50 protein-coding genes, 1 CRISPR repeat array and 1 riboswitch (1 of these 52 cut by a window edge) are annotated in these 56948 nt (G+C 70.5%); of the genes, 20 read left to right on the forward strand and 30 right to left on the reverse strand.

What is annotated here, in order from left to right; all coding sequences use genetic code 11:
* Positions 1-281 precede the first annotated feature (281 nt).
* Positions 282-2387 (forward strand): GTPase, encoded by a 2106-nt coding sequence (locus AB0K60_RS18850; protein WP_364056040.1) that lies wholly within the window; start codon positions 282-284, stop codon positions 2385-2387.
* A 668-nt stretch (positions 2388-3055) separates the two neighbouring features.
* Positions 3056-3577 (forward strand): N-acetyltransferase, encoded by a 522-nt coding sequence (locus tag AB0K60_RS18855; RefSeq protein ID WP_364056043.1) that lies wholly within the window; start codon positions 3056-3058, stop codon positions 3575-3577.
* 50 nt (positions 3578-3627) lie between these two features.
* Here the strand turns inward: AB0K60_RS18855 and AB0K60_RS18860 are convergent, their stop codons facing one another.
* A complete protein-coding gene (locus tag AB0K60_RS18860) occupies positions 3628-4395 on the reverse strand; it encodes an isocitrate lyase/phosphoenolpyruvate mutase family protein (protein WP_364056046.1) in 768 nt (255 codons plus the stop codon).
* Positions 4396-4712: 317 nt separating this feature from the next.
* Between AB0K60_RS18860 and AB0K60_RS18865 the strand changes: the two genes are divergently transcribed.
* Positions 4713-4952 (forward strand): DUF5302 domain-containing protein, encoded by a 240-nt coding sequence (locus AB0K60_RS18865; protein WP_364056049.1) that lies wholly within the window; start codon positions 4713-4715, stop codon positions 4950-4952.
* A 147-nt stretch (positions 4953-5099) separates the two neighbouring features.
* Here the strand turns inward: AB0K60_RS18865 and AB0K60_RS18870 are convergent, their stop codons facing one another.
* The 5 genes from AB0K60_RS18870 to AB0K60_RS18890 form a co-directional block, all read right to left on the reverse strand.
* Positions 5100-5360, reverse strand: a complete 261-nt coding sequence (locus AB0K60_RS18870; protein ID WP_364056052.1) for a hypothetical protein — start codon at positions 5358-5360, stop codon at positions 5100-5102.
* A gap of 121 nt (positions 5361-5481) precedes the next feature.
* Positions 5482-6318, reverse strand: coding sequence for a lytic polysaccharide monooxygenase (locus tag AB0K60_RS18875; RefSeq protein WP_364056055.1), 837 nt, complete (start codon positions 6316-6318; stop codon positions 5482-5484).
* Between the two features lie 142 nt (positions 6319-6460).
* Positions 6461-7987, reverse strand: coding sequence for a long-chain fatty acid--CoA ligase (locus tag AB0K60_RS18880; RefSeq protein WP_364056058.1), 1527 nt, complete (start codon positions 7985-7987; stop codon positions 6461-6463).
* 129 nt (positions 7988-8116) lie between these two features.
* The gene (locus AB0K60_RS18885; protein ID WP_364056061.1) at positions 8117-8968 is read right to left on the reverse strand and encodes a PaaX family transcriptional regulator C-terminal domain-containing protein; all 852 of its coding nucleotides are present in this window, start codon (positions 8966-8968) and stop codon (positions 8117-8119) included.
* A 188-nt stretch (positions 8969-9156) separates the two neighbouring features.
* Positions 9157-9642 carry a TIGR03668 family PPOX class F420-dependent oxidoreductase gene (locus AB0K60_RS18890; RefSeq protein ID WP_364056064.1) on the reverse strand — a complete coding sequence of 162 codons (486 nt, stop codon included), beginning with the start codon at positions 9640-9642 and terminating at the stop codon, positions 9157-9159.
* A 139-nt stretch (positions 9643-9781) separates the two neighbouring features.
* On the opposite strand from AB0K60_RS18890, the gene AB0K60_RS18895 reads away from it, so the two are divergent.
* From AB0K60_RS18895 to AB0K60_RS18905, 3 genes are all read left to right on the forward strand, one after another.
* Positions 9782-10750, forward strand: a complete 969-nt coding sequence (locus AB0K60_RS18895) for an ABC transporter ATP-binding protein (RefSeq protein ID WP_364056067.1) — start codon at positions 9782-9784, stop codon at positions 10748-10750.
* Between the two features lie 109 nt (positions 10751-10859).
* Entirely contained in the window at positions 10860-11651 is a 792-nt protein-coding gene (locus AB0K60_RS18900; protein WP_364056070.1) for an ABC transporter permease, read from the forward strand.
* A 217-nt stretch (positions 11652-11868) separates the two neighbouring features.
* Positions 11869-12315, forward strand: coding sequence for an NUDIX domain-containing protein (locus tag AB0K60_RS18905; protein WP_364056073.1), 447 nt, complete (start codon positions 11869-11871; stop codon positions 12313-12315).
* 51 nt (positions 12316-12366) lie between these two features.
* On the opposite strand, the gene AB0K60_RS18910 is transcribed toward AB0K60_RS18905, so the two are convergent.
* Positions 12367-13233 (reverse strand): hypothetical protein, encoded by an 867-nt coding sequence (locus tag AB0K60_RS18910; RefSeq protein ID WP_364056076.1) that lies wholly within the window; start codon positions 13231-13233, stop codon positions 12367-12369.
* A gap of 74 nt (positions 13234-13307) precedes the next feature.
* Entirely contained in the window at positions 13308-14315 is a 1008-nt protein-coding gene (locus tag AB0K60_RS18915) for a Glu/Leu/Phe/Val dehydrogenase dimerization domain-containing protein (RefSeq protein ID WP_364056079.1), read from the reverse strand.
* Between the two features lie 108 nt (positions 14316-14423).
* Between AB0K60_RS18915 and AB0K60_RS18920 the strand changes: the two genes are divergently transcribed.
* Positions 14424-14909: an Lrp/AsnC family transcriptional regulator gene (locus AB0K60_RS18920; protein WP_364056082.1), complete on the forward strand. Its 486-nt coding sequence runs from the start codon at positions 14424-14426 to the stop codon at positions 14907-14909.
* Positions 14910-15092: 183 nt separating this feature from the next.
* On the opposite strand, the gene AB0K60_RS18925 is transcribed toward AB0K60_RS18920, so the two are convergent.
* Positions 15093-16208 carry an ROK family transcriptional regulator gene (locus AB0K60_RS18925; protein ID WP_364056085.1) on the reverse strand — a complete coding sequence of 372 codons (1116 nt, stop codon included), beginning with the start codon at positions 16206-16208 and terminating at the stop codon, positions 15093-15095.
* 158 nt (positions 16209-16366) lie between these two features.
* On the opposite strand from AB0K60_RS18925, the gene AB0K60_RS18930 reads away from it, so the two are divergent.
* The 3 genes from AB0K60_RS18930 (at position 16367) to AB0K60_RS18940 (ending at position 18209) form a co-directional block, all read left to right on the forward strand.
* A complete protein-coding gene (locus AB0K60_RS18930; protein WP_364056088.1) occupies positions 16367-16903 on the forward strand; it encodes a VanZ family protein in 537 nt (178 codons plus the stop codon).
* Positions 16904-17059: 156 nt separating this feature from the next.
* Complete coding sequence (locus tag AB0K60_RS18935) at positions 17060-17812, forward strand: GntR family transcriptional regulator (RefSeq protein WP_364056091.1); 753 nt, start codon at positions 17060-17062, stop codon at positions 17810-17812.
* A gap of 175 nt (positions 17813-17987) precedes the next feature.
* The gene (locus tag AB0K60_RS18940) at positions 17988-18209 is read left to right on the forward strand and encodes a hypothetical protein (protein ID WP_364056094.1); all 222 of its coding nucleotides are present in this window, start codon (positions 17988-17990) and stop codon (positions 18207-18209) included.
* Between the two features lie 577 nt (positions 18210-18786).
* Here AB0K60_RS18940 and AB0K60_RS18945 read toward each other — a convergent pair.
* On the reverse strand, positions 18787-20082 hold the full coding sequence (locus AB0K60_RS18945) for a hypothetical protein (protein ID WP_364056097.1): 1296 nt from the start codon (positions 20080-20082) through the stop codon (positions 18787-18789).
* Positions 20083-20270: 188 nt separating this feature from the next.
* On the opposite strand from AB0K60_RS18945, the gene AB0K60_RS18950 reads away from it, so the two are divergent.
* The 3 genes from AB0K60_RS18950 to AB0K60_RS18960 all read left to right on the forward strand — a co-directional run bounded on the left by AB0K60_RS18950 (position 20271) and on the right by AB0K60_RS18960 (position 23024).
* Positions 20271-20813, forward strand: coding sequence for a gamma carbonic anhydrase family protein (locus tag AB0K60_RS18950; RefSeq protein ID WP_364056100.1), 543 nt, complete (start codon positions 20271-20273; stop codon positions 20811-20813).
* Positions 20814-21247: 434 nt separating this feature from the next.
* On the forward strand, positions 21248-22621 hold the full coding sequence (locus tag AB0K60_RS18955; protein WP_364056103.1) for a hypothetical protein: 1374 nt from the start codon (positions 21248-21250) through the stop codon (positions 22619-22621).
* Positions 22622-22787: 166 nt separating this feature from the next.
* The gene (locus AB0K60_RS18960) at positions 22788-23024 is read left to right on the forward strand and encodes a hypothetical protein (protein ID WP_364056105.1); all 237 of its coding nucleotides are present in this window, start codon (positions 22788-22790) and stop codon (positions 23022-23024) included.
* A gap of 238 nt (positions 23025-23262) precedes the next feature.
* Here the strand turns inward: AB0K60_RS18960 and AB0K60_RS18965 are convergent, their stop codons facing one another.
* The 6 genes from AB0K60_RS18965 to AB0K60_RS18990 form a co-directional block, all read right to left on the reverse strand.
* Positions 23263-23544: a metal-sensitive transcriptional regulator gene (locus AB0K60_RS18965; RefSeq protein WP_364056108.1), complete on the reverse strand. Its 282-nt coding sequence runs from the start codon at positions 23542-23544 to the stop codon at positions 23263-23265.
* Between the two features lie 13 nt (positions 23545-23557).
* Positions 23558-24628 (reverse strand): glycosyltransferase, encoded by a 1071-nt coding sequence (locus AB0K60_RS18970; RefSeq protein ID WP_364056111.1) that lies wholly within the window; start codon positions 24626-24628, stop codon positions 23558-23560.
* A complete protein-coding gene (locus AB0K60_RS18975; protein WP_364056114.1) occupies positions 24625-25425 on the reverse strand; it encodes a hypothetical protein in 801 nt (266 codons plus the stop codon). The genes AB0K60_RS18970 and AB0K60_RS18975 overlap by 4 nt, the downstream gene beginning before the upstream one ends.
* Positions 25426-25610: 185 nt before the next feature.
* Positions 25611-27737, reverse strand: a complete 2127-nt coding sequence (locus AB0K60_RS18980; protein ID WP_364056117.1) for a (Fe-S)-binding protein — start codon at positions 27735-27737, stop codon at positions 25611-25613.
* Between the two features lie 261 nt (positions 27738-27998).
* Complete coding sequence (locus tag AB0K60_RS18985; RefSeq protein ID WP_364056120.1) at positions 27999-28682, reverse strand: TetR family transcriptional regulator; 684 nt, start codon at positions 28680-28682, stop codon at positions 27999-28001.
* Positions 28679-29497, reverse strand: coding sequence for a sugar phosphate isomerase/epimerase (locus AB0K60_RS18990; protein WP_364056123.1), 819 nt, complete (start codon positions 29495-29497; stop codon positions 28679-28681). Before AB0K60_RS18990 ends, AB0K60_RS18985 begins: the two co-directional genes overlap by 4 nt.
* A 59-nt stretch (positions 29498-29556) precedes the next feature.
* On the opposite strand from AB0K60_RS18990, the gene AB0K60_RS18995 reads away from it, so the two are divergent.
* The 3 genes from AB0K60_RS18995 (at position 29557) to disA (ending at position 33997) form a co-directional block, all read left to right on the forward strand.
* Complete coding sequence (locus AB0K60_RS18995) at positions 29557-30261, forward strand: methyltransferase domain-containing protein (RefSeq protein ID WP_364056126.1); 705 nt, start codon at positions 29557-29559, stop codon at positions 30259-30261.
* A gap of 679 nt (positions 30262-30940) precedes the next feature.
* Complete coding sequence (gene radA / locus AB0K60_RS19000) at positions 30941-32365, forward strand: DNA repair protein RadA (RefSeq protein ID WP_364056129.1); 1425 nt, start codon at positions 30941-30943, stop codon at positions 32363-32365.
* Positions 32366-32905: 540 nt separating this feature from the next.
* Entirely contained in the window at positions 32906-33997 is a 1092-nt protein-coding gene (disA, locus tag AB0K60_RS19005) for a DNA integrity scanning diadenylate cyclase DisA (protein ID WP_364056132.1), read from the forward strand.
* Positions 33998-34039: 42 nt separating this feature from the next.
* Here the strand turns inward: disA and AB0K60_RS19010 are convergent, their stop codons facing one another.
* Positions 34040-34789, reverse strand: a complete 750-nt coding sequence (locus AB0K60_RS19010; RefSeq protein WP_364056135.1) for a hypothetical protein — start codon at positions 34787-34789, stop codon at positions 34040-34042.
* A gap of 66 nt (positions 34790-34855) precedes the next feature.
* On the opposite strand from AB0K60_RS19010, the gene AB0K60_RS19015 reads away from it, so the two are divergent.
* Complete coding sequence (locus AB0K60_RS19015) at positions 34856-35722, forward strand: A/G-specific adenine glycosylase (RefSeq protein WP_364056138.1); 867 nt, start codon at positions 34856-34858, stop codon at positions 35720-35722.
* A gap of 21 nt (positions 35723-35743) precedes the next feature.
* On the opposite strand, the gene AB0K60_RS19020 is transcribed toward AB0K60_RS19015, so the two are convergent.
* The 5 genes from AB0K60_RS19020 to AB0K60_RS19040 all read right to left on the reverse strand — a co-directional run bounded on the left by AB0K60_RS19020 (position 35744) and on the right by AB0K60_RS19040 (position 43133).
* Complete coding sequence (locus tag AB0K60_RS19020) at positions 35744-36700, reverse strand: TIM barrel protein (RefSeq protein ID WP_364056141.1); 957 nt, start codon at positions 36698-36700, stop codon at positions 35744-35746.
* Between the two features lie 680 nt (positions 36701-37380).
* Positions 37381-39888, reverse strand: coding sequence for an ATP-dependent Clp protease ATP-binding subunit (locus AB0K60_RS19025; protein WP_364056144.1), 2508 nt, complete (start codon positions 39886-39888; stop codon positions 37381-37383).
* A gap of 269 nt (positions 39889-40157) precedes the next feature.
* Positions 40158-40487, reverse strand: a complete 330-nt coding sequence (locus AB0K60_RS19030) for an Lsr2 family protein (RefSeq protein WP_364056147.1) — start codon at positions 40485-40487, stop codon at positions 40158-40160.
* A gap of 593 nt (positions 40488-41080) precedes the next feature.
* Entirely contained in the window at positions 41081-42415 is a 1335-nt protein-coding gene (locus tag AB0K60_RS19035) for an RDD family protein (RefSeq protein WP_364056150.1), read from the reverse strand.
* A 145-nt stretch (positions 42416-42560) separates the two neighbouring features.
* A complete protein-coding gene (locus AB0K60_RS19040) occupies positions 42561-43133 on the reverse strand; it encodes an amino-acid N-acetyltransferase (protein WP_364056153.1) in 573 nt (190 codons plus the stop codon).
* 308 nt (positions 43134-43441) lie between these two features.
* A riboswitch (cyclic di-AMP (ydaO/yuaA leader) is annotated at positions 43442-43597 on the forward strand.
* A gap of 3 nt (positions 43598-43600) precedes the next feature.
* Between AB0K60_RS19040 and AB0K60_RS19045 the strand changes: the two genes are divergently transcribed.
* Positions 43601-44575 carry an NlpC/P60 family protein gene (locus tag AB0K60_RS19045; protein WP_364056156.1) on the forward strand — a complete coding sequence of 325 codons (975 nt, stop codon included), beginning with the start codon at positions 43601-43603 and terminating at the stop codon, positions 44573-44575.
* Between the two features lie 229 nt (positions 44576-44804).
* Here AB0K60_RS19045 and AB0K60_RS19050 read toward each other — a convergent pair whose 3' ends face one another.
* The 6 genes from AB0K60_RS19050 to AB0K60_RS19075 all read right to left on the reverse strand — a co-directional run bounded on the left by AB0K60_RS19050 (position 44805) and on the right by AB0K60_RS19075 (position 52802).
* Positions 44805-45053 (reverse strand): LuxR C-terminal-related transcriptional regulator, encoded by a 249-nt coding sequence (locus AB0K60_RS19050; RefSeq protein ID WP_364056159.1) that lies wholly within the window; start codon positions 45051-45053, stop codon positions 44805-44807.
* Between the two features lie 219 nt (positions 45054-45272).
* Entirely contained in the window at positions 45273-46787 is a 1515-nt protein-coding gene (lysX, locus tag AB0K60_RS19055) for a bifunctional lysylphosphatidylglycerol synthetase/lysine--tRNA ligase LysX (protein WP_364056162.1), read from the reverse strand.
* Between the two features lie 222 nt (positions 46788-47009).
* Entirely contained in the window at positions 47010-47792 is a 783-nt protein-coding gene (locus AB0K60_RS19060) for a type III pantothenate kinase (RefSeq protein WP_364056165.1), read from the reverse strand.
* The gene (locus AB0K60_RS19065; protein ID WP_364056168.1) at positions 47792-50314 is read right to left on the reverse strand and encodes an L-aspartate oxidase; all 2523 of its coding nucleotides are present in this window, start codon (positions 50312-50314) and stop codon (positions 47792-47794) included. Before AB0K60_RS19065 ends, AB0K60_RS19060 begins: the two co-directional genes overlap by 1 nt.
* A 194-nt stretch (positions 50315-50508) precedes the next feature.
* Positions 50509-50932: a CRISPR direct-repeat array (repeat unit 30 nt; unit sequence GTTGCGACCCCTCGTAGGGGCGATGAGGAC).
* Positions 50933-51060: 128 nt separating this feature from the next.
* Positions 51061-51921 carry a pantoate--beta-alanine ligase gene (gene panC, locus AB0K60_RS19070; protein WP_364056171.1) on the reverse strand — a complete coding sequence of 287 codons (861 nt, stop codon included), beginning with the start codon at positions 51919-51921 and terminating at the stop codon, positions 51061-51063.
* Positions 51912-52802 (reverse strand): DUF2520 domain-containing protein, encoded by an 891-nt coding sequence (locus AB0K60_RS19075; protein WP_364056174.1) that lies wholly within the window; start codon positions 52800-52802, stop codon positions 51912-51914. Before AB0K60_RS19075 ends, panC begins: the two co-directional genes overlap by 10 nt.
* Before the next feature lie 287 nt (positions 52803-53089).
* Between AB0K60_RS19075 and AB0K60_RS19080 the strand changes: the two genes are divergently transcribed.
* A complete protein-coding gene (locus AB0K60_RS19080; RefSeq protein WP_364056177.1) occupies positions 53090-54061 on the forward strand; it encodes an SAM-dependent methyltransferase in 972 nt (323 codons plus the stop codon).
* A gap of 220 nt (positions 54062-54281) precedes the next feature.
* On the opposite strand, the gene AB0K60_RS19085 is transcribed toward AB0K60_RS19080, so the two are convergent.
* On the reverse strand, positions 54282-55496 hold the full coding sequence (locus tag AB0K60_RS19085) for a cytochrome P450 (protein ID WP_364056180.1): 1215 nt from the start codon (positions 55494-55496) through the stop codon (positions 54282-54284).
* Between the two features lie 28 nt (positions 55497-55524).
* Between AB0K60_RS19085 and AB0K60_RS19090 the strand changes: the two genes are divergently transcribed.
* Positions 55525-56670, forward strand: a complete 1146-nt coding sequence (locus AB0K60_RS19090; protein WP_364056183.1) for an NADH-quinone oxidoreductase subunit D — start codon at positions 55525-55527, stop codon at positions 56668-56670.
* A 63-nt stretch (positions 56671-56733) separates the two neighbouring features.
* Here AB0K60_RS19090 and AB0K60_RS19095 read toward each other — a convergent pair whose 3' ends face one another.
* On the reverse strand, positions 56734-56948 hold the final stretch of the coding sequence (locus AB0K60_RS19095; protein WP_364056186.1) for a DUF3180 domain-containing protein. 247 nt of this gene lie beyond the right edge of the window; the window shows 215 of its 462 coding nt (coding positions 248-462); the start codon falls outside the window, past its right edge; the stop codon is at positions 56734-56736.

Here is a 56948-nt window from a genome sequence, read left to right on the forward strand (position 1 = left end):
CCCTGTTGCGGCAACACGCCGCACCCTCACCGGACCAACGGCTCACCGCCCTCGACCAAACGACCCAACCCAGCGACCCACGGCCAAAACCACCAGCGACGACGCAAACCGGTACATCAAAACCGGAGGACCGGAGCCACGACCCTGTTGCGGCAACACGCCGCACCCTCACCGGACCAACGGCTCACCGCCCTCGACCAAACGACCCAACCCAGCGACCCACGGCCAAAACCACCAGAAGCGACACGAACCGGTACATCACAAAACCGGAGGATCGGGCCATGACCCTGTTGCGGCAACGCGCCGCACTGTCATTGGACGAACGGCTCGCCGCCCTCGACGAGGCGGCCGAACTCGCGTACGGGCGACTGGATCCGGGGGTGGTGGCGGCGGCGCGTGAGGTGGTGACGCGGGCCGGTGCGCGGCGGGGGCTGTCACTCGACCACACCGTGGTGGCGTTGGCGGGGGCCACCGGGAGTGGGAAGTCGTCGCTGTTCAATGCGCTGGCCGGGGACGAGGTGGCCGCGGTCGGGGTGACCCGTCCCACCACGGACAAGGCGCAGGCCGCGTTGTGGGACCCGGAGGGGGCCGCGCCGCTGCTCGACTGGCTACGGGTGCCCCGCCGCCATGTGGTGGCGGCCTCGTCGCCTGACGGCACGGCGGTTTCGGGGGCGGAGCAGGGGCCGTCGGGGCTGATCCTGCTCGATCTGCCGGATCACGACTCGATCGAGGCGTCCCACCGGCTTGAGGTGAACCGGCTTGTCGGCTTGGTGGACCTGCTGGTGTGGGTGCTCGACCCGCAGAAGTACGCCGACGCCGCCGTACACGAACGCTACCTGCGCCCGCTCGCCCGCCACCAGGACGTCACGGTCGTGGTGCTCAACCAGATCGACCGGCTGCCCGCCTCGGCCATCGACCCCTGCGTTTCCGACCTCCGGCGGCGGCTCGCCGAGGACGGGCTCGACGGCGTGCGTCTCGTCGCCGCCTCCGCCCGGACCGGCGCCGGGCTCCCCGACCTGCGCTGGATGCTCGCCGCATCGGTGTCCCGGCGGCGCGCCTGGGCCGACCGTCTCGCCGCCGACGCGGCCATGACCGCCGGAGCTCTGGCCTGCGAGTCAGGGCCGCCAGAGGCCGGCGCGACCCTGACCAGGGGCGCACCCGATCGCGAGCCGGGACCGCGCTCACAGGACGCGACTCCGCCCGCCCAGTGGTGGCAACTCGCCGCCGCCGAGGACCGGCGCGGGCCACGCCGCAAGGATCGGCGCGGCCTCCGGCCGAACCGTGCGCCCGCCGTCGATGCGCTGGCCGCACCGCTCACCTCCGCCCTGTCGGAGGCCGCCGGGGTCCCCCTGGTCGTCGAGGCCGTCGCCAAGGCCCACCGGTACCGCTCCGTCGTCGCCACCGGCTGGCCCATCACCCGCTGGCTTCGCCGCCTCCGCCCCGACCCTCTGCGCCGCCTCCGGCTGACCACCGGCCCGGGAGACCCTCGGCTCGCCTCGTCCGCCCCCTACATCGGCCTCGGTACGCCACCGCACGATGTCCACGCGCCGGGCGATTCCGGACAAACACGTGCCACCCGGTCCGGAAACGCCGTCGACTCCGGGGGTGAGGACCGTCCTCGCGGCGGCCTCGCGCCGACCGGCGGCGGAGCCGGTGACGTGTCCGGGGCCGAAGGCGTGCCGCAGAGCAGACGAGAGATGTGGGTCGGCGCACGTTCCGCACCCGGCCGTGATGTCGAGCGAAGTTCGACGGCAGGACGGCCCGGTACGTCCAAGCACCCCGCCGGGCTGAGGCCCGGGTCGGGGCATGTGGTCGACCGGACCTCGCTGCCGGGGGCGTCGGCCGTCCAGCGGTCGAGGGTGGAGACGGCCATCCGCGACGTGGCGCAGGAGGCGTCGCAGGGCCTGCCTGTGCCGTGGGCTGCGGCCGTACGGCGGGCTGCGGTGTCGCGGATGGCCGAGATTCCGGACGCGCTGGACCGAGCCGTGGCGACGACGTGGGGTGACGCACGGGCTCCACGCTGGTGGCGGGTGGTGGGAGCCTGGCAGTGGCTACTGCTGGCGGTTGCGGCGGCGGGCCTGCTGTGGCTGCTCGCGCTGGTCGGGCTCGACTATCTGCGGCTGCCCGAGCCACCGGTGCCGACCCTGGGAGAGCTGCCTTGGCCCACGGTCCTGTTCCTGGGCGGTGTTCTGGCGGGGCTCCTGACGGCCTCGCTGACCCGGCTGGCGGCCTGGGCGGGAGGCCGCCGCCGCGCCCGCCGTACGGCACGCCGGTTGCAGACGAGCATGGACCGGGTCGGCCGCGACCTGATCCTCGCGCCGGTCGCAGCCGAACTCGACCGTCACCGCCGCTTCACCCAATGCGTCGACATCTCCAGGGCAGGCTGATCCAGGCCAATTTTCCGTGGCCACACCTGACAACGACCAGCCCGCCACGTTACGCTGCCACCAGCCAGCGGAAGGCCATTGTGGATCATCACTTTGCAGCAAACCCCCGGGGTTTTCAGCACTACCGGAGGTTCACTGCAAAACCGGCCCCAGAACCCACAACCAAATCGCCGCCCACCTGCGGCTTTACCCTCGGGTCCTCATCGCCCCTACGAGGGGTCGCAACAGGACGACGGAGAGGAGGATGCCTTCGGCTTCGGCTGTCCTCATTGCCCCTACGAAGGGTCGCAACACGCCGAGGTGCAGCAGTACGGGCCCGACATCATCGGTCCTCATCGCCCCTACGAGGGGTCGCAGCAGCTTCCCACCGTCCCGTCCCAACGTGATCTCCAATGTGCAGGCGACGTCTGCGGCCTCGCAGCTCAATCGCAGAGTCGCCAAGATCTCGCTGTCGCCTGCCATCTCGGCTACCACCTGACCGCCTCCGCATCCCCGCCGTCCGGCCGAGCACCGTCGGCACCACTCGATGGCGCGAACGCAAGGCGTCGGACCGGCGACGGATCAAGATCGGCAGAGCGTTCGGCGAAGAGTGGTGAATCAGTGTTGTGTCGGTCTCGACCTGCGTTTATTCGATTGACCAGGAGTGTGTGGCGGGGCAGCGTGGGCGGATGCTGATTCGACGGGAGACGTCTGCCGATGTCGACGCCATTCGGGCTGTGCACGCTGCCGCGTTCGCCTCGTTTGCTCCGCCGGGCGGTACGCCGGTGGAGGTCGGGCTCGTTGACGCGTTGCGCGCCGACGAGGGGTGGCTGCCGCGGCTTTCCCTTGTGGCCGAGGACGCGGGCGGTCGGGTCGTTGGGCATGTGGTGTGCACGCGGGGGCGGGTGGGCGACTTTCCCGCGTTGGGGCTCGGTCCGCTTGGTGTGCTGCCCGACCTGCAGCGGCGGGGTGTGGGGCACGCTCTCATGCATGCCGTGCTCGGGGCTGCGGATGCCCTTGACGAGGCGGTGGTGGTGCTGCTGGGGCACCCGGACTACTATCCGCGGTTTGGCTTTCGGCCCGCTGCCGAGTACGGCATTACCCCGCGGGTTCCGGACTGGGCGCCGCATTTTCAGGCTCGGACGCTGAGCTCGTACGACCCCGCGATGCGCGGCCCGTTCAGTTACGCCAAGCCGTTCGACGATCTGTGAGGCGCTCGGCCGGATGAACGGGGTCGGGCCGGACGGCTCGTACAGCCCGCTTAAGCCAAAGGATTCTGTCCGGCCGTGAGGCGCTCGGCCATTTGCCGGACCAGGCCGAGCGTGTGGTCGTACAACTGGCCGCCGAACGTGACTCGGGCGATGCCCAGTTCGGCCAGTTCGGCGAGTGACGGGCCGTTCGGCAGGAACATCGCGTTCACTGGGCCGGGGATGCGTTCGGTCAGTTCGCCGAGTACGGCGGTGGGGGCGAGGATCGGGTAGACGCAGTCGGCTCCAGCCGCCAGGTAGGCCTCGGCTCGGGTGATTGCGTCCTGGAGGAGTTCCTCGACCGGTCCCTTGCCGCGCAGGAAGCTGTCCACGCGGGCGTTGATCACCAGGTGGGGGTCGGCAGCCCGTACGGCGGCCAGCCACTCGGCCTGTTCCTCGATGGCGACCAGGGTGCCTTGTGGGTGGGCGGTGTCCTCAAGGTTGCAGCCTGCCGCGCCGGTTTCCGCCAGGCGCTCGGCGAGCTCGGCGGGGGTCAGGCCGTACCCGGCCTCGGCGTCCACCGTCACCGGTACGCCGACCGAGCGGATGATGCGCGCCGCAGCGGCGAACATCTCCGTGGCGGGGGCGAGCTGGCGGTCGGCGTAGCCGAGGGAGTCGGCGATGCCGCTGCTTGGTGTGGCCAGCGCGGGGAAGCCCGCCTGTTCGAAGATCTTCGCCGTCTGGGCGTCCCACACGTTCGGGAGCACGAGTACATCGGCTCGGTGGTGCAGGTCGCGCAGCAGTCCGGCGCGAGCGCGGCGGGCGTCGTCCGACTGGGTCATGGACCGAAAGTAGCGGGCGAGTGGCCATAGCCCCATGACCACTCGCTCGCGTTTCGCGGAGTCCACTTCTCCGTCATCGCCTGTCGCCCCTCGGCCTCACCGACCCGGACTTATCGGGATCGTCGCAGGTCATGGCCTGTCACGCGGTGCCGCTCGTATCGCCTCGCCGGCTGACCGGCGCTCGTCCGCGCACGATGGCGTACGCCCCTCCGGCGCGGGCGGACGCCTTGACGCGGCGAGTGGCCTGCGGGTGAGCATTCGTGTCGCGACGTGAGAGAATTCGGAGCACGGTGTCGTCCGAAAAGAGGAGGGTGGCGATGGCTGACGCCACAGCAGAACCGGAGGTTCCCGATGACGCCACGACGCAGCACGATCAGGTCGAGGCCGCGGAGTCTCCCGAGGACGCGCTGAAGCGGAAGTTCCGCGAGGCCTTGGAGCGTAAGCGGCGCGGGCAGGCCGAGGCGGCCGGTGCCGGAGGCGGGAAGAACGGTTCGAAGATTCGCGGTACGCACGGCCCGGCTTCGGGCAGGCGCTCGTTCCGTCGTAAGAGCGGCTGACCCGCGGGCCTCGTCCCAGTGCCGGGACGGGGTCGGCGGATCCGGCCGTCATCCCTTGTTCGTCCCCCGTCGCCCTCGCCGTCCCCCGAATCCACGCGCTGGACGCCGGGGGTCATGCCACCCGGGCGATCGTCGCTTTCGGGGGGATCACCACTCTTCGGGGGGCAGTTCGATGCCGTCGACGCGGTCGTAGATCACGATCTCGTCGGCCAGCCTGATCACCAATACCCTGCGGGCGAGGCCCGCTTTCTCCAGCGCACGCGCGGACTCCACGGCGTACTTCGCGTAGTGGTAGCGGTCCCTGGTGGGCCCGTAGGAGTCGGCCCGCTCGCACACCACCTCGTAGCGGTCCGACGGCCAGACGGGAGGCAGACCATCCCCCACCCGTCGTTCCGTGAGCATCGTCATCGTCTCCAACCCCCGGCCAAAGCCCTTGTACTAAGCCCATTGATAGTACAAAGCCATATAAGCGCGGTTTACCTGGACCGGACTCCAGCCACATTGGTCGTCGGCGAGGGCCGTCAATTCGTCATTCCCAGGGCTCCCTTCGGGGACGGCGCAGCAACGCGGCGATGCCGGTCAATCCGGCCGCGACGGCGAGCGACGCGGTGCCGCCGAGGACGAGAGGATCGATGTTCCTGACACCGAGCCAGCCGCCTCCGCCGGGCGTGGCGTCGTCGTCCTCCCGGGCGGCGGCCACGGTGCGTACGTTGGGCGAGGAGGTCTGGGCGGGCCGGGGAGCGCGGAAGATGACGTCGGAGCAGGAGTAGTAGGTGTCCGGCGTGTCGGAGTTCTGCCAGATTGTGTAGATCAGGTGGCGTCCGGTCCTCCCCTTCGGCAGTCTGCCCTTCATGATGTAGGAGCCGTCGCGCAGCACCGGGTCGGTGACCTTGAGGAAGGGCTTCGCCTCCAGGTCAGACCATCTCAACGGTTTCGCGGGGTCGTAGCCGGGCTTGGTGACGTACATCCTGAAGGTTCCCTTGTGCGGGATCGTCCCCCGGTACTTGAAGGTGTACCGGGCCCCGGCCGTCAGTTTGGTCGCGGGCCAGTCGGCGCGTGCCAGGTCCAGCCCCCGATAGGCGGGCAGGCCCGCGCTGCACAGCCGCCCGTCCGGGATCACCTGCCGGTCCCTGCCCCGCACCCCGGCCAGGCGCAGGTTGTCCCACGCGGCGCGCACGCCTGCGGCCCGGCAGGCCCGGGAGCGCGCCTTCGCCCCGCCTTCCGGCCCGCAGGCCGCCGCCCTGCTGATCGGGTTCGTGGGCGCGCCGTGCGCCTCGGCGGGTGCGGCGCCCGCCATGGTCAGCGTCAGCGTGGTCGCGCCGGCGGCCAGCGCCGCCGCGATCGTCCGGGTCACCGTGCGGGTCACCGTGCGGGTTCTCCTTCGTCCTGGGTCACCCTCGGGTACGGCCCGGCCCCGCCCACGGTTCACCGAAAAAATCAATCGCTGCGATCACACGCCTCCATCGCCGCGCCCTCCCCCGAGGACGCGGCGCCCGCGCGGCGGCCGATCAGGCGTGACGCTCCCGGAGCAGGTGCTTGAGGATCTTGCCGGAGCCGTTGCGGGGAAGCGGCTCGACGAACTCCAGATACTTGGGAATCTTGTAGCGGGCGATGCGCCCGTCGAAGTACGCCAGGAGCGTCTCGGCGTCGACGGAGGCCCCGGGGCGCGGCACGACCAGCGCCTTGCCCACCTCACCCCACTTCTCGTCGGGTACGCCGATGACGGCGCACTCGGCCACCGCCGGGTGACCGTACAGGACCTCTTCGACCTCGGCCGGGTAGATGTTCTCGCCGCCGGAAATGATCATGTCCTTGAGGCGGTCGGCGATCCGGGCGTACCCCTCCTCGTCCAGCACCGCGATGTCCCCGGAGTGGAACCAGCCGTCGCGCATCGCCTCGGCGGTCGCCTCGGGCCGCCGCCAGTAGCCGAGCATCACGTTCGGCCCCTGCACGATCACCTCGCCCGGCTCTCCGGGAGCGGCGTCCGCGCCGTCGGAGGTGACCACGCGCACGTCGGTGAAGAAGGACGCGACGCCCGCCGTGCCCGCCTTGCGCACCGAGTCCTCCGCGCCGAGGAACAGCGCGCCCGGCGAGGTCTCGGTCATGCCGTACCCCTGCAGGAAGGTCAGCCCGCGCTCCTGGTAACGCTTGATCAGCGGCTCCGGCACGGGCGCGCCGCCGCACAGCAGGTTGCGCAGGCTGGACAGGTCGGCGGTCTCCCAGCGGGGCGACTGGGCGAAGAAGTTGAACATCGCCGGGACGCCGAACATGATCGTGACGCCCTCGGACTCGATGAGGTCGTAGGTCCGGTCCACGTCGAACGACGACTCCAGGATCGCCCGGCCGCCCTTAAGCACGGTGGGCAGCAGGGTCTGCGCGAGCGCGGCGATGTGGAACAGCGGGGCGCTGATCAGGGTGACCTCGCGGCCGGTGAGATCGACGTCGATCAGCAGGTTGTAGGAGTTCCAGGTCAGGTTGCCGTGGCTGAGCATCGCGCCCTTCGGATGCCCGGTGGTGCCCGACGTGTACATGATCAGGCAGAGCTGGTCGAGGGTGACCTCCTCGTCGATCGGGTCCGGTAAGCCCGATGCGACGAGCTTCTCGTAATCCCCTCCCGCGCCTGCGTCCCCGCCGTCGCCCCCGTCGCCGTCCTTGTCGTCGAGGATGAGGCGGGGGACCGGCAGCTCCTTGGCCAGGTGGCGGTGCGAGGCTCCGCAGATCAGGATCTCGGCGCCGCAGTCGTCGAGGATGTAGCGCAGTTCGGGGGCGGCCAGGCGGATGTTCAGCGGCACGAACACCGCGCCGAGCAGGCCGGTCGCGAACAGGGTCTCGACGTACGAGGGGTGGTTGACGCCGAGGTAGGCGATCCGGTCGCCGGGCCGTACGCCGAGTCCGCGCAGGGCGGAGGCGAGCCGGTTGACGCGCTCGTCCAGCTCCGCGTAGGTGATGTGCCGGCCCGCGTGGGTCAGCGCCACCTTGCCCGGCGTCATCCGGGCGCGCCGGCGCGGCCACGACCCCAACCCCTGATTGCGCATCGCCCACTCCTTCCGTTTTGCGCGCTGCGGTCCTGATCGAACATCGCCTTCGGCGACCGATTTTTCCGGTCTTGGGGACTGCTTACCTTAAGCGATGTCGTGGCGTCCATAACCCTTCCGTCTGGCCCGCTACCTGGGAGGATCGGCGTCGGGAATGGTGTCGAGAAGGTTCGCGGCGACCGACGCGGCCTCCGGGCGGAACCGCTCGTACAGGTCGTGGCACACCCGCTGGGCACGGTCGGCCGGCCAGTCCGGCGGCAGATAGCGCAGCGGCAGGCGCGGATCGGCGCGGATGATCTGCAGCCACTCGGTGAGCATGACCAGCGAGCGGGCCAGGTGGTCGGCCGCCTCCGGCATCGGGTCGGGCCGGTCCCAGCGGTCGAGGAAGGCGCGGTAGCGGGCCTCAAGACCGGCCAGGTCGTAGGCGTCCTGCACGAGGCGGCGCATGTCGGTGGGTTCGAGCGGCTCGGCGGCGAACACCTTGACGTTCGCCTGCGGGCCGAGATCGTGCACGATCTCGCTCACGTCCACCTCGGACGGGGCGATCCACAGGCCGTTCTGCAGCGGGCCGAACCCCGCCCACACCAGGCGGGAACGCAGTTCGTGGCGCTCGCGCTGCCAGGACTCCGGCAGCGAGAACCCGATGAGCGTCCAGCGGTCGCGCTCGTCGGCGTTGACCGCGCCGGTGTGCCAGATGCGCTGCTCGCCGTCCTTGAGGATCTCCACGGAACGGCGGGTGAGGCCGAAGTACATGCGGCGGCCCTGCCGCTGGCGGCGCAGCAGCCCGCGGTTGACCATGCGCGTCAGCGTCGAGCGCGTGGCCTCCTCCGAGACGCCCACGCGGGCGAAGACCTCGATGAAGCTGCCGGAGAACACGCAGGTGTCGCCGCCGTAGACGTGGTTGCCGAGGAACGTGAACATCACCGACTGGGGCCGCAGCCCCGAACCCGACGCCTGAAGCTCTTGTGTCCGCACCGCCACGGCTTCCTCCTGTCGCGTTCGTGCATGATCCCACAAAGCTGGGCATTTCAGCGACCCCTGCAAGCAAACTGCCTACATTCGCCGCGTCGTCCACGCGTCGTCCGTCGCTGACGCCGAGCCGGTACGGCAGGCGGCGGCGACACCCCTCCCCCGATGTCCCCGGCGTACCGCGCGGTGGCCGCGGACGATCAGGGAACCCCGGATGCTGTCCATCCCGACCAGCGGTCCACGGCGATCGCGATGACGGGCCCGTCGGGCGGTCGCACGCGGTACTGGTCGTACCGCCGGACCAGCAGCAGGATCGCGGCCCGCCGCATGTCCTCGACCGACTCTCCCACGTCTCCCGGTCCCCCGTCCTCCCCCGCGTGTCCTCCCGGGCACTCCGTCGGGTCGCCGAGGATCCGCGCCCGGCCGTCGGCGCGCACCCACCACAGCCGATCCCAGTCCTCCTCGTAGTGGTCGGCCAGGACCGACACCCGGGGATTCTCCCGGATGTTGCGCAGCCGCCGCAGATCACGCGTGGTCTTGGGCTTGTGATCGACGGCGGTGTAGATCAGATCGCCGGCCACGGCGAACGTGATGGCGACCAGGTGCGGGCGACCCGACGCATCGGCGGTGGCCAGTCGCGCGACCCGGCAGCCGGAAAGGCGCGCCCGCGCCTGCGCGGCCTCCATCAGACCTCCAAGGGTCCACGGCGGGGGCGCTCCCCGTCCGTGCCGGTTCCCATGCCGACAAGCCTACGGGAACCTCAAATTGAAATGTACTTTTAAATAAGAGCTACTATCATTAGATGTCGAATGTTATGGAGGTGCCATGCCCGACTTCGCGATCACGACGGCGGAGGTGAGCAAACGGTTCGGTGCCGTGCTCGCCGTGGACGGCGTGAGCCTGAGCGTGCGGCGCGGCGAGATCTACGCCCTGCTCGGGCTGAACGGCGCGGGCAAGACCACGCTGATCCGCATGCTGCTCGGCATGATCCGGCCCACCGCCGGTTCTGCGCGCGTTCTGGGCGTCACCGTCGGCGACGACCGGTCGATCTGGTCGAAGGTCGGCTACCTGGTGGAGAGCCCGGCGGCCTATCCCGAGCTCACCGTGCGGGAGAACCTGGAGATCATCCGCCGCCTGCGCCGCCTGCCCGACCCCCGGGCCGTGGACGACGTGATGGAACGCCTGTCCCTGACGCCGCACGTCCGCGCCGGCACCCTGTCCATGGGCAACGCCCAGCGTCTCGCCCTGGCCAAGGCCCTCATCCACCGGCCGGACCTGCTCATCCTCGACGAGCCCGTCAACGGCCTCGATCCGGCCGGGGTGGTGGAGATCCGCACCATGCTGCTCGAACTGCGCGACCAGGGCGTGACCGTCTTCCTGTCCAGCCACATCCTCGCCGAGGTCGCGCGCCTCGCCACACGCATCGGCATCATCCACCGGGGGCGGTTACGCGAGGAGTTCGACGCCGCCGACCTCGACTCCCGCGTACGGCGCCGCCTCATGGTCGCCACCCGCGACAACGACAAGGCCCGGGCCATCCTCGCCGCCGAGGGATTCGAGACGATCGACCCCCTCGACCCGCCCCACCACCTCGACCCGGCCCTCGACCCGGCCCTCGCCCCCGCACACGACCGCCGCGAGGAACTGGCCCTGCCCGCCACCGTCCCGCCCGACCAGGTCGCCACCGTCCTCGTCCACGCCGGTTGCCCGCCGACCCGGCTCGCGACCGAGGAGGAGGACCTGGAGACCTACTTCCTGCGCGCCGTCGGAGCCCACCATGACGCCGCCTCCTGACCCCATGCCGACCCCGCGCGGCGCGGCGCAGGCCCCTCGCCTCCCGCGCCGATCCCGTGAACGTCCCGCCCCTCCGCCCGCCCGGCGGCGTCTGCTCGGAAGGTCCCTCATGACCGCTGAACTCTGGCCCGCCATCTGGGCCGAACTGCTCAAGGTACGGCGATCGAAGCTGAGCTGGATCAGCGTGCTCGCCTTCACGATCGCCCCCGCGGTCGGCGGCCTGTTCATGTTCGTCCTGCAGGACCCGAGCCGCGCCGCCTCATTCGGCCTGATCGCCGGAAAAGCGCAGTTCAGCGGGGCCACCGGGGACTGGCCGGGGCACTTCGCCCTGCTCGGCCAGATGGTCTCCATCGCCGGCCTGCTGGTGTTCGGGATGATCGTCATCTGGATGTTCGGCCGGGAGTTCAGCGACCGCACGGCCAAGGACCTGCTCGCCCTGCCCACGGCGCGCGAGTCGATCGTGCTGGCCAAGTTCGCCGTGGCGCTCGTCTGGTGCCTGCTGCTCACCGTGCAGCTCTGCGTGCTCGGTTTCGTCTTCGGCGCCGCGCTCGGCCTGTCCGGCTGGTCCGCCGCCGTCGCGATGTCCGGCTTCTCCAGGATCCTGGTGGCCGCGTTCCTCACCGTTCTGCTGGTCACGCCGTTCGGCTTCGCCGCCGGCCTGGGCCGCGGGTATCTCGCCGCGGTGGGGGTCATGTTCGCCACCCTCGCCCTCGCCCAGGTGATCGCCGCGCTCGGGCACGGGGCGTACTTCCCGTGGGCGGTTCCGGCGCTGCTCACCCAGATCGCGGCCGAGACCCAGGAGGCTCCCGGGGCCATCGGGTACGCGCTCGTCGTCGCCGTGGGCGTCGCCGGAGTGCTCGGCACCGCCTTCTGGTGGCGACGGGCGGACCACACCCGCTGAGGGCGTAACCGAACGTGCTCCTTGGACGCGTGGATATCGCCCTTGACGGGGCGGATCGTGGGATCCCGCCCGCATGGTGCGATACCGGCATCACGACGTGCGACGCGGCCCCGGTGCCGTAGCTTGGTCGCGTGTTGTTGGTCGCGGCGACGCCGCCTGACGTGATGGGACGCTGACCGTGCCGATGCCGGAATTTCTCGTCGGAATACGCGCCCGAGTGGGGAACGATTTGATCGTCCTGCCCTCGGTGGCCGCGTGCGTGTTCGACGAGCGGGGGCGGATACTCATGGCCCTGCACGCCGAGGCCGAGCCGCTGTGGGCGCCTCCGGGCGGCATCATCGAGCCGGACGAGGCCCCCGCCGACGCCGCCGCCCGCGAGGTGCGCGAGGAGGTCGGCCTCGACATCCAGGTCCACGGCCTCATCGGCGTGTACGGCGGGCCGAACTTCCGCAGCGTCTACCCCAACGGCGACCAGTGCGCGTACGTGATCACCGTCTACGGCTGCACCACCAGGAACACCGACGCCCACCCGGACGGCGTCGAGATCAGCGAGGTGCGCTGGGTCACCGAGCAGGAGGCCGCCCGCCTGTCCAAGCCGCGCTGGACCCCGGAGGTACTGCCCGACTCCTTCGCGTGGTGGCGCCAGGCCTTCGGCACGTTCTGAACGCCCGGCGTCACGGCTCCGGACCGGACCCCGCGCGGCGAATCGGGACGCTCAGGTGTCGGCGGGCAGGTCCCGCGCGAGCCGCACCCCGGCGATCACCCCGTCGGGCGCCTGCTCGCGGAACGCGCAGTGCATCGTGATCGCCTCCTGGTCGGCCTGCCAGTTGGTGTGCGCGCCGCGCTTGACGCCCGCCCGATCCTCGGGGTCCCACGCCTCGCCCTCCTCGGGGGCGTCGACGAAGTCGGGGTGCCAGGAGTCGGCCACCCACTCCCCGGCGTCGGACTGCAACTGCTCGATGCCCCACCGGTTCTCCACCGCCGTGGGCGTCTGGTCGAGCCGCACGCCGTGCGCCTTTTTGGGGTCGCGGCGGACCAGCGCGGACAGCCAGCTCTCCCGCCCGCCCTCACGCGCCATCCACTCCCACTCGGCCTCCGACAGCAGCCGCGCGCCGTCGAACAACTCCCGGAACATCCAGGTGTCCTTCGCCGGGACCATCACCGAGCCCTTGTAGTCCTCGTTGATGCCCGGTTTGAGCATCGCGGCCACGCTCCACGGCACATGCCGGATCGCGCACAGGAAGGGCCGTACGGTGACCCGGCGGACGGGCCGGGCCGCCGCCGCGTACCAGGCCACCATGGGGGCGGTGCGCATGATGTCGCCGCCGATGACGGTGACGGCGGACGCCTCCTCGTCGTCGGTCATCCCCATGAAGTACGAGCCTCCGGGGATGACGGCGAACAGCATCCGCGTCCGCAGATGGTGCACCACCGGAAGGCGCGCCTCGCCGCTCAACGATCCGTGGGCCTCCCACTCGGAGCCCAGCTTCCAGGCGATCTGATCCGCCAGGATGAAACGGTCCTCCTCGGCGAGCCCGGCGAGACGACTCACCTCGGTCAGCACATCATGTTCGACAATCATCCTCTGGACTCTAAACCGATGCTCCCGCCGTCAGCGACGTATCCATCGCAAAATGAACCCGGGATCATTCGTGATCAACCGCGCATGTTCGCGCGGGCGACCGCCATCGCGGCCTCCAGGGGCGTGACGCCCTCGCGGTCGGCGGTCTGCAGGATACGGGTGACCGAATCGCCGATGCGGCGCACCTCGGCCAGGGCCGCCTCGTGGTCGAGCCCCTCGACCTCGCGGGCCGGCACGTAGATCACGCCGCCCGCGCTCGCGACGAAGTCCGGGACCCACACGATGCCCCTCTCGGCCAGCAGGTCGGCCACGGACGGCTCGGTGAGCTGGTTGTTGGCCGGGCCGACCACGAGGGGGACCTCCAGCTTCGCGACCGACTCGGGGCTCAGCACCCCGCCGACCGCGGCCGGGACGAAGATGTCGGCGGGCGGCACGCCCTCCTCCACCCAGGTCGCGCCCAGCCTGTCGGCGAGGGCCCGCTTGCCCTCGTCCACGTCGCCGACGAGCAGCTGCGCGCCCTCGGCGGCGAGGCTCTCGGCGAGCGGGCCGCCGACCGAACCGAGCCCGATGATCACGATGCGCCGTCCCGCGAGCGTGTCGTCGCCGAACACGTGGCGGGCGGCCGCCTTGAGCGCGGCGTACACGCCGATCGCGGTCGGGCGGCTCGACGAGCCGGCGCCGCCGTGCTCCTCCGGGAGGCAGTACACGTGGTCGGTGATGCCCTTGATGATCACCATGTCCTCGGGCGTGGTGCCGACGTCGGGCGCGGTGCTGTAGGCGCCGCCCAGCTCCTCGATCAGGTCGGCGAGGTCCTCCAAGGCCGCCCGCCGGTCGAACTCCACCCCCTCGGGGGCCGCGATCACGCTCTTGCCCCCGCCGTACGGCCGGCCCACCGCGGCGAACTTGTACGTCATGGCCTCGGCGAGGCGCAGGGCATCCTCCAGGCCGTCCCGCCAGTCGGGGTAGCGGCGCATCCGGCAGCCGCCCGCGGCTCCGCGCTCCCCCGTGGAGTGAATCGCGACGATCACCGGCAGCCCGGACCGGGAGCCCTTCCGAACGACGACCCGCTCGTGCTCGAACATCGGCACCTCCACGTATTGTTCGGAAATACCCCTCAAAGGGTAATCAATGGCCCGATCATTGCACCTTCTTGGCGAACATTCGTCGGATACAGGACCTAAAGAATGACCATGGACGAACTTGATTCGGCGATCGTGGCCGAATTGCAGCGCGATGCCCGGCAGTCCAACCGGGAGATCGCCCGCAAGGTCGGCATCGCGCCCTCGACCTGCCTGGAGCGCATCCGCGCGCTGCGCAGGCGGAACGTGATCCGCGGCTACCACGCGGACGTGGACCCGCGCGCGCTCAACCGGGGCGTACAGGCGCTGATCGCCGCCCAGGTGCGCCCGCTCAGCCGGGACGTCATCGAGCGCTTCCTGGACTCGGTGAGCGCCCTGCCCGAGGTGTTGTCGACGTTCGTGCTCGCCGGCGGCGACGACTCCATCATCCACGTCGCGGTGCAGGACGTGGATCACCTGCATGCCTTCCTGATCGACCGGCTCGCCCGCCGCAAGGAGATCGTCAGCTTCCGCACCTCGGTGATCCTCTCCCAGTCGCACAAGACCGAGATCACGCCGCTCGACCCGCCGGTCCACCCGGGCGGACGGGTCAGGTGAGTTCACGGTGATCAGGGGTCCATGTGATCAGGGGGTCTACGTGAGCAGGACGGTTCACATGATCAGGTGGTCTACGCGAGCAGGGCGGTTCACGTGATCGGGTGGTCCACGTGATCAGGGGATCTACGTGAGCAGGGCGGTCCACGTTCACGTGAGCAGGGCGGTTCACGTGAGCAGGGCGGTTCACGTGAGCAGGGCCTGAACCAGTTCCCCCTGGTCGCCGATGCCGGGCACGACCCCGAGGGGGGCGCCGAGCACGAGGGCGGCGGCGCCCTGGGCCCAGCGGGAGTCCTCCCAGGCCCCCACCTCGACGGGAATGTGCCGGGTCGGCCGGGTCAGGTGGGCGGGGAAGCTCGCGTCGAAGCCGGGCCGCCAGCGGTCCCACTGGCGGGTGGCCTCGCCGAGGACGAGCACGGCGGCCGGGTCGAGGATGTTGACCAGGCCAGCGATGGCCCGGCCGAGCACCGCGCCGGCCTCGGCGTAGACGGTGGCGGGCTCCATCCGCAGGGTTCTGGCCCGCAGGCTCGCCGCGCCGACGACCGCCTCCAGGCAGCCGAGGTTCCCGCAGGTGCAGCGCGGGCCCTCCGCGACGGGCGTGTGGCCGAACTCGCCCGCCCCGCCGGTCGCGCCGCGCAGCAGAGCGCCGCCCGCGACGATGGCGAGCCCGACCCCGCGGCCGATCGTGACGACGATGAAGTCGTCGCGGCCCCGGCCTCTGCCGTACAGGCGCTCGGCGACGGCGAGGGCGTTGACGTCGTTCTCCACCAGGACGGGCAGGTCGAGCGCGGCCCGCAGGCGCGCCCCGGCGGGCATCGAGGTCCACGTGAGGGGCGGCGAGTCGACCACGCCGCTGCCGGGCCGGTCCACGACGCCGGGGACGCACACGCCCACGCCGAGCAGCCGGGAGCCGCGGGAGGCGAGCGCGGCGACGAGGGCGGCGACGGTGTCCAGGCAGTCGGGGGCGGTGGCGTCCAGGGGGATCTCCCGCTCCTGCAGCAGCGCCCCGTCGAGCCGTACCTCGACGCCGACGGCGCGGTCCAGCGCGATCTGCACCCCGATGGCGCGGGCGGGCGCTCCGGTGAGGCCGAGCAACTGCGCGGGGCGTCCGCCGCGCGAGGGCGTCCGCTCCAGTTCCTCGACCAGGCCCTCGTCGATCAGCCGCCGCGTCACCTGGGTCACCGTGGCCGGGCTGAGGCTCAGCCGCCGGGCCAGTTCGGTACGACTCAGCGGCCCCACCTGCCCCAGCGCCGCCAACACCATCGTCCGTGGCGGAGTGAGGATCCCCGACAAATCGCCCATTTCATCCTTTCTTCATGGCTAAATTCAGCGCCAAAGAAAGACCCCTCCTCATCGGTTTACCGGGCAAGGCAGACGAACCGGACTTCCCTTTGAGCCACCTTCCTGTATCCCGAACGCACAGGCCACGCCATGCCCGTATCCGGTGCACAATTGCCCGCATGTGGCTTGTCTGGCGAATGTGGGGCCATGTGATCGTCGCGGCGCTCGTGACGCTCCCGATCGCCGCCATCGCAGCACGTCAACTGGCCATTCGCCGCGAAAAGGCAGGTCAGCCGCATCCAATGCGAACCGCCTTGCTGGACCTGGGCATGGTCGTCGGCACGCTCCCCTGGCTCTGGATGATCCTTACGCCGTCGAATGGGACGAACGACATCAACCTCGTCCCCTTTCGCGACCTCGCCGCCGTGCTCGCGGCCGCGCCGCAGACCGTAGTCGTGCAGGTAGGAGGCAATCTGCTGGTGTTCGCGGCGCTCGGCGCGCTGCTGCCGATGCGCTCGCGCCGGATGGCCGGTGTGACCCCCGTCGCGCTGGTCGCGGCGGCCGGGTCGATCGCCGTGGAGACGCTCCAGCACGTCCTCCACCTGGGCCGGGTATCGTCGGTCGACGACGTCCTGCTCAACGTCGCGGGCGCCGCTCTGGCCGCACTCGTCACACGACGCTGGTGGGCCGACCGCATACCGGCCGGGGTCGTTTGAGGGTTTCGGACGGCGAAAATCCGCTAACCTCACCGCTGAGACACGATCCACACAAAAGAAGCATGGGACCAAGCCCGGTATCTGTGCGATCGTGGACCATGTGGGGCAAGTTCTCTGGAGACGCCAAACCCGGTTGGTGACAGAGGGTGATTAAACGTGACGGAATCCCCGGTACCTCACGAGCCCCCGATTTATCGGCGGATCGCGGACCAGTTGAGGAATCAGATCCTCAGCGGCGAGCTACGTGACGGTGACCGGCTACCGGGCGAGAACGCCATCATGGCGGAGTACGGCATCGCCCGCGCGACCGCCCGTCAGGCCCTCGCCGTGCTCATCAACGAAGGGCTGGCCGTACCCCGGCGCGGATCCGGGGTTTATGTCAGGTTATTTCGGCCAATTCGGCGACATGGTTCTCGGCGTCTCTCTCGCGAGCAGTGGTCGCAAGGACGCGCCATCTGGGACGCCGACACCCGCGGACGCGCCTACACCGTGGACGAGATCCGCATCGAGCGGGTCCCCGCCAGCGAGGCGATCAGCCGGCTGCTCGACTCCGACGACGTGTGGGTACGGCGCCGCCGCTACTCGATCGACAAACGGCCCGTCCAGCTCTCCTCCTCCCACTTTCCGGCCGACCTGGTCGAGGGCACGGCCATCACCGCGCCCGACACCGGCCCCGGCGGCGTCTACGCGCGGCTCGGCGAGCTCGGCTACAGCCCCGTGCACTTCACCGAGGAGGTACGGGCCCGCATGCCGGCTCCCGAGGAGGCGAGCCTGCTGAAGTTACCGGCGGGCACGCCGGTGATCGTCGTCTGCCGTACCGCGTACACGATGGGCGGCATGCCCGTCGAACTCAACGAGATGATCCTCGATTCGGCGTCGTACGTGCTCCAGTACGACTTCGACGCCTGACAACGCCCCCGCCCGAGGATTCCGGTCAGAGATTCAGTCACGGTTCGGTGAGGAATCGATGTAAAGCGAAAAGTCGGGCGATAGGGTGACCTGTCCTCTTGGATCATTGACGTCTCTAGAGATCTAACGCACCTTGAGGATCAGAGACCACGCACATATTGGGTGGGGTGAAGGGATGTCCTTTGACCGGCACCTCGCCGAGATCGCCCGGGAGTACCCGGACTGGACCATCTGGCGGAGCGACGCCGGCCGCTGGTGGGCCACCCGGCACCATCCCCTCACCGACGCCCAACGAGAGATCGGCTGCTCGATGACGATCGACGCCGACGACCCGCAAGGGTTGCGGGAGCAGTTAGAAGAACAGGAAGAACTCGCCCGTTCCATCGAGCCCGGCTGACCGCCCGGCGATCCGGGACGCCCTCAGCCCCGGCGTGCGGGGTGGACGGCCCGACCCTGCCTGACCGCCCGGCCGGGCGGTGGGAACGCGTGACGAGATCGACGCACCGGCTTTTCTATGGGGTCGATCATCAGGGTCAGGCCGGGCAGCAGGAGCAGGTCACACGGCAGGAGCAGGCGACCCAGCAAGAGCAGGCGAGAAGGTCGGCGCACCGGCACTCGCGGCAGGTCCGATCACCACGGTCAGGCCGGGCAGCAGGAGCAGATGACGCGGCGAGAGCGGGCGACGAGGTCGGCGCACCGGCACTCGCAGCAGAGCCAATCAGCACGGTCAGACCGGGCAGCAGGAGCAGGCAACCCAGCGAGAGCGGGCGACGAGGGCGACGCACCGGCTCTTTCAAGGGGGTCGATCATCACGGTCAGGGTGGGCGGCTTGCCTCATCATCCGGCGCCCCGTGCCCTGGACCGGTGGCCGGACAGGGCCGCGCGGTACAGGGCGGTGGAGGACGGCACGCCGCCCCGCAGACGCGGAGGCCTTCGACCCTATCGGGGGCGAAGGCCTCCGTCCGGATGTACGGCTAGGCCCTGGGCTGGTGCAACTCGTGGTCGTCGGCCCGGGGTGGGGTCTTGGCGCGGAACAGATCGACACCGGCGAGCTGGTCCGCGCCATGGTGGCCATCGGGCCGGTCGGTGTGATCGTCGTGGTCGGTGTGGTCGGTGTGAGCGGTGTGGTCGCCGAGGTGACCGGCGTGGCCGAGGTGGACTCCGTGGTCCTCGTGGTCCCCGTGGTCCCCGTGACCGTGCTGGTCTCCGTGGCTTCCGTGATCGGCGTGGTCCTGCTCGTAGTCCTGCTCGTCGGCCTGCTCGGACTCCGGCGCGTCCCGGCGCTCGTCGAGCTCGTCGCCGGACTCGCCGTCCCGCTCGTCGCTCTGGGCGTCGTCGTCGTACTCGTCGGCCTCGCCGTACCGGCCCTCGTCGCCGTACGGCCCGGCCTGCCGCGGCACCTCGGGCTCGACGTCGGCGTCGATCTGGGGCGGGGGAGGCAGGACGGACGCCTCGTCGATCAGCGGCCCGGCGGCCCGCTCCTTGTGCAGCAGATCGGTGAGGACGGTGCCGATCTCGTTGAGGCGGCGCATCACCTCGGTGTGGGTGTCGGTGAGGTACGACACGCGCCGCCCGGTGTGCTCGTCCAGCAGCGCGGCACGCTGCTGAGCCGAGGTGATCATGGCCTCCGCGCGGGCGGCGGCCTCCCGCACCGTCGTCTCGGCCTGCGCGTTGGCCGCGTTCACCGTCGCGTTGGCGCGGGCCTGCGCGTCGGCGAGCACGTGCTCGGCCTCGGCGTGGGCCTCGCGGCGCATCTCCTCGGCCTCGGCGCGGGCGGTCGCGATCGTCTCCTCGGCCTCGGCGCCGGCCTGGGCGAGCCGCCGCTCGGCCGCGTTCGTCGCCTCGGTCACCCGCCGCTCCGCCTCCGACTGGGCGGCGGTCATCATCGCCTGGGCCTGCTCCTGGGTGGTGGTGAGCAGCCGCTCGGCCTCCACCGAGGCCCGCTCGCGGACCTCGTTCGCCTCCTGCTCGGCGGCCTGGCGCTTGGCCGCGGCCTCCTCCTCGCCGAGCTTGAGGATGGTGCTGAGCCGCTGGCCGAGCTCGTCGTAGTCCTGCGGGGCCTCGCTGAGCCTGCGGCGCGCCTCGGCGAGCTCGATGCGGCTCTGCTCGGCCTGCTCGATGGTGCGCGCAAGCCGTTCCTCCAGATCGCGGATCTGGTTGCGCAGCCGGTTGATGTGCTCGTGGACCTGACGGCGGCTGTAGCCGCGCATGACGACTTCGAAGGACTCTTCGCTCATCAGGTCGGAGAAGTTGTCGTGGTGGTTGGTCATCGGATGCCCTGAGTTCGCATGGGGGTTCGCATGGGGGTCAGCCTTGGGTTTCGCATCGGGGTCGGCGGCACGTTGGACACGACTTTCCTGCTATCACCGCACGTGCGCAACCCAAACCGCCGTCGTGCCGGAACAAATCAGCGTGCCCCATCGCGGCCGTTGACCTTCCTGATGGGATGATGGAGATCATGAGCTACATAGCCGCGCTGGACGACGCCGAACCCGAGATCCACCCCGAGGCCTTCGTGGCCCCCGGTGCCATGATCATCGGGCGCGTACGGCTCGGCCGCGCAACCAGCGTATGGTACGGCTCGGTCCTGCGCGCGGACAGAGAGCGCATCGAGATCGCCGAGGAATGCAACATCCAGGACCTGTGCTGCCTGCACTCCGACCCCGGCGAGCCCGCCATCCTGGAGTCCCGGGTGAGCCTGGGCCACAAGGCGGTCGTGCACGGCGCGTACGTGGAGACCGGCGCGCTCATCGGCATCGGCGCGACCGTGCTCGGCGGGGCGAGGATCGGCGCCGGCTCGCTGGTCGCGGCGGGCGCGGTGGTGACACCGGGCGCCCGCATCCCGGCGGGCGTGCTCGTCGCCGGAGTCCCGGGCCGGGTACTTCGCGAACTCACCGACACCGACCGCGCGAGCTTCGCCAACACCCCCGACACCTACATGGCCGTCGCCGAACGGCACCGCAAGGCCAAGCGCATCGGCCCGTCCACCCGCCTGCTCTGACGTTCCCCGCGACGGGCCGGTCCTGGACGCCCACGCGCCGAAAGCACGCGTGCCGCGCAAGCCCCGGCCCGTCCACCCGCCTGCTCCGACGCTCCCCGCACAGGGACGGCACCTCGACGCCCACGCGCCGAAAGCACGCGTGGCACGCCGAGGCACTCAGCGGCGTCATGGTTCACCCGCCCCTCGGGCGCGCACCCTGCCGCCGATGTGCCCGATGGCCTGTCCCCAGCCCGGCCGCCTCTCCGCCGCGCGGCCGTACCCCGCAGGCGGCGGTCCAAGGGAAACATCCTGCGACCAAGGGTGCCGCGGCGCCGTACCCTCGCGGACGACGGGACCGCTGAGCAGGGACGATGGCGAGGAGCAGCCGGGAGACCCCGGGTGGCGACGATGGGCGCTTCTGTCTCGTGTCAGCCCACACAAGTACCATTTCGGGCGTGCACTGGGACGGCTTCACGGCGATGGAGGCCGACGTGCGGGGGATGGTGACCGACCCGCGCTGGGCCGAGCTTCCGCTGCCGGTGCGCGCCCAGGCGATGGCCGACCGGGTCCTGGTCACCCCGGAGGGGGCCTGCTGGGTGTTCGGCGCCCACGGCCGGTGGTACCGCTTCGACGCCGCCGAGGGCACCTGGCATCTGTCCGCGCCGCCGTCGCATCCCGAGGCACGCGCCGCCGCGCGCCCCGCGCGGCCCGCCCCCGGCGTCCCCCGGGTGCTGCTGCCGTCCGGGCCCGACTGCGTCGGCGACCGGGGCTCCACCCAGGCGTTCGTCGGCCCGGACGTACCGCATGAGATCGTCGACGGGGTGCGCGAGTTGCTCAGCACCCTGCGCGAGCTGCGGCAGGTCGACTTCCCGCTGGGCGACGGGCCGTTTCGGGAGCTTTTCGCCGAGGAGGTGGCGAGCACCGTCGCCGTCGTGTGGGGCACGATCATGTGGTGCGCGTACGCGCCCGCCTTTGACGGCAACGAGGCGCTGCTGTCGATGTTCGGCGAGTTCCTCGCCCGCCCGCTACCGGGGGACGACTGGGTGCGCTGGCTGCCCGGCGTCGGCCTCGCCGACCTCGCCGACCTGTACGGCGAGCGGATGAGCGCGGGCGCGGCGGTCGCCGGGCTGCGGCTGTCCGGCCTGATGGGCCAGACGGCCCGGGTGCTGCGCGCGGACGAGCGGTTCCGGCCGCGGGCCGAGGCGGTGCTCGCCATGGTCGCGCCCGAGCTGCCGTGGCCCCGCGAGGACGTATGGCGCACCTGGCTGGCCCGGGTGCCGCCGCGCCTGGCCGGGATGACGCTCGGCGAGCACTCCCCGGGCGAGCATTTCCGCCACACGCTGTACGACCTGGTGGAGGCGCTGACGTTCACGGCGGAGCGAGGGGCCGATCCGCGCTCGGTGGCGGTGGCGCTGCTCGCCGCGGACGTGGCGGCGGTGGCGCCGGGCGTGGTGGAGTCGCTGTATCCGTGGATGGACCCGCAGCAGCGGCACGCGTTCTACGTGGCGCTGGCCGATGAGCGCCATCCGCTGCGGGCGTGCTGGCCGCGGGATGGGGAACTGCCGGAGCCGCTGCGTCCGCCGGACCGGCACACGGGGGCGGCGCTGCTGGGCACCGCGTACGCCGCCGGGCTCGCCTGGTGCCGCCTGACGGGCACGCCGCTGCCTCCTCGCGGTTTCCCGGTCGCCTCGGCCGTCTCACGGCTGCTCGTGCACGAGCGGGACGATCCGGTCCCCGGAGCGGTGGCCGACGCCGCCGACGGGTACGCCGACGGCGGGACCCGCCGGGCGGGCGCTCGCACCACTGCGACGTGGCTTTACCACAACTGACCCACGAGCGTACTCAAATCACACGTAGATATTTCATCCTTACCTTTTCTATACCTTTCCTCAACCTTGGCCTAGCGCTAGAAACCCCGCCTTGACCAGGGAATTCATCGGATTGTGATCAATCAAAAGCGAAATGGCCTGACAGGGGCGAGGAGGAATGGCCCCTATGGGCCATGTCGCGAAAGGGGCACTCGGCCGTAACCTCGAAGAGGGTGTGGGCTGCGGAAGGAAGGACGACGCGGTGGGGCACGAAAACTTGGACTTGCGGGTCCATGACCGTGTCGCGTTGGACGAGATCGCGCTCTACGCGGAGGTGCTCAGCGCCGTCGCCATCAGCGAACGACGGCTGACCTTGGAAGAGCTCGACAACGCACTCGGGCTGCGGACTGCGGCAAGCTGCTGACGGCTTTGCCACGGGAGAAACGGTCCCGGACTCCGGTGGGAGTCCGGGACTAGTCATATCCGAGGCCGTTTCGCACAACGGACTAGACCTGAAGTAGTGGCCCCGCTCCCCCGGCATCGCCTCGCCCCGCGTCGCCTCGCCTGGCATCGTTTCCCGCCGCATCACCTCCCCCGGCATCGTTTGTCCGGCCTACCAGGCCCGGCGTCGATGGCATGACGCCGTCATCTGGCGATTCACATCAGGAGCGGACGAGGCGGGCGATCGCGGCCGAGGCCTCCTTGACCTTCGCCTCGGCCTCGGGACCGCCGTTCGCGATCGCATCGGCCACGCAGTGCCGTACGTGGTCTTCGAGCAGGCCAAGTGCCACCGCCTGAAGCGCGCGGGTGGCCGCGGACACCTGGGTGAGGATGTCGATGCAGTAGACGTCCTCATCCACCATTCGCTGCAGACCGCGGATCTGACCCTCTATACGCCGCAACCGGGTGAGATAGGCCTGTTTATCGGCACTGTAGCCATGCATAGCCCAACCGTACTCAAGCCCGCAGGTCGCCGAGAAGTTGTTCCCAGCGGGCCGCGACCGCCGGCGCGGCATAGGCCGAGGCCGTCTCCAGCGCCCCGGCGGCCAGCGCCTGCCGCCGCCGCTCGTCGTCGATGAGGGCGAGCAGCGCCGAGGCGTACGCCTCGATCTCGCCCTCCCCCTCCGGCACCAGCACCCCGTCGCGCCCGGAGGTGACGAACTCCCCCGGCCCCCGCGGACTGTCGAACCCCATCACCGGCACCCCGCAGCCCAGCGCCTCGATCACCGTCATGCCCGGCGTCTCGGCCCGCGAGGTCACCGCGACGATCGACGCCTTGGCGAACTCGCCGGGCAGATCCGGCGTGGTCCCCATGAAGAAGACGTGGTTGTGCAGACCCAACTGGCCCGCGAGGTTGCGCAGCCGCTTGTCCTCCGAGCCCCCGCCGTACAGCCGCAGCCGCCAGTCGGGGCGCTTGTCCGCCACGATGGCGAACGCCCGGATCAGCCGGTCGAACGCCTTGGCCGGCACCCACCGCCCCCCGGCGGACACGATGCGGTTGTCCAGCCGCGAGCGCGGCAGCGGGCCGACGGGCAGCGCGTCCGGGATGAGGTGCACCGGCGGCTGCTCGCCGAGGGTGCGCAGCCACTCGTCCCTGGTCGTCTCGGTCGAGGCCACCACCGCCGACAGGCGCGGATAGTGCCGCTTGATCGGCGCGGGCGTCGCCGGGCGGGACCACTCGCGGGCGACGCGCACCGCGTCCCTGGGCGCGTGCCGGGCGGCCTGCACGGCGAGCGACGGCCGCGTGGTGATCAGTACGTCGCAGCGCAGCCCGCGCAGCGCCCGCCACAGCTCCACCTCGGCGCGCATCTCGCCGCGCGGCAGCAGGTACCGCCGGCCGGGTCGCGAGTCGATCAGCCAGCGCACCCCGACCTTGCTCTTCAGCGGGAAGAACGGCTGCTCCCGGGTCCGCCGCACGCTGAGGATCTCGACCTCGTGCCGCGCGGACAGCGCCGTGGCGAGGTTCACCGTCGCCCGCACGTCACCCCGCATGTCGAAGATCGACGGCACCAGGAAGCAGATCTTCACCCGCCCACCTCAAGCCGCAACTCGTCGTCCACGGTGTAACAGGGCCGGATCGGCACCCCGTCCACGCTGGTCGCCGGGTAGTGCACCCGGCGCCGCCGCCCGTCCACGTCGTCGATGCGCGCCCCCAGCGCGAGCGGCTCGTCGATGCCGTCCACCCGCAGCCTCGGCTCCCACAGCCCCTCGGCGTCCGGCGCGGCGGCGATCACGTCGCACAGCGACAGCGCCGCGTGGAACCGCACCCCCTGCACGGTCGCCGCGGCCGTCACCGACGTTTCCGGATCCTCGGTACGGCGAAGCTCAAGGCTGGCCCGCCGCCGCTGGTCGTCGTCCTCGAACCCGGTGTACGCGAGCAGCCCGGTGACCTCGAACCGCCCCTCGCGGAACCAGACCGCGCGCACGTCCGCCACCGGCTCGGCTTCGCTGATCTTGATGGCCAGGTAGCCGGTACGCGTCCGATAGGCCCGATACGCGAGCGTGCGCTGGGTGAGCGCGTACTCGTCCAGCTTGTCCAGCGAGAACCCGGGGTCGATGCTCGGCACCCGGGTTCGTGGACCGTCCTGCTGCAGGTAGGCATCCCATCGCCCAGGACTGAGCGACAGCCGCCCCAGTGAGACCGCAACCTCCGCTTTCCCCGTGTCCGTCGCCCCCAATGACCCCAGCTCCACCCGGCGCTCGGCCCCCGTCCCCCGATGACGCAGGACGAGCTCGGTGCCGTCGGCCAGAGGCTCCTCGGTGGCCATGCGGAGCGAGAGAACGTCGGCCATGGTGACTTCGGCATCCGTGACGATCACGCGCATCGCCGCCCCCTCCCCGTCGAATGAGCCGCGACGTTGAGGTTACCGTGATTTTCCCGTTATGTGGAGGAAGCGATTCGCCGCAGCGCATGGCATTACCCCACACAGGTTGTTACCGAATCTTGTCAAGCGCGCCATGGCCGACCCTAACGCCCCCCGCCAACGCCTCCTCTGCTCGTGCCGCCGTCTCAGACGCCCGCCGTACGCTCCGGCTCGCCCTTGATCGAGCGGACCAGCAGGTGGGCGACGTCCACGACCTCCAGCGACTCCTTGGCCTCGCCGGCGTTCTTCTTCTCGTTGATCGCGTCGCCGAGCATCACCAGGCAGAACGGGCACGCGGTGGAGACGGTGTCGGGATCGGTGGTCAGCGCCTCGTCCACCCGCTCGGTGTTGATGCGCTTGCCGATGCGCTCCTCCATCCACATGCGCGCGCCGCCCGCCCCGCAGCAGAAGCCGCGGTCCTTGCAGCGGTGCATCTCCTGCGTACGCACGCCCGGAACCTTGGCCATGATGTCGCGCGGCTGCGTGTACACCTTGTTGTGCCGGCCGAGGAAGCACGGGTCGTGGTAGGTGATCTTCTCGTCGATCGGCGTGATCGGGGTGAGCCTGCCCTCCTCGACCAGCTTGGCCAGCAACTGCGTGTGGTGGACGACCTCGTAGGTGCCGCCGAGCTGCGGATACTCGTTGGCCAGGGTGTTGAAGCAGTGCGGGCAGGTGGCCACGATCTTCTTCACGCCGGCGTCGTTGAGCGTCTCGATGTTCTGCTGGGCGAGCATGTTGAACAGGAACTCCATGCCCAGCCGCCGGGCCGGGTCGCCGGTGCACGCCTCCATCGGGCCGAGCACCGCGAACCTCACCCCGGCGATGTGCAACAGCTCGGCGACCGCCTTGGTGGTCTTCTTGGCCCGGTCCTCAAGCGCGCCGGCGCAGCCGACCCAGAACAGGTACTCGACGTCCTCGGGCACCTTGTCCTCGACGACGGTGACCTCGATCGGGTCGTCCTCGCGGGAGGCGAGCTCCTCGACCCACTCCAGGCGCTTGTCCTCGGCCAGACCCCACGGGTTGCCGCGGTTCTCCAGGTTCTTCAGCATCGTGCCGGCCTCGGACGGGAAGCTCGACTCGATCATCACCTGGTAGCGGCGCATGTCGAGGATGTGGTCGATGTGCTCGATGTCCACCGGGCACTGCTCGACGCAGGCGCCGCAGTTGGTGCACGACCACAGCACGTCCGGGTGGATCACGCCGTCCTCGCCGACCAGCGGCTTGTCCACCAGGGCGAGCACGTCCTGCGGCAGCTTCTCACGCTCTTGTTCGGTGGCGAGCAGGTACGGCGCGACGGCGAAGGCGTGGTCGCGCTGGTCGAGGATGAGCATCTTCGGCGACAGCGGCTTGTCGGTGTTCCACGCCGGGCACTGGGACTGGCAGCGGCCGCACTCGGTGCAGGTGTAGAAGTCGAGGAAGCCCTTCCAGGTGGTGTCCTCGATCTTGCCGCGGCCGAACACGTCGGTGTCGGGGTCGGCCTCCTCGAAGTCGAGGATCTTGCCGTTGCTGCGCATCGGCTGCGCCGCGCCCAGGCCGTCGGGGCGGCGGGAGAACAGCACGTTCATCGGCGCGGTGGCGATGTGCAGGTGCTTGGAGTTCACCACGATCACCAGGAACACCAGCATCACGGCCAGGTGCAGCAGCAGACCGATCGGCTCCAGCACCTCGTTGGCGCCCTCGCCGAGCGGACGCAGCCAGGAGGCCACCGTCTCGGAGGCGAAGGCTCCCGACGCGTACGGGAAGTTGCCGGTGTTGATCGCGGCGGCGCGGAACAGGAACAGCGTCCAGATCACGTTGAAGATCATGAAAAGGACGAGCCAGGCGCCGCCCAGGTGCGAGCCGGAGAAGCGGGACTTGCGGCCCAGTTTCTTCGGCGAGGTGCGGACGCGGATGGCCGTGAAGGTGACGAGGCCGAGCAGGCAGGCCACCGCGATGAAGTCCTGCAGGAAGCCGAGCACCGGCCAGGTGCCGATGATCGGGATGTGGAAGTCGGGGGTGCCGGTGATGGCGCCCTGGATGAGCGCGCCGTACCCCTCCAGGTAGACGGTCGCCAGGATGAAGAACGCCCACATGACGAAGAAGTGGGCGGTGCCCGAGGGGGTCCACTTCAGCAGCTTGCGCTGGCCGAACACCTCGACGAGTTGGGCCTTGATCTCGTCGGGGACGTGGGTTTTCGCATATTCGATCCGCTCGGGAGCGGGCTGGCCGCTGGTGGCGAGACGGTAAAGGAAGCGCACGCGGCGGGCGGCGAGCGCGACGGCGACGGCGGTCATTGCCAAACCGATGATCGCTATGACCAGCACGGGTCCTCCAAAGTACGGCGCTTCACACTACCTCAAAACTACTGGCCAGTAACTTATGGACTCAGTGCACCGATACTAGAACAATGCTCTACCGCGGGTCACGGGGAGGGTCTCCCCCGACGGCACGGCGCCGCGAAATCCCAGGCCGCGTCGCTCAGGCCCGTCGTTCAGGCCCTTTTCGTGCCTCATCGTCCAGGCCGCGCCGTTCGGACGGCGGCATCCCGGTCGGCGTCAGCCCACCAGATAGCGCTGGAGGGTCGGCCCCACCAGGTCGACGAGTTCGTCGATCGTGGCCGAGGCGAGCGGCTCAATCCGCAGGATATACCTCATCATCATCAAACCGGACATTTGAGCCACAGCGGCCTGCATCCGAACATAGGGGATGTCGAGGGCGTTGGCCAGGCGAGACACGATCGCCTGGTTGAAGAACTCCCGCAGCGTGGCCGCGGCCTGCTCGTTCGTCATCGCCGCGCGGAACAGCCCGACCACCGGCTCGACGGCCTCACGATTGTGCATCAGCGTCAGCAGGACCCTCGCCACCCGCCGCCCCAGCTCCTCCCGCGGCCCGTCGAGGATCTGCGGCACGACCTGGCTGGGATCCATCGGCAGCCGCATCGCCGCCACGAACAGGCCTTCCTTCGTGGCGAAGTAGTGGTGCACGAGCGCCGGATCCACCCGTGCCTCCCGGGCGATGCCCCGGATCGTCGCCTTGTCGAACCCCTTCTCCGCGAACGTCTTGCGCGCCGCCGCGAGAATCTCCCCGCGCGTGTCCGCCGACCCCGGCCGCCGCCCGGGCCGCCGCCCCGCCGCCGGCCGCCCGCGCCGCTTCACGCCCTTGTGGGCCTTATCGGCCGTACCGGCCTTATCGGTCGTGTCGGTCGCGTCCCGCCCGGGCGTGCCGGGCTCGGTGGTCACTTCGACGCCGGCGAGGCCGCCAGGTGCAGCCGGGCGAACGCCAGGCCCTCGGCCAGGTCGTCGATGCGCTCGGTACGGCTCGCCGCCTTCCGGGTGTTGATCTCCAGCACGATGAGCCCACCGTACCCGGCCTTGGCCAGGCGCTCAAGCAGCGGCGCGCACGGCTGCGAGCCGCGCCCCGGAACCAGGTGCTCGTCCCGGTTCGTCACGCCGACCCCGTCGGCCAGGTGCACGTGCGCGAGCCGGTCGCCGAGCTTCTCGGCCATCTCCATCGCGTCCGAGCCGGACACGGCCGTGTGCGACAGGTCGAGCGTGACCTGGGGGAAGTCGTGGTCCACCGGATTCCAGTCGGGCGAGTACGGCACGACCTTGTTGCCCCGGGCACGCAGGGGGAACATGTTCTCCACCGCGAAGACGACGTCGGTCTGCTCGCGCATGCGGGCCAGGCCGGCCTCGAAGTCGCGGGCGTAGTCGCGCTGCCAGCGGAACGGGGGATGCACCACGACGGTGCTCGCCCCGAGCCGCTCGGCGGCCTTCTGCGCCCGGACCAGCTTGGCCCAGGGGTCACGCCCCCAGACCCGCTGGGTGACGAGGAGACAGGGCGCGTGCACGGCCAGGATCGGCACCTGGTAGTGATCGGACAGGCGCTCCAGGACGTCGATGTCCTGACTCACCGGGTCGGCTCCCACCATGATCTCCACGCCGTCGTAGCCCAGGCGCGCGGCCAGCTCGAACGCGTCCGGAGTCCGCTCCGGATAGACCGACGCCGTGGACAATGCGATCTTCGCGTTGGGTACGCGGATGACGTGTGTCACGTCTGCAAGCCTAAGCGGTTGGCATGGTCGGTCGTGGCGTATGCCCGTACGGTGATGGCGTGGCGAGCATCACTACAGGGGCCATACCAAGTCCAAACATCTGGAACAACCCCAAAACGTACGAATTGGAGAACCGCGCCGTCGATCCGGACGGCCTGGCCGACGCCGCGATCACCGCGATCCGGAGCTGGTCGGGCGGCACCGTCCTCGACGTCGGCTGCGGCACCGGTTTCCACCTGCCCGGCTACGCCCGCACCGCCGCGGCCGTCATCGGTGTCGAGCCGCACGCGGGCCTCGCCGCCCTGGCCGCCCGCCGCTGCCGCGACCTGCGGAACGTGACGGTCCGCACCGCCGCCGCCCAGGACCTCCCCCTGCCCGACGCGAGCGTTGACGTGGCCGTCGCCCGCTGGGCGTACTTCTTCGGCCCCGGCTGCGAGCCCGGCCTCGCCGAGCTCTCCCGCGTCGTCCGCCGCGGCGGCGCCGCCTTCATCATCGACCTCGACGCCACCCGCGGCCCCTTCGGCCACTGGTTCGCCCGCTCGGTCCCCCAGTACGACCCCGCCGCCGTCGAGGCGTTCTGGTCCCGCCAGGGCTGGCACCGCCGCGAACTCGACCTGCGCATGGTCTTCACCGACCGCGCCGACCTGGAGGCCGTCCTGCGCATCGAGTTCACCCCCGAGGTCGCCGAGCAGGCCATCGCCGAGACGCCCGGCCTCGTCGTCCCCTACCCCAACGTGCTCCGCTGGCGCCACTACGGCCCCTGACCCCTCCGCCGATCCTTCCGCCCCACTAGCCGCCCCACTAGCCACGGCCGCCCGGCCGCCACGGAGATCGCCACCAAGGCCGCCCGCCCGGCGCGGACCACGAGCAAGGGCCTGGGGCCGCGCGGCGTAGAGAAACACCTGATCCCCCGGCGCGGACCACGAGCAAGAGCCTGGGGCCGCGCGGCGTAGAGAAACACCTGATCCCCCGGGGGCGGGCGATCCGAGGCGATCGCGGACGACGACGGACTCCGACCACGCGCCGGCGGTGCCGTGGGGCAGGCGGCCCGCCGCGGCCGAGCCGACGGCGAGCGTGCAGACGGGCCGGGGCCCATCCTCGGTCTGCAGGCGGGGCGGCCCGAGCGTCGCCGCGAAGGCCCTGCCGCCGAAGTGTTCCGTCCGGCGCTCGACGCACTGCTACCGCCGGGACCACCGGTGAAGAGCCTGGCCCTGTCCGGGCCGGGCCTGCACGGCCCGGCTCCGACACGAAGGACCGGCGGTGCCGCGAATTCGGTCGGTCCGGACCTGTACGGTGCCGTCGTGACCACCACGACCATGCACGCGTCCTCCGGCCCCCGCGGGCCGTGGCCGCGCGCACTCCCCCCGGCCGCCGTCACCGCGTCGCCGGCGGGGCGCGTCCGGGCGGCGTGCTTCGGGTGGCCGTTGTCATGAGGAGGATCCAGTGGCCAAGGCCGCGAAGCCGGGATATCGGTGCACGGAGTGCGGGTGGCGCACCACCAAATGGGTGGGGCGGTGCGGGGAGTGCCAGGCGTGGGGCACCGTCGACGAGGAGGGCGCGCGGCCGGGCGCCCGGGTCGTGCAGGCCGCGCCGGTCTCCGCGCCGGCCGTGCCGATCGGGCAGGTCAAGGCCGAGGTCGCGCAGGCGCGCACGACGGGCGTGGGCGAACTGGACCGGGTGCTCGGCGGCGGCCTGGTGCCCGGCGGAGTCGTGCTGCTCGCCGGTGAGCCGGGCATCGGCAAGTCGACGCTGCTGCTCGACGCGGCGGCGCGGCTGGCCGAGCGGGAGACCGTGCTGTACGTCACCGGGGAGGAGTCGGCGGCGCAGGTACGGATGCGGGCCGACCGCATCGGCGCCGTCCGCGACCGGCTCTACCTGGCCGCCGAGACCGAGCTCGGCGCGCTCATCAGCCACGTCGAGAAGATCGAGCCGAGCATGCTCGTCGTGGACTCGGTGCAGACGATCGGATCGGCCCAGGTCACCGGCATCCCCGGCGGGTCCACGCAGGTACGGGAGGCCGCCGCCAACCTGGTACGGCTCGCCAAGGAACGGGACATGTCCACCGTCCTGGTGGGCCACGTGACCAAGGACGGCTCGATCGCCGGCCCCCGCGTCCTTGAGCACCTGGTCGACGTGGTGCTGAACTTCGAGGGCGACCGGCACTCCCGGCTGCGCATGGTCCGCGCCGTGAAGAACCGATTCGGCCCCACCGACGAGGTCGGCTGCTTCGACCTGCACGAGCGCGGCATCGAGGGCCTCGCCGACCCCAGCGGCCTGTTCGTGTCCCGCCGCTCCGAGCCCGTCCCCGGCACCTGCGTCACCGTCACCGTGGAGGGCACCCGTCCGCTGCCCGCCGAGGTGCAGGCGCTCGTCGGCCCGACCGAGGCCCAGCAGCCCCGCCGTACCTCCTCCGGGCTCGACCCCTACCGGGTGGCGATGGTGCTGGCCGTCCTGGAGCGCCGCCTCAACGCCCGCCTCGGCGGCTGCGACGTCTTCACCGCGACCGTCGGCGGCATCCGCCTCGTCGACCCGGCCGTGGACCTGGCGGTGATGCTCGCCGTCGCCAGCGCCGCCGGCGACAAGGCCCTACCCGCCGGCCTCATCGCCATGGGCGAGGTCGGCCTCGCCGGCGAACTCCGCCCGGTCCGCGACGTACGCCGCAGACTCGCCGAGGCCGCCCGCCTCGGCTTCTCCCGCGCCCTGGTCCCCACCGGCTCGCTGGAGCCCACGGCCCCGCCCCTGCCCGCCCCCGAACGCGGACGCCACCTGGTGCCGAGAGCCGCCAAGGTCCGCACAACGACGTTCCAACCCGGCTTCGAGGTCATCGAGGCCGAAAACGTCTGGGACGCGTTCGCCCACGTCGGATGAGCCCACCGAACCGGCCGGTCCCGGCCAGGCGCTCGACGCCACAAGGCCGACGAAATGACCCCCGCCCCTTGGAATGGTCTGGGTCGCCAGTCGGGCCATCGGCGGCGCGATCCCACCGCCCGGGCGCACCCCGGCGACACGGGTCGTCTCGCGACGGCCCCGTGAGGCCAGGGCGGCGTCGGCACAGGGGTGGGCCGGTGCCGTGACGGACGGGACGGCAACGAGAGACGCTTGTCGGCTTCGAAATGGTCCATTTCGCCGACCGGACCATCACAGGCCAACCCCACCCCCGGCTCGCACGGCCAGCGCGGCGTCGACACGGGGGCGGGCCGGTGCCGTGACGGACAGCACGGCAACGAGAACGCTTATCGGCTTCGAAATGGTCCATCTTGCCGACCGGACCATCACAGGCCAACCCCACCCCGGCCCCGTACGGCCAGCACGGCATCGGCGCAAGAGCAGGCTGGTGCCGGGGCGGGCAGGGCGACGAGAAACGCATGTCGGCTGAGAAACCGGGGCTTGCGAACTAGGCTGGCCCAGGTGGGGGGTCAGGTTGCGATGGACGACAGGGGACCGGACGAACGGCGGCGGGCCATCCTCGCGGCGGTCGCTCCGGGCACCGCGCTGCGCGACGGGCTGGAGCGCATCCTGCGCGGCCAGACGGGCGGGCTGGTCGTGCTCGGCTATGACGCCTCGGTGGAGAAGCTGTGCTCGGGCGGGTTCGAGCTGGACGTGGAGTTCTCCGCGCCAAGGCTGCGGGAGCTCGCCAAGATGGACGGCGCGATCGTGCTGAGCTGTGGCGATCATCGGATCGTGCGGGCGGCGGTGCATCTGGTGCCCGATCCGGGCATTCCGACCGACGAGTCCGGCACGCGGCATCGGACCGCGCAGCGCGTCTCCCGGCAGACCCGGTTCCCCGTCGTCTCGATCAGCAAGTCGATGCGGATCATCGCCCTCTACATCGACGGGGTGCGCCACCTGCTGGAGGAGTCGGCGACGATCCTGTCCAAGGCGAACCAGGCGCTGGCCACGCTTGAGCGGTACAAGCTCCGGCTGGACGAGGTCACCGGGGCGCTGTCCGCGCTGGAGATCGAGGACCTGGTCACCGTGCGGGACATGTCCGCGGCCGTGCAACGCCTGGAGATGGTGCGCCGCATCGCCGATGAGATCGAGGGCTACGTCGTGGAGCTCGGCACCGACGGCCGTCTGATCGCGCTGCAACTGGACGAACTGGTCGCCGGCCTCGACGAGGATCGCGTCCTCATCGTGCGCGACTATCTGCGCGCGGGCCCGCGCCGGTACGCCGACGCGCTGCACGACCTGGACCGCCTGTCCCCCGCCGAGCTGCTCGACCTCTCCGCCGTCGCCGAGGTCCTCGGCCACAACGCCTCCGGAGGGTCGCTGGACGGCTCTGTGAGCCCCCGAGGCTTCCGTCTGCTCGCCAAGGTGCCCCGCCTACCCACGCCCGTCATCGACCGTCTCGTCGACCATTTCGGAACCCTGCAGAAGCTCCTCGCGGCCAGCATCGACGACCTGCAGTCCGTCGACGGCGTGGGCGAGGCCCGCGCCCGGAGCATCCGCGAGGGGCTCTCCCGGGTGGCCGAGAGCTCGATCCTCGAACGCTACGTCTGAGCGAGCCGCCGTACCGGCCACGCGCGTGCGAGGAGCGAGCGGTCAGCGTAGGTGGAAGACGGCCTTCGGGCTGCGCAGGGAGCCGGTGACGGCGGTGGCGACGTAGGTGCCGGAGCGGGCCGTCGGGCGGGAGGCCGAGCAGTCGCGGCCGGAGCGGCGGCGATCCCAGTCGACGGTGCGGATGAAGGGGACACCGCGTTCGAGGCGGCGTAGCCGCCGGGAGTCGCCGCTCACGCAGTCGGCGCTCGACCACACGCGGTCCGGGCCGGAGGTGATCCGCATTTCGAGGCCACGGGGACCGACGTCCGTGACGCAGTCGTCGGGTCCGGTGTTGACCAGCATCACCAGGAAGCGCGGCCGTACCTTGGCGCCGTAGACCTCCTGCAGGCCCTCCAGGTGGACGACCAGATCCTTCTCCTCGCACTGGCCGCCGGGGCGTCGCATGGGCCGCGGCGTGGGCGAGGCGGCGGTGTCGGCGTCTGCGTCGGCATCTGCGTCGGCATCTGCGTCGGCATCTGCGTCGGCGTCTGTGTCGGCTGCGGTGTCGCCCGAGGTGCCGGCGGCGGGTCGCGCGTTCGCGACCTCGCCGGAGCCGTCGGCGTTCCGCCCCTGGGCCGCGGCCGAGGAGTCGCGGCCGCCTGCGGCGTCGGTGGACTCGCCAGGCGTTCTGGTGCACGCCCACACCACCAGGGCGACCACCACGAGCAGCGCGGTGAGCACCGAGATGCGGCGGCGCCAGTAGACATCCGGGTCCGGCACCCCGACGTCACCACGAAACGTGTCCGGATCCATGCGGTCAGTATGTGGACGCCTGACGGGCGACGAGCGGGGGCGCGCCAGTCCTTTAAGCTCCCTGGGGTGTCCCTGTCACTTCGCGAGCCCATTTTGAACTGGTACGCCGAGAAGGCGCGTGACCTGCCCTGGCGACGTCCCGACGCGACGCCGTGGGGCATCCTGGTCAGCGAGATCATGCTGCAGCAGACGCCCGTCGCCCGCGTGCTGCCCGTGTGGGAGGTCTGGATGCGGCGCTGGCCCGCCCCCGCCGACCTGGCCGCGGAGCCGCCCGGGGAGGCGGTGCGGGAGTGGGGGCGGCTGGGCTATCCGCGCCGGGCGCTCAACCTGCACGCGTGCGCGCGGGCGATCGTGGCCGAGCATGACGGACGGGTGCCGTCCGAGTACGAGCGGCTGCGGGCGCTGCCCGGCATCGGGGACTACACGGCGGCGGCCGTCGCCAGCTTCGCCTACGGCGGGCGGCACGCGGTGCTGGACACGAACGTGCGGCGGGTGCTGGCGCGAGCCGTACAGGGGGTGGAGTATCCGCCGAAGACCACCACCGCCGCCGAGCGGAGACTCGCCGAGTCGCTGCTTCCCGCCGTGGACGCGCCCCGGTGGGCGGTGGCCGTCATGGAACTGGGCGCGCTCGTCTGCACGGCCCGCTCCCCCCGCTGCGCGGACTGCCCCATCGCCGCCCGCTGCGCCTGGCGTCTGGCCGGACGCCCCGCCCACGACGGCCCGCCGCGCCGGGGCCAGACCTACGCGGGCACCGACCGCCAGTGCCGTGGCCGCCTGCTGGCCGTCCTGCGCCAGGCCCACGGCCCGGTCCCCAAACCGGCGCTTGACGTCGTCTGGGACGACGCGGTGCAGCGCGAGCGCGCGCTCGACGGCCTCATCGCCGACGGCCTCGCCGAGGTCCTCGACGACGGCACCTACCGCCTTCCCGCCTGATCGGGGGGCGGCTCTCGCTCGTCAGGCGGCGAGCTTGAAGCCCAGGGCGGTGAGGCTGCGGCGGGTCCAGTCGAGTTCGTCGGCGAGGCGGGCGACGAGGGCGGCCGGGCCCTTGGTCTTCTTGATGGCGGACAGGTCGTGGGACTCGACCTCGATGTGGGCGCTGCCGTTGACCGAGCCGGACAGCAGGGCCGTCATCGTGTCCTGGAGCACCGGCTGGGTGCTGGGCAGGTCGCCGGCGGGGCCGCGGGTGTGCTCGTGGTCGTGGACGTGGCAGAGCCGCACCACGGGGGCGCCCGCGCGGGCGAGGCCGCGTAGGGCGTCGCCGGTCTGCTCCTGGCCGTTCGACAGGTGGCAGGCGTCCAGGCAGACGCCCAGGTGCTCGGGGTCGATGCCGCCGACGCGTTCGAGCGCCTGCTCGGTGGTCTCGATGACGCAGCCGGGCCAGGGCTCGAAGCCGACGCGGATGGTCTTGCCGGTCACGCTGTAGAGGCCGCGCAGTTCGCGGGAGAGCCGCTCCAAGCGGCGGTTGGCGATCGCCTGCAGGTCGGCGGGCCAGTCGCGGCGCCAGCCGATCGGGATCGTGGAGATCGAGCCGTGCTGTACGTCGTCCGGCAGCAGGAAGGCGAGGATCTTGGCGAGGGCCATCGTGTAGCGGTAGCGCTCGGGCTTGGCCCAGTCGGGCCCGGGGGCCTCCTGGTGGCGGCCGCCGGTGCCGTTGAGGCCGACGACCTCCAGGCCGCGCTCCTCCAGCGAGCGGCGCAGCCGTACCAGTTCGATGCGGTCGGCGATGAGGTGGTCGGCGACCGCGGGGGCGAGCCAGAGCCCGACGCCCAGCCGCTCCACGCCGAGCTTGCGGCGCACCGGTACGGCGTAGCGGGTCAGGTGGGCGATGAGGTTCTCCAGATCCTCGGCGGGGTGAACGCCCGCGTTGTATGCCAGGTGGACGAGCGTGCCCTCATCGTGACGCAGGCGCATCCCGGTGCCTCCCAGTTCTCCCCGTGCGTTCGACGTTGAATGCCCTCATGCGACCGGCAGGTCGCCGGGGACACCGGTTCACCCTCCGCAGGGATCTCCCGGCCGGCTCGCACGATGGTGCCCGGTGTCCGTGGCATCGCGCGTCACCCGTGCAGCCGATATCGAGGTACATCGACAGGTTGATACTCTACAAAGTGTAGTACTACCACTGGTGGCGGAAATCCTCAATCTCACGTCCTGAAGCGGACGGTGTGAGGTTCGCCGCAGGTCACCGATCGATGCCCGGGTGTGATCGGCCGCCTCCGGCGGCTTCCCGCCGCTACGCCGGTGAGACTGCAGCGCATCCGACCGCGTGCCATACCCGCCCATGTCCGTCCAGGCTGACCCGCTCGGATCACGCCATTGAGGCGGGCTCGCCCGTTAGGCGGCGAGCTTGGAGCCCAGGGCGGTGAGACTGCGGCGCATCCAACCGCGTGCGATCTTTGGCAGGCCACGCGATCCTGGCAGGCGTGGTCCGCACCGCCCAAGTGTCGCGATCTTCAGCGACCGTGGGTGACCCCGCCTTATCATCGCCCCCCGATCATCTCGTGCGCGATCATCTCGTGCCCGATCGCCTTGGGCGGGTCCAGGCATGAGAAAACCCCGCGTGAGCGGCTCACGCGGGGTTCTCTATGGGACGATCAGTGCCTGATCGGACCGGCGATGGCGGCCGCCGAGTCGGGCACCTCGCTCTGGGCGCGGCTCTCGCCGGTGAAGACGAACTTCGCCGCGTCGCCCTCGCCCTCGACGTCGACCTTGACGAGCTGGCCGGCGCGGAGTTCGCCGTACAGGATCTTCTCGGACAGCGCGTCCTCGAGCTCGCGCTGGATCGTCCTGCGCAGCGGGCGGGCGCCCATGACCGGGTCGTAGCCACGGTCGGCGAGCAGCTGCTTGGCCGCCGGGGTGAGCTCCAGGCCCATGTCGCGGTCCTTGAGCCGGGCGTCCACCTGGGCGAGCATCAAATCGACGATCTCGATGATCTCCTTCGGCGTGAGCTGGTGGAAGACCACGATGTCGTCGACGCGGTTGAGGAACTCGGGCCGGAAGTGCTGCTTGAGCTCCTCCTGGACCTTCGCCTTCATCCGGTCGTAGTTGCTCTCCACGTCGTTGGACTTGGCGAACCCGACCCCGATGCCCTTGGAGATGTCCCGGGTGCCGAGGTTGGTCGTCATGATGATGACGGTGTTCTTGAAGTCCACCACGCGGCCCTGGGCGTCGGTCAGGCGACCGTCCTCCAGGATCTGCAGCAGCGAGTTGAAGATGTCCGGGTGGGCCTTTTCGATCTCGTCGAACAGGACCACGGAGAACGGCTTGCGCCGGACCTTCTCGGTGAGCTGGCCGCCCTCCTCGTACCCGACGTAGCCGGGCGGGGAGCCGAACAGCCGCGAGACGGTGTGCTTCTCCATGAACTCGGACATGTCAAGCTGGATCAGCGCGTCCTCGTCGCCGAAGAGGAACTCGGCGAGGGCCTTGGACAGCTCGGTCTTCCCCACGCCGGACGGGCCGGCGAAGATGAACGAGCCGCCGGGACGGCGCGGGTCCTTCAGGCCGGCGCGGGTACGCCGGATCGAACGGGACAGACCCTTGATCGCGTCGTCCTGCCCGATGATCCGCTTGTGGAGCTCGTCCTCCATGCGGAGCAGCCGCTGGGACTCCTCCTCGGTGAGCTTGAAGACCGGGATGCCGGTGGCGGTGGCGAGGACCTCGGCGATGAGCTCCTCGGTGACCTCGGCGACGACGTCCATGTCGCCGGCCTTCCACTCCTTCTCCCGGCGCTCGCGCTTGAGCTGGAGCTGCTTTTCCTGGTCCCGCAGCGCGGCGGCCTTCTCGAAGTCCTGCGCGTCGATCGCGGACTCCTTCTCGCGCCGCACGTTGGCGATCTTCTCGTCGTACTCGCGCAGGTCCGGCGGGGCGGTCATGCGGCGGATGCGCATCCGCGAGCCGGCCTCGTCGATGAGGTCGATCGCCTTGTCGGGCAGGAACCGGTCGCTGATGTACCGGTCGGCGAGCTGGGCGGCGGCCACCAGGGCGCCGTCGGTGATGGAGACCCGGTGGTGCGCCTCGTAACGGTCGCGCAGGCCCTTGAGGATCTCGATGGTGTGGCTGAGCGAGGGCTCGGCCACCTGGATCGGCTGGAAGCGCCGCTCCAGCGCGGCGTCCTTCTCCAGGTGCTTGCGGTACTCGTCGAGCGTCGTCGCGCCGATGGTCTGCAGCTCGCCGCGGGCCAGCATCGGCTTGAGGATGCTGGCGGCGTCGATCGCGCCCTCGGCGGCGCCCGCGCCGACCAGCGTGTGCAACTCGTCGATGAACAGGATGATGTCGCCGCGGGTGCGGATCTCCTTCAGCACCTTCTTCAGGCGCTCCTCGAAGTCGCCGCGGTAGCGGGAGCCGGCGACCAGGGCCCCGAGGTCCAGCGTGTAGAGCTGCTTGTCCTTGAGCGTCTCGGGCACCTCGCCCTTGACGATCTTCTGGGACAGCCCCTCGACGACGGCGGTCTTGCCGACGCCGGGCTCGCCCACCAGGACCGGGTTGTTCTTGGTCCTGCGGGACAGGACCTGCATGACCCGCTCAATCTCCTTCTCCCGGCCGATCACGGGGTCGAGCTTGCCCTCGCGGGCGGCCTGGGTCAGGTTGCGACCAAACTGGTCAAGCACAAGGGAGGTGGACGGCGCGGCCTCCTGCGGCCCACCGGCTGCCGCGGGCTCCTTGCCCTGGTAGCCGTGGAGCAACTGGATGACCTGCTGCCGCACCCGGTTGAGGTCGGCGCCAAGTTTCACAAGAACCTGGGCCGCCACGCCCTCACCCTCACGGATGAGGCCGAGCAGGATGTGCTCGGTACCGATGTAGTTGTGACCAAGTTGCAGGGCCTCGCGGAGCGACAGCTCAAGGACCTTCTTGGCACGCGGGGTGAACGGAATGTGCCCCGACGGTGCAGACTGCCCCTGGCCGATGATCTCCTCGACCTGCTGGCGCACACCTTCAAGACTGATGCCCAGGCTCTCCAGAGCCTTGGCGGCAACGCCCTCACCTTCATGGATCAAGCCAAGAAGAATGTGCTCAGTACCGATGTAGTTGTGGTTGAGCATCCGGGCCTCTTCCTGGGCCAGGACGACAACCCGCCGCGCGCGGTCGGTGAACCTTTCGAACATCTCGTCGCTCCTCACAGAGCGGGTACAGGCGGGTCCAGGAGATCCGGGCCCGTCGTCCCGCATGGTAGCCCCGACCCGGCAACCGCTCCTTCGCTGAAGACGTTCCCCGAGAGCAGGGCGTTCACCCCCATCCAACTACTGTTCGGGGGTGCGATGTTCCCGCTACGCCGCAAGCGAACGAGGTTTAACGCGCACGCAAAACTGGATCATGCGGTTATCCCGGCCGTCGGGGGTCTGCAACGGCCGAGATAACCGCACGGTCGCCCCACTTAGTGAACCGCTTCGTACTGCTCCACCACGGAGGAGGCAATACGACCGCGCTCGCTGACGGGAAGACCGTTCGCCTTCGCCCAGGAGCGGATCTCCGAGCTCTTCTCACGGGACATGGCCCGCTGGCTTCCGCGCCGACGGCGCGACGGGGTCGTCTCGGCGCGGCGGGCGCTCGACACGAAAGGACTGAGCGCCTCCCTGAGCTTCTTGGCGTTGTCGTCGCTCAGGTCGATCTCGTAAGCGTTTCCGTCAATGGCGAACGTGACCGTCTCATTGGCCGTGCCGCCGTCGAGGTCGTCGATGAGAATCTTCTGGATCTGCGTGGCCACCTAGAGCATTCCTTTCGCAGAGTCATTGTTTGATTCGCTAGCCAAACATATACCCAATTTTCATCGCGAGCAATTCGCCGTGTTCCCACCGATTGTAGGGCCACCAGTCATGACCCGGAGCCTTCCGCCGACTTCGCGGCGTGCTCGCTCTCTCGCCGCCGCGCGGGGCCCTCGGAGCGAACCAACTTCACGACGCCATAGATGAAGGCGGCCGCCACGAGCCCCGGCGGTATCAAGGCGGACAATACCTCTGACATAGGTCCTCGCTCCCAGCTCTGGGTAATCGGGACGCCATGGGGTGACGCCCCGGCGGCTACTACCAGCCTAATGCGCGTCTCTCCAGGCTTCTTACCCGATGACCGACAAAGGGGGTCGGAAAGGGGCCCAAGTTCCTAGAACCCCGACGCCACAGGGGTTCCGGCTTCGTTGACCGATCTAAAGGATCTTGAAATTGCGACCCGGCGGTCCGCCTAAGCGAATGGTCAGGGAGGCCGGGTCAAGATTCGCCCAAACTCCGTACCCAAGGACGCAAGCGTCCCCGGACACGAAAACGGGGCCGACAGGCTGTAAACCTTCGGCCCCGCTCTCTTGCACTACTTAACCTTGACAACCACCGTGTTCGCGACCTTGTCATGCAGGCACTGCTGCAACGGCTTGTCGAAGAACAGCCAGATGGCGTTGACGAGCGGGAAGATGTAGAGGAGCTGGCCCACGACGGGAATCCACGTCAGGACGTTGGCACCCCACATAACCCCCGCACGCTTCAGGGCGGCGTCCCCCGCCACCCCGCCGGGGCCGAGGGGGCCGCCGACGTGCACCACCTTGATGCCCATGACCTGCTTGCCGAGCGTCTGCCCGCTCTTGGTCAGGAAGAAGTACTCGTAGCCGAATATGAGGCCGGTCACCAGCACGGTGGACAGGACGGTGGCGATGGAGACCCCGGTGAGGCCGGCCCCCGAGGTCACCAGGAAGAGGCCGATGATGAACCCGATGATGAAGCTGAGCACACCGAAGATGAGGCCGTCGATGATGCGGGCGACCAGGCGCTGCCACCACTCGGCGAGCGGCGCGGGGGCGCCCGGCGGCGTCGCGCCCTGGGCGTAGGCCGGCTGGCCGTACCCCTGGCCGTAGCCCTGCTGGGGGTAGGACTGCTGCTGCGCGTAGGCGGGCTGCTGGCCGTAGCCCCCCTGGCCGTAGCCGGGGTCGCTGGTCTGGCCGTACCCCTGCTGGGCGTAGCCCGGCTGGCTGTAGCCGCCCTGCTGACCGTAGCCCTGCTGCTGGCCGTATCCGGCCTGCTGGCCATAGCCGCCCTGCTGCTGGCCGTAGCCCCCCTGGCCGTAGCCGGGATCGCTGGTCTGGCCGTACCCCGGGTCGGTGGACCCGCCGAAGCCGCCCCCCTGGCCCTGGCCGTAGCCGCCCTGGCCGGGCTGCTGGCCGTACCCCCCTTGGCCGTAGCCGCCTGCCTGGCTGGAGCGCTGGCCGTAATCGCCCTGCTGGCCGTAGGGCTGGGGGCCGCTCGCCGAGCCGTACGACTGCGGTCCGCTCTGCGATCCGTAGGACTGCGGCCCGCTGGGGGAACCGTACGGCTGGGGCCCGCTTTGCGAGCCGTACGACTGCGGTCCGCTCTGCGAACCGTATGACTGCGGTCCGCTCTGCGAACCGTACGACTGGGGGCCCGTCTGCTGGCCGTAGGACTGGGGGCCGCTCGCCGAGCCGTAGGACTGCGGGCCCGTCTGCTGTCGGCCGTAGCCGTAACCGCCGTCCTGCCCCTGCTGCCCGTAGCCCTGCTGCTGGCCATAGCCGGGCTGCTGCTGACCGTATCCTCCCTGCTGACCGTAGCCGTACTGGTCGGATCGGTAGCTGACGACCGTCACGTCCGGGTCGTACCCGTCGACCGGTCCTTGATTGTTCTGCCGGTAATCCGGCATCCCCGGCGGCGACCCGCCATCCGGTTCATCCCGTGGATACGGTGGCTGTCCGGTGCTCACCGTGTCACCTCACTTCGAGAGGGCATGTGGCACATTCAGGCACATGCTGGCTGTTGCCCAACGTAGCGACCCAAGAGATCAACCGTCACCTTTCGCCCATGTCGCGTGGAGAGTCCGATCGCGGCATGAGGTGCAGCAGCATCCTCGTGTTGCCGAGTGTGTTGGGTTTGACATGCTCCAGGTCGAGAAACTCGGCCACCCCTTCGTCATAGGAGGCGAGCAACTCGGCGTACACCTCCGGAGAGACCGGCGTCCCCTGGATCGGGACGAATCCGTGCTTCGCGAAGAACCCGACCTCGAAGGTCAGGCAGAAGACACGGCGTAGTCCCAGTTCCCGTGCGGTGTCGATGAGCGCGGCGACGATGCTGTGGCCGATTCCGAGACCGCGGTATTCCGGGTCCACGGCGACCGTGCGTATCTCCGCGAGATCCTCCCAGAGCACATGGAGCGCTCCGCATCCGACGACGACACCGCCTTGCTCCGCCACCCAGAACTCCTGCACGTCCTCGTACAGGGTGACGGTCGCTTTCTTGAGCAGGCTCGGCCCCACCCCCGAATAGATGTCGACAAGTCGCCGGATGGCCCGTACGTCCGGAGTACGGGCACGCCTCACCACGACCGCACCTTCCAGCGGTGTGAACTCCGCGACCTGCTCCATGACAGGTCAGGGTATCCTGCCCGAGCCACCTCGTATCGGTTGGTCCGTTATCCCGAACCATTCCGTGATGTGATCACTTTTGCCGGGGGCCGGAACGGCGCCAGACCGCTTCGCTATGGGCCGCACCTGCCCGCCCTCGTCGTCCCGCTCGTCGCTCCAGCGCAGGGCCGGTTTGGACCGATTCACGGATGTGACCGGACCGTGATTCCGCAGTTGTCGAATCACAACGAAATCGCAGTTCTGGTTGAGCGCGACCTTGGGGTGCATTAATGTCCAAGCTCGGTGTCGGCTGCGTCAGCGGCCGGCCCGCCTAATCCCCGCCATCCGCACTGGCATGGGGAACCGGGGACCCACGTCACAGGGGTGAATCCGCGACCCCCGCGGGCTGTCCGGCCGGGGTCTCGGTAGGGCTCCTCCGGCCCGAACCCGTCAGCTAACCCGGTAGGCGGCCTGGGAGAGGAGTTTGCTTGCTGCTGCGCATGTGCCTGGCCGGCGTCATGGTGGTCGCGCTGACGATCGGCGCACCGGCCCTGTCGGCGACGGCCGACCCCGAGCCCAGCCTTCGTCAGCTCACCAAGCAGGTGGAGAGCCTGCACATCGAGATCGAGAAGCTGACCGAGGACTACAACCGCGAGCGGGAGCGGCTGAAGAAGGCGCGGCACACCGCCGACAAGGCGCAGAAGATCCTCCGCGACAACCAGGACGAGCTCGCCATCCGGCGGGAACGCGCGGGGCTGCTGGTGCAGGGCGAGTACATGATGGGCGGCTTCGGCTCCGGGCTCGCCTTCACCGGCAGCGGCGACCCGGACTCCTACCTCGACGGGGCGGCCACCACCTACGCGCTGCAGCTTGAGCGGGGCGAGGAGGTGAACCAGCTCAGCACGCTGCTCGCGGAGGCCGAGCGGGCCAAGAAGGAGGCCTCCGCCCAGGAGGAGGAGGTCGAGAAGATCGTCAAGGGGCTCGACGATCGCCGCGACAAGATCAGCAGGCTCATCGCCAGGACCGAGAGCAACCTCTACCGGCGGGCCAACGATCAGCTCAGGTCGGCCGCCGGGCGGGCGAGGTTCATGAACATCCCGATCGTGGGGCAGGGCAAGGCCGCGCAGGCGGCGCGGTACGCGATGAGCCAGCAGCTCAAGCCGTACGTGTGGGGGGCCGAGGGCCCCAACAGCTTCGACTGCTCGGGTCTGGTGATGTGGGCCTACCAGAAGGTGGGCATCAACCTGCCGCACTACACGGGCAGCCAGTGGACCGCGGGCCGCCAGGTCTCCCGCGAGGACCTGCGCGTCGGCGACCTGGTGTTCTTCTACAACGACCTGCACCACGTCGGCATCTACATCGGCGGCGGCCTCATGGTGCACGCGCCCAGAACCGGGGACGTGGTACGCGTGGCCTCGATCAAGAACCGCCCGTTCGTCGGCGGCGTGCGCATCGCCGACTGATCGGCGGCCGGCTGACGGCGAAGGCGCGGGTGCCGCACTCCCGCGGTGACCGTGCCGCGTCGCCGGATGCATCGTTCCAGGGGCTACGACGGCAAGCCGTGTACGGCCTTGCCCCGGTTTGACCGGGATTGACCAGAATGACCGGGTTGACCGTCCCCGCGCGGACGGCACCCGGCCCGGTGGAACGCTTGCGAACCTCCCAACGAAAGGGGACGGCCGGCGCGTCGCCTCAGATCAGGCGTCGACGAGCCGCCCAGGCGACCGCCTCGATGGCGGTGGCGACGCCGATCCGGTCGCAGATGCCGCGTAGCCGACGCCGGACCGTGCGCCCGCTCACGTCCAGCCGCCGCCCGACGCGGTCGACCGTGACGCCCTTGGCGAGTTCGGACAGCAGGAGCAGGTCATCCTCAGTGAGTCCCGCACCGTCCGCACCGACGACGCGATCTTCCTTCTGGGAAACCACATCGGGATACGCCATCGGGAAACCTCCCTCACGACGAACTCGGCGATGTTGCATTGTCTTGGCCCGCTCCGTGTGGAACGCTAAACGCCTCGATCAAGGTCGTCAAGCCGTGAGCGGCGGCGATGGGGGCGACATCACAAACGGGCAGCCGAGAGGCATGATCAGTTAGGAGTCATGCGCTCTCGGCCCGCTTTCCCCATTACACAAATAAAACCGGACTATTTCCGCAAGGTTTCACCCGGTCGGCTTGACCAGCGGGAACAGGATCGTCTCCCGGATGTTGCGCCCGGTGAAGGCCATGATCATACGGTCGATCCCGGCGCCCATGCCACCCGTGGGGGGCATCGCGTACTCCAAGGCGCGCAGGAAATCCTCGTCGAGCTGCATCGCTTCGGGATCGCCGCCGGCCGCGAGCAACGACTGCTCGGTCAACCGCCTGCGCTGCTCGATCGGATCCACCAACTCCGAATACGCGGTGCCCAGCTCGGTGCCGAAACCGATGAGATCCCATTTCTCGGTCAGCCGCGGATCCTCGCGGTGCTGCCGGGTCAGCGGGGACGTCTCCAGCGGGTAGTCCATCACGAACGTGGGCTGCACGAGCGTGTGCTCGACCAGCGCCTCGAACAGCTCCTGCACCAGCTTGCCCGGCCCCCACTTGGGGTCCCAGTGCACCTCCCGCTTGTCGGCGTACCGCCGCAGCTCCTCCAGCGGCGTGCCCGGCGTGATCTCCTCGCCGAGGGCGGCCGAGACCGCGCCGTACAAGGTGATCCGCGGCCACTCCGGCAGGCCGAGGTCGTACTCCTTCCCCTCGTGCACCACGACCGTGGTGCCCAGCGCGGCCACCACGGCCTTCTGGTACATGCGCTGGGTCAGGTCGGCCATGTCGTTGTAGTCGAGGTACGTCCCGTACGCCTCGATCATGGTGAACTCGGGGTTGTGCGTCGCGTCGGCGCCCTCGTTGCGGAAGTTGCGGTTGATCTCGAAGACCTTCTCGATGCCGCCGACCACCAGCCGCTTGAGGTAGAGCTCGATCGCGATGCGCAGATACAGCTCCATGTCGTAGGCGTTGATGTGGGTCTTGAACGGCCGGGCCGCCGCGCCGCCGTGAATCGGCTGCAGCATCGGCGTCTCGACCTCCAGGTACCCCTCCTCGTGCCAGAAGTCCCGCACGGCCCGCACGGTGTCACTCCGAAGGCGCGCCATCCGCCGCGCCTCGTCGTTGACGATCAGATCGACGTAGCGCAGCCGCACCCGCGCCTCGGGGTCGGTGAGCCCGGCGTGCTTCTCCGGCAGCGGGCGCAGGCACTTCGACGTCAGCGCCCAGCTCTCCACCTGGATCGACAACTCGCCGCGCCGCGAGGTGATCACCTCACCCTCGACGCCGACGTGGTCGCCGAGGTCGATGTCCCGCTTCCACCGGGCCAGCGACTCCTCGCCCACCTTGTCGAGGGAGAGCATGATCTGCAGGTCGCCCGACCCGTCGCGGATCGTGGCGAAGCACAGCTTGCCGCCCTGCCGGGACAGCATGACGCGGCCGGTGACCCCGACGCGCTCGCCCGTCGCGGTGTCCGGCTCCAGCCCCTGGTGTTTCTCCCTGATCTCCGCGATGGTCGCCGTACGCGGAAAGTTCACCGGGTAGGGGTCGACACCCTCCTGGCGGAGGCGGTCGAGCTTCTCCATGCGCACCCGGATCTGCTCGGGCAGCTCCGACTGCTTGGAGAGCGAGGTCGTCGTCACGTCTTCGGTCACATGACAAAGGTTAGCGAGAGCGCGCCGGTGATCTGGACTCAATAACGCGGGAGCGCCCGCCAGGGCACTCCGGACAGACGAGGGAGGACCCGGCTCTCAGCGCCCTCACCGCGGCGTACAACCGCGCCAACCGGCACGCGCGCCGGAGGAGACGAGGCACGAGACCGGCCGCCGACACCCGCGCGGTGCCGACCGCGCCCGAGATCGGGGCGGCCGGGTCCGCTACGACGTGTTGCGCTGGTAGATCAGGCGGAGGCCGATCAGCGTGAGCCAGGGCTCGTGGATGTCGATCGTCGATGCCTCGCTGACGACCAGGGGGGCCAGGCTGCCGGTGGCGACCACGGTCACGTCCTCGGGGTCGGCGGCCAGCTCGGCGACCATGCGCTTGACGATGCCGTCCACCAGGCCGGCGAAGCCGTGGATGATGCCCGACTGGAGGGCCTCCACGGCGTTCTTGGCGATGACCGAGCGGGGGCGGATCAGCTCTACCTTGTGCAGTTGCGCGCCGGCCGAGGCCAGGGCGTCCACCGAGATCTCGATGCCGGGGGCGGTCACCGCGCCCACGTACTCACCTTTGGCCGAGACCGCGTCGAAGGAGGTGGCCGTGCCGAAGTCGACGACCACGCACGGCCCGCCGTACAGGTTGATGGCGGCCAGGGCGTTGACCACCCGGTCGGCGCCGACCTCCTTGGGGTTGTCCATCCGCACCGGCACCCCGGTGCGCACGCCCGGCTCGACGATGACCGTGCTGACGTCGCCGTAGTACCGGCGCGACATCTCCCGCATCTCGTTGAGTACCGAGGGCACGGTCGAGCAGATGGCGATGCCGCTGATGTCGGCGCCCTTCAGCAGCGGCGACTGGGCGAGCAGCCCCTGCAGCACGACGGCGAGCTCGTCCGCGGTACGCCGCGGGTCGGTGGCGATGCGCCAGTGCTCGATGACCTCCTCCCCCTCGAACAGACCCAGCACCGTGTGGGTGTTGCTGACATCGACGGCGAGCAGCATCAGGCCCTCCGCAAATCGAGCGCGATGTCCAGGGCCGCCGCGGAGTGGGTCAGCGCGCCGACCGCGAGGTAGTCCACGCCGGTGGCGGCGACCTCGCGCGCCGAGTCGAGGGTCAGCCCGCCGCTGGCCTCCAGCCGCGCCCGGCCGTCCACCAGCCGCACCGCCTCGGCGAGCGCCTCGACGGTGAAGTTGTCCAGCAGGATCTCCTGCGCGCCCTCGGCGAGCACGGGCTCTATCTGGTCGATGCGGTCCACCTCCACTTCGATCGGCAGCTCCGGGTACGCCTCGCGCACGGCACGGAACGCCTTGTCCACCCCTCCCGCGGCCACCACGTGATTGTCCTTGATCAGAGCGGCGTCCGATAGCGACATTCGATGGTTGACACCGCCGCCGCAACGCACCGCGTACTTCTCCAGCGCCCGCAAACCGGGCAGCGTCTTGCGGCTGTCGCGGATCCGCGCCCCGGTGCCGGCCACTTCGGCCACCCAGCGGGCGGTGAGCGTGGCGATCCCGGACAGGTGGGTGAGCAGGTTGAGCGCGGTGCGTTCGGCGGTGAGCAGGTCGCGAGTGGGTCCGGTGGCCGTCATGAGCACCTCGCCGGCCTTGACGGCGTCGCCGTCCTCGACGTGCCGTACGGCCGTGATCCGGCCCTGCGACACCACGGCGAGCACGGCCTCGGCGAGCGGCAGCCCGGCGACCACGCCGTCCCTGCGGGCGACGAAGTCGCCGGAGGCGGCCTGCCCCTCCGGGATGGTGGCCCGGCTCGTCACGTCGCCTGCCTCGGTCAGGTCCTCCTCCAGCGCCATCCTGACCAGCCGCAGCACGGCCGCCGGGTCGAGTCCCGCCGCGGCCAGGTCGGCGTCCAGGTGTCTGGGAAGCACGGAGGTGTCGTGCGCCACGAAAGTCATCCCCCCATCCAGGCTCACGTCGAGGTGACCGAGCCATTGTGAATCTTCCCGCTCCGGGAAGTCCTCGCGCCAGTGCGACCCTCGCGTTTCCCGCCGGGCGCGGGCGGCGGCGGTCAGCACGGTCGCCACCGTGAGCAGGTTGGTGGTTTCCCACGACTCGGTACGGGGCTCCACGGCCACCGGCGTCCAGCGGGCGTCGCGCAGCGCGCGGGCGACCTCCCGCAGGCTCTCCTCGCTGCGCAGCACGCCCGCGCCGCGGCTCATGTGCGCCTGGATCCGGGGGCGTACGCGGGGATCGACCAGGCCGTGCGGGCGCTCGTCGGCCACCGGCTCCCCGGGGACGGGGCGCGGGCGGGCGAGGTCGCGGGCGATGCGCCAGGCGAACACCAGGCCCTCAAGCAGCGAGTTGGACGCGAGCCGGTTCGCGCCGTGCACGCCGGTGCTCGCCACCTCGCCGCACGCGTACAGGCCGGGCACGCTGGTACGGCCCCGTGTGTCGGTGAGCACGCCGCCGCTGGCGTAGTGAGCGGCGGGCGCGACCGGGATGAGGTCGGTGGCCGGGTCGATGCCGTGCTCGCGGCAGACCGTGTAGATCGTGGGGAAGCGTGCGCGCCACATCTCCTCGCCGAAGTGCCGCCCGTCGAGGTAGACGTGGTCGGTCCCGGTCTCGTGCATGCGCCGGGTGATCGCCTTGGCGACGACGTCCCTGGGCGCGAGGTCGGCCAGCTCGTGCACACCCCGCATGAACCGCTCGCCCCGCTCGTCGACGAGGAAGGCGCCCTCGCCGCGTACCGCCTCGGAGATCAGCGGCTGCTGGCCGGTGGACTCCGCGCCCAGCCACAGCACGGTGGGGTGGAACTGCACGAACTCCAGGTCGCGTACGACGGCCCCGGCGCGCAGCGCGAGCGCCACCCCGTCGCCGGTGGACACCAGCGGGTTCGTCGTCGAGGCGTAGATCTGGCCCATGCCGCCGGTGGCGAGCACGACCGCGCCCGCCCGCACCGCGCCCACACCGTCCCGCGCGCCCTCGCCCATGACGTGCAGGGTGATGCCGCAGGCACGCCCGTCGGCGTCGGTGAGCAGATCGAGCACGAGCGCGTGCTCGATCGACTCGATGCCGCGCTCACGTGCGGCGGCAACCAGGGCGCGCTGCACCTCCATGCCGGTGGCGTCGCCCCCCGCGTGCACGATGCGGTTACGCCGGTGACCGCCCTCGCGGCCGAGCCTCAGCTCCCCGTCGGGCCCCCGGTCGAACCGCGCCCCCTCGGCCATGAGCCACCGCAGCGCCTGCGGCCCCTCGGTGACGAGCACCCGCACCGCGTACTCGTCGCACAGCCCGGCCCCCGCCGCGAGGGTGTCGCTCAGATGCGCGGCCGGGGTGTCATCGGGGTCGATGACGGCCGCGATGCCGCCCTGCGCCCAACGCGTGGATCCGGCGCTCAGCACGTCCTTGGTGACCACCAGGACCTTCGCGTCCGGCACCAGTTCGGCGTACCGGACCGCGACCGTGAGCCCGGCGATGCCGGAGCCGACGACGACCACGTCGGCATGCACGGTCCAGCCCGGCTCGGGGGCGGTCAGCCGCCGGGGAAGGGGAATGTTGGCGCCGGTCACTACGGCCTCCAGTTCGCACCGCTATTTCGTCAGCATGACGATAACGCGACCCCTCATCCACGGATTCCCGGGGGTGTGCAAACTTGAGTGGGAGTCACATGGCGGCCGGCGAGGAGCGTCACCCGCGGTTCCGCAAGTGGTCTCATCTCGCGCAATCGGCCGGTGCATTCGTGGGCCTCATGGAGATCGCCGTGGTTGCTGCCCCTCGTAGGGGCTATGAGGACGCAGACTCCTGTTGGCCGCTTCCTGCTGGGTCCTGGCCAGGTTGCGACCCCTCGTAGGGGCGATGAGGACAAGGCTCGGAACCGGTGCGAGCAGGCTGGTTGGCCACGTTGCGACCCCTCGTAGGGGCGATGAGGACCCGAGGCGTTGTAGCCGGTCGCGGTCGTGCCCAGGTTGCGACCCCTCGTAGGGGCGATGAGGACCGGGAGGCGGCCCGCCAAGACCGCAGGCCGACCCCGTTGCGACCCCTCGTAGGGGCGATGAGGACGGGGAGCTACGCAGCGCGCTGGCCCCGTTCATCGGTTGCGACCCCTCGTAGGGGCGATGAGGACGACACGCACTTGCCCGGGCCGCGCATCCGACCGGGTTGCGACCCCTCGTAGGGGCGATGAGGACCCGAGGGTAAAGCCGCAGGTGGGCGGCGATTTGGTTGTGAGTTCTGGGGCCGGTTTTGCAGTGAACCTCCGGTAGTGCTGAAAACCCCGGAGGTCTGCTGCAGAACCTATGCTCCACGACGGCTTCGGTTAGGGCAAGGTCACGATCACGTTGTCGATCAGGCGGGTGGTGCCCACGCGGGCGGCGACGGCGAGCACCGCCTCGCCGACGTGGTCGTCGGCGACCTCGGCGAAGGTGGCCGGGTCGGCCAGTACGACGTAGTCGACCGTGAGGGGCGCGGCGTCGAGGACCTGGCGGGTTGCCGCGACGATCTCCCAGGGGGTGCGGTGGCCCGCGCCTTCGTGGAGGGCGCGGGAGAGGGCGAGGGCGATTTCCCGCTCGTCGGGCGACAGGTAGCGGTTGCGGCTGGACAGGGCCAGGCCGTCCGGCTCGCGCACGATGGGAGCGCCGATGATGCGGACCGGGACGTCGAGGTCGGCGACCATGCGGCGGATCATGGCGAGTTGCTGGGCGTCCTTCTGGCCGAAGATCGCGACGCTGGGTCGTACCAGGTTGAACAGCTTCAGCACCACGGTCAGGACGCCGTCGAAGTGGCCCGGCCGGAACGCGCCCTCGACGATCGTCCCCATGTGCCCGGCCGACACGGAGACCTGCCGGTCCGGCGGGTACATCTCCTCGGCGGACGGGGCGAAGACGATGTCCACCCCCTCCGTACGGCACGCCGCCACATCGGCCTCGAAAGTCCGCGGATACCGCGAAAAATCCTCGTTCGGCCCGAATTGCAGCGGATTGACGAAGATGCTCACCGCCACATGGTCCGCGTGCTCCTTGGCCAGCCGAATCAGCGACAGATGCCCCTCGTGCAGCGCCCCCATCGTCGGCACCAGCGCCAGCGTCCGCCCGTCCCGGTCGCCCCAGCGCGCGCCGATCCCGAGCGCCGCCCGCGCCTCGTCCAACTCCGCCCGGCTACCCGCGACGATCACGTCCATATGTTCCCCCCGAGCGCGTCGAGCAGCCGCTCGGCCGCCTCCGGCTTGAGCAGTCCCGCCGCGAGCGCCCGATCGGCGGTGAGCCGCGCCAGCGCGACGTAGGCGTCGGCCGCCTCGGGCGCGGCGAGGATGAGCGCGTCCACGTGCTTGCGCACCGTGCCCGCGTCGCCGCGCACCACCGGCCCGGTGAGCCCGGCCATGCCGAGCCGCAGCACGTTGTCGAGCGCGGCGCCGAGCAGCGGCCCGAGCATCCGCCCCGGATGCTCCACGCCGATCTTCGCCAGCAGCTCCTCGGACTCGGCGACCAGCGTCACCATGTGATTGGCCGCCCCCGCCAGCGCCGCGTGGTAGAGCGCCCGGTCCTTCTCCTCGATCCACGCGGGCTCCGCGCCCATCTCGATGACGAGCGCCTCCGCGACCGGCCGCAGCGGCTCGGGCGCGGTGACGCCGAAGAAGCAGCCGGTCAGCCTGCGCAGGTCATCGTCCCGGCCGGTGAAGGTCATCACCGGATGGATCGCCAGCGGCAGCGCGCCAGCCTGCGCGGCCGGTTCGAGCACCGCCAGCCCGTACGCCCCGCTGCAGTGGGCGATCAGCTTGCCGCGCAGGTCCACCCCGGTGGCGGCCAGCCCGGACACGAGGCCGGGCAGCACGTCGTCCGGCACGGTGAGCAGCACCAGTCCGGCGGCGGCGACCACCTCCTCCGGGCGGCTGAGCTCCACGCCGAGCCGCTCGGCGGCCTTCTGGCGCGAGGCGTCGGACACGCCGCTGGCGGCGACGACGCGGTGCCCCGCCTGGGCGAGCGCGGCACCGAGCGCCGAGCCCACGCGCCCGGCCCCGACGACGCCCACGGCGAGTCGCGCCGGACGATCACTGAGGTCCATGGCTTCCGGTCCCATCACGATCAAGTATCGTCGGCATCGCGCCCTGGCTGACCAGACTAATCCGCGCCTCGCATCGACGGCCCCCAGGGTAACGCCCCGTGGATCACACGCCGCCCTGGAGGCCGCCGTACCAGGCCCGCGGAGGGATCGGGCCGGGACGGCGACCTCCTTCGGCGTGAGCAACGCTAGCGCAAATCAATCACAATTCGTGGCAATGAAATCACTCAGCGTGTCCTACGTCGCCAAAGGCCCGCCGCCGCGGGCCGACAGCGGTAGCTTCTTGTCGTGTGTGGGTTACCTGGCGTGAAGCGATCGAAAGGGCCCTGTACGGGGAAGCGGGCTTCTACCTCCACCAGCGTCCGTCGCGGCATTACCGCACCTCGGTCGGGGTGTCCCCGGTGTTCGCCCAGGCCATCCTGCGCCTGCTCACCGACGTCGACGCCCGGCTCGGCCACCCCGATCCGCTCGACTTCGTGGACGTCGGCGCGGGCGACGGCACGCTCGCCGTCGGCGTGCTCTCGTTCGCCCCGCCCGAGCTCGCCGAGCGCCTGCGCATCACCGCGGTCGAGCGCGCCCCTCGCCCCGAGGGCCTGACGCCGCGCATCGACTGGGCGCCCGTCGCGCCGGACCGGCTGCGCGGCCTCGTCATCGCCAACGAGTGGCTGGACAACATCCCCCTCGATTTGGCCGAGCAGACCGCCCGCGGCCCCCGCCTGGTCCTGGTCGATCCGCGTACCGGCGCCGAGCGCCTCGGCCCCGAGCCCGACGACGAGGACATCGCGTGGATCGCACGCTGGTGGCCGCTGACGACCCCCGGCGACCGCGCGGAGATCGGCCGCACCCGCGACCAGGCGTGGGCCGCGCTCATCGGCAAGCTGGAGCGCGGTCTCGCGGTCGCCGCCGACTACTCCCACCCCGTGGACAACCGGCCGCTGGGGGGCACGCTCACCGCCTACCGCGAGGGCCGCACCGTTCCGCCCGTCCCCGACGGCTCCTGCGACATCACCGCCCACGTCGCCCTCGACGCCTGCGCCGAGGCCGGTCACGGCGCGGGCGCCACCGGCACCAAGCTCACCACCCAGCGCGAGGCGATGATCGCCCTCGGCGTCACCGGGGTCCGCCCCCCGCTGCACCTCGCCCACGCCGACCCCCGGCGCTACCTGCGCGCCCTCGCCCGCTCCTCGGAGGAGGCCGAGCTCATCGCCCCCTCCGGCCTCGGCGGCTTCGGCTGGCTCACCCAGGAGGTCGATCTCGCCTGACGCCGCTGGGCGGTCTCGGCGCTGAGCGCCCGCACCACGGATCGGCGCACCGCCAGGCGTACGGGCAGGGCGGTGAGCACCGCCGTGACCAGGAGAGTCGCGAGTGCGGCGCCGACCGTCGCCGACGACAGGACGCACTCCGCCGGCCCTTGGGCACGCCCGGCCGTGGCAGCCGGACTCGCCGGCGTAGGGCGAGGTGGTGCGACCGCCGGGGTGAGGCTCAGCCGGTGCGCAGTTCCAGGGCCTTGAGGCCGCGCATGATGTAGCCGGGCTTCCATTCGGGCTCGGCGACGAGGTCGAGGCCGGGTGCGGCGCGGAGCAACGCGGTGAAGGACTCGGCGAGCTCGATCCTGGCGAGCGGCGCGCCGAGGCAGTAGTGGATGCCCAGGCCGAAGGAGATGTGCGGGTTCGGGTCGCGGCCGAGGTCGAGCCGGTCGGGGTCGGCGAAGACCTCCGGGTCGCGGTTGGCGGAGCCGAACAGCAGCGCGACCTCGCTTCCGCGCGGAATGTGCACGCCGCCGACGGTGATGTCCTCCAGCACCCAGCGCTCGAACATCTGCGCCGGGGTGTCCCACCGCAGCAACTCGTCCACGGCGGTGCCGACCAGCCCCTCGTCCCCGTCCCGTACGGCGGCGCGCAGCCGGTCGAGCTGGTCGGGGTTGCGGAACAAGGCCCACCAGGAGTTCCCGGTCGCGTTGACCGTCGCCTCGTGCCCGGCGTTGAGCAGCAGCACGCAGGTGCCGATCAGCTCGTCCTCGGTGAGCCGGTCGCCGTCGTCGACCACCTGCGCCAGCGCCGAGATCAGGTCGTCGCCGGGGTCGGCGCGCCGCGCCCTGGCCAGCTCCCGCACGTATCCGGCGAACTCCTCCGCCGCCCGCACCGCCGTACGCTGCACCTCCACCGGCGGGTTGAGCTCGTACATGCCGCACATGTCGGCCGACCAGGGCCGCAGCAGACGCCGGTCGGCCTCGGGCACCCCGAGCATCTCGGCGATCACGGTGACCGGCAGCGGCTCGGCCACCTCGGCGATCACGTCGCCGCCGCGCTCGGCGAACGCCTCGGCCAGCCCCGTGGCGATCTGGCGGATCCGGGGCCGCAGCGACTCCACCATGCGGGGCGTGAACGCCTTGGACACCAGCCGCCGCAGCCGCGTGTGCACGGGTGGCTCCACGTCGAGCATGCCCACCCCGACCACCCGCCAGAACGGCTCCTGCCAGTCCGGCCAGGGCTCCCTGCCGAACTCCTCGTGGCTGCCGAGATGCAGGTACGTCCGGCCGAGGCGGCGATCCCGCAGCAGGGCATCGACGTCGGCGTGCCGGGCGATCAGCCACTGGCCCGTCGGCTCGTAGAAACTCACCGGCTCCTGTTCGCGCAGCCGGGCGTACACGTCGTAGGGATGGGCGACGAATTCAGGATCCCAAGGGTCAAACCGCACGTCCTCATCGTATGAAACAGTAGAGGGCATGACCGAGCGGGTTGTGGGGATCGGGGCCGGCGCGAAGGAACTCGCCACCGAGGACATGATCCTCAACATCGGCCCTCAGCATCCCTCGACGCACGGCGTGCTGCGGCTGCGGCTCACCCTCGACGGTGAGCGGATCAGCGCCGCCGAGCCGATCGTCGGGTACATGCACCGCGGCGCGGAGAAGCTGTTCGAGGTCCGCGACTACCGGCAGATCATCGTGCTCGCCAACCGGCACGACTGGCTGTCGGCGTTCGCGAACGAGCTCGGCGTGGTGCTCGCGGTGGAGCGCATGCTCGGCATGGAGGTCCCGGTGCGCGCCGTCTGGGCCCGTACGCTGCTCGCCGAGCTCAACCGGGTGCTCAACCACCTGATGTTCCTCGGCTCCTACCCGCTGGAGCTGGGCGCGATCACGCCGGTCTTCTACGCCTTCAACGAGCGCGAGGAGCTGCAGGCCGTCATGGAGGAGATCTCCGGCGGCCGCATGCACTACATGTTCAACCGCGTCGGCGGCCTCAAGGAGGAGCTCCCGGCCGGCTGGCTGTCCCGCGTCGAGCACGCGGTGGCGGCGGTACGGCGACGCCTCCCCGACATCGAGGAACTCATCGTCGGCAACGAGATCTTCCGCGCCCGCACCGTCGGCGTCGGCCGCGTCGACCGCGAAACGATCATGCAGTACGGCGTCAGCGGCCCGATCGCCCGCGCCTCCGGCGTCGACTTCGACCTGCGCCGCGACGAGCCCTACCTCGCCTACGGCGAACTGCCCGTCAAGGTGGTCACCGAGGTCGCAGGCGACTGCAACGCCCGCTTCCGCGTCCTACTCGGCCAGGTCAAGCAGTCCCTCACACTCGCCGACGCCTGCGTCGAGCGCCTACGCGACCTGCCCCCCGGCCCGATCAACCAGCGCCTCCCCAAGGTCCTCAAGGTCCCCGAGGGCCACACGTACGCCTGGACCGAAAACCCGCTCGGCATCAACGGCTACTACCTGGTCTCCCGCGGCGAGAAAACCCCGTGGCGGCTCAAGCTCCGCTCGGCCTCCTACAACAACGTCCAGGTCCTGCGCGAGATCCTGCCGGGCCACCTGGTCGCCGACATGGTCGCCATCCTCGGCTCGATGTTCTTCGTCGTCGGCGACATCGACAAATAGCGGTTCACGACACACCGGCTCGGGCGCCGCCCAAGGGGCGGACGACGCCGAACGGGCGTTGGCTCACTGGGTGGGGCGTTTGTCCTTTTCGCGGTCGCCGGGGACGCGGCAGCAGTACTCCAGGTAGAGGGCCGCGCAGATGAGCAGGACGCAGGCGATGAAGGAGCCGCCGCCGACGAGGGCGTCGTAGCGGGGCTGTGGCAGGCTGAGCAGGTCGAGGACGCGCAGGACGAATCCGGCGAAGATGCCGGCGAAGACCGAGCCGGCGAGGGCGGTGG

Origin of the sequence: Thermopolyspora sp. NPDC052614, assembly GCF_040678635.1 — a bacterium.
Classification (GTDB): Bacteria; Actinomycetota; Actinomycetes; order Streptosporangiales; family Streptosporangiaceae; genus Thermopolyspora.

Coding starts and splice junctions, on each gene's coding strand:
- AB0K60_RS18850 (WP_364056040.1), top strand. CDS start 282: ATGACCCTGTTGCGGCAACGCGCCGCACTGTCATTGGACGAACGGCTC.
- AB0K60_RS18855 (WP_364056043.1), top strand. CDS start 3,056: ATGCTGATTCGACGGGAGACGTCTGCCGATGTCGACGCCATTCGGGCT.
- AB0K60_RS18860 (WP_364056046.1), bottom strand. CDS start 4,395: ATGACCCAGTCGGACGACGCCCGCCGCGCTCGCGCCGGACTGCTGCGC.
- AB0K60_RS18865 (WP_364056049.1), top strand. CDS start 4,713: ATGGCTGACGCCACAGCAGAACCGGAGGTTCCCGATGACGCCACGACG.
- AB0K60_RS18870 (WP_364056052.1), bottom strand. CDS start 5,360: ATGACGATGCTCACGGAACGACGGGTGGGGGATGGTCTGCCTCCCGTC.
- AB0K60_RS18880 (WP_364056058.1), bottom strand. CDS start 7,987: ATGCGCAATCAGGGGTTGGGGTCGTGGCCGCGCCGGCGCGCCCGGATG.
- AB0K60_RS18890 (WP_364056064.1), bottom strand. CDS start 9,642: ATGGAGGCCGCGCAGGCGCGGGCGCGCCTTTCCGGCTGCCGGGTCGCG.
- AB0K60_RS18895 (WP_364056067.1), top strand. CDS start 9,782: ATGCCCGACTTCGCGATCACGACGGCGGAGGTGAGCAAACGGTTCGGT.
- AB0K60_RS18900 (WP_364056070.1), top strand. CDS start 10,860: ATGACCGCTGAACTCTGGCCCGCCATCTGGGCCGAACTGCTCAAGGTA.
- AB0K60_RS18910 (WP_364056076.1), bottom strand. CDS start 13,233: ATGATTGTCGAACATGATGTGCTGACCGAGGTGAGTCGTCTCGCCGGG.
- AB0K60_RS18915 (WP_364056079.1), bottom strand. CDS start 14,315: ATGTTCGAGCACGAGCGGGTCGTCGTTCGGAAGGGCTCCCGGTCCGGG.
- AB0K60_RS18920 (WP_364056082.1), top strand. CDS start 14,424: ATGGACGAACTTGATTCGGCGATCGTGGCCGAATTGCAGCGCGATGCC.
- AB0K60_RS18925 (WP_364056085.1), bottom strand. CDS start 16,208: ATGGGCGATTTGTCGGGGATCCTCACTCCGCCACGGACGATGGTGTTG.
- AB0K60_RS18930 (WP_364056088.1), top strand. CDS start 16,367: ATGTGGCTTGTCTGGCGAATGTGGGGCCATGTGATCGTCGCGGCGCTC.
- AB0K60_RS18940 (WP_364056094.1), top strand. CDS start 17,988: ATGTCCTTTGACCGGCACCTCGCCGAGATCGCCCGGGAGTACCCGGAC.
- AB0K60_RS18945 (WP_364056097.1), bottom strand. CDS start 20,082: ATGACCAACCACCACGACAACTTCTCCGACCTGATGAGCGAAGAGTCC.
- AB0K60_RS18950 (WP_364056100.1), top strand. CDS start 20,271: ATGAGCTACATAGCCGCGCTGGACGACGCCGAACCCGAGATCCACCCC.
- AB0K60_RS18960 (WP_364056105.1), top strand. CDS start 22,788: ATGGGCCATGTCGCGAAAGGGGCACTCGGCCGTAACCTCGAAGAGGGT.
- AB0K60_RS18965 (WP_364056108.1), bottom strand. CDS start 23,544: ATGCATGGCTACAGTGCCGATAAACAGGCCTATCTCACCCGGTTGCGG.
- AB0K60_RS18975 (WP_364056114.1), bottom strand. CDS start 25,425: ATGCGCGTGATCGTCACGGATGCCGAAGTCACCATGGCCGACGTTCTC.
- AB0K60_RS18980 (WP_364056117.1), bottom strand. CDS start 27,737: ATGACCGCCGTCGCCGTCGCGCTCGCCGCCCGCCGCGTGCGCTTCCTT.
- AB0K60_RS19010 (WP_364056135.1), bottom strand. CDS start 34,789: ATGGATCCGGACACGTTTCGTGGTGACGTCGGGGTGCCGGACCCGGAT.
- AB0K60_RS19020 (WP_364056141.1), bottom strand. CDS start 36,700: ATGCGCCTGCGTCACGATGAGGGCACGCTCGTCCACCTGGCATACAAC.
- AB0K60_RS19025 (WP_364056144.1), bottom strand. CDS start 39,888: ATGTTCGAAAGGTTCACCGACCGCGCGCGGCGGGTTGTCGTCCTGGCC.
- AB0K60_RS19035 (WP_364056150.1), bottom strand. CDS start 42,415: ATGCCGGATTACCGGCAGAACAATCAAGGACCGGTCGACGGGTACGAC.
- AB0K60_RS19040 (WP_364056153.1), bottom strand. CDS start 43,133: ATGGAGCAGGTCGCGGAGTTCACACCGCTGGAAGGTGCGGTCGTGGTG.
- AB0K60_RS19050 (WP_364056159.1), bottom strand. CDS start 45,053: ATGGCGTATCCCGATGTGGTTTCCCAGAAGGAAGATCGCGTCGTCGGT.
- AB0K60_RS19060 (WP_364056165.1), bottom strand. CDS start 47,792: ATGCTGCTCGCCGTCGATGTCAGCAACACCCACACGGTGCTGGGTCTG.
- panC (WP_364056171.1), bottom strand. CDS start 51,921: ATGGACGTGATCGTCGCGGGTAGCCGGGCGGAGTTGGACGAGGCGCGG.
- AB0K60_RS19075 (WP_364056174.1), bottom strand. CDS start 52,802: ATGGACCTCAGTGATCGTCCGGCGCGACTCGCCGTGGGCGTCGTCGGG.
- AB0K60_RS19090 (WP_364056183.1), top strand. CDS start 55,525: ATGACCGAGCGGGTTGTGGGGATCGGGGCCGGCGCGAAGGAACTCGCC.